47 protein-coding genes, 1 tRNA gene, 1 pseudogene and 2 riboswitches (1 of these 51 running past the window's edge) are annotated in these 57671 nt (G+C 48.0%); of the genes and pseudogenes, 25 read left to right on the forward strand and 24 right to left on the reverse strand.

The annotated features are described in order from the left end of the window. The 8 genes from AC14M5_RS13035 to AC14M5_RS13070 all read left to right on the forward strand — a co-directional run. Nucleotides 1–348 (forward strand): hypothetical protein (locus AC14M5_RS13035; RefSeq protein ID WP_484030107.1); only part of this gene is annotated, 348 nt, incomplete at its 5' end. Nucleotides 349–593: 245 nt separating this feature from the next. Beyond that, complete coding sequence (locus tag AC14M5_RS13040) at nucleotides 594–848, forward strand: AbrB/MazE/SpoVT family DNA-binding domain-containing protein (RefSeq protein ID WP_484030108.1); 255 nt, start codon at nucleotides 594–596, stop codon at nucleotides 846–848. Continuing rightward, a complete protein-coding gene (locus AC14M5_RS13045) occupies nucleotides 824–1276 on the forward strand; it encodes a type II toxin-antitoxin system VapC family toxin (RefSeq protein WP_484030109.1) in 453 nt (150 codons plus the stop codon). The genes AC14M5_RS13040 and AC14M5_RS13045 overlap by 25 nt, the downstream gene beginning before the upstream one ends. Nucleotides 1277–1347: 71 nt before the next feature. Next, complete coding sequence (locus AC14M5_RS13050) at nucleotides 1348–1722, forward strand: HEPN domain-containing protein (RefSeq protein WP_484030110.1); 375 nt, start codon at nucleotides 1348–1350, stop codon at nucleotides 1720–1722. A 7-nt stretch (nucleotides 1723–1729) separates the two neighbouring features. Continuing rightward, nucleotides 1730–1984, forward strand: coding sequence for a BrnA antitoxin family protein (locus AC14M5_RS13055; RefSeq protein WP_484030111.1), 255 nt, complete (start codon nucleotides 1730–1732; stop codon nucleotides 1982–1984). Between the two features lie 350 nt (nucleotides 1985–2334). After that, entirely contained in the window at nucleotides 2335–3609 is a 1275-nt protein-coding gene (locus AC14M5_RS13060) for a homoserine dehydrogenase (RefSeq protein ID WP_484030112.1), read from the forward strand. A gap of 31 nt (nucleotides 3610–3640) precedes the next feature. Beyond that, nucleotides 3641–4798: a glycosyltransferase gene (locus AC14M5_RS13065; RefSeq protein WP_484030113.1), complete on the forward strand. Its 1158-nt coding sequence runs from the start codon at nucleotides 3641–3643 to the stop codon at nucleotides 4796–4798. Nucleotide 4799: 1 nt separating this feature from the next. Continuing rightward, nucleotides 4800–5564 (forward strand): hypothetical protein, encoded by a 765-nt coding sequence (locus tag AC14M5_RS13070; RefSeq protein ID WP_484030114.1) that lies wholly within the window; start codon nucleotides 4800–4802, stop codon nucleotides 5562–5564. Between the two features lie 84 nt (nucleotides 5565–5648). Here the strand turns inward: AC14M5_RS13070 and AC14M5_RS13075 are convergent, their stop codons facing one another. After that, a complete protein-coding gene (locus tag AC14M5_RS13075; RefSeq protein ID WP_484030115.1) occupies nucleotides 5649–6071 on the reverse strand; it encodes a DUF3592 domain-containing protein in 423 nt (140 codons plus the stop codon). 389 nt (nucleotides 6072–6460) lie between these two features. Between AC14M5_RS13075 and AC14M5_RS13080 the strand changes: the two genes are divergently transcribed. Both AC14M5_RS13080 and AC14M5_RS13085 read left to right on the forward strand, forming a co-directional pair. Then, nucleotides 6461–9211 (forward strand): S8 family serine peptidase, encoded by a 2751-nt coding sequence (locus tag AC14M5_RS13080; protein WP_484030116.1) that lies wholly within the window; start codon nucleotides 6461–6463, stop codon nucleotides 9209–9211. Between the two features lie 189 nt (nucleotides 9212–9400). Beyond that, nucleotides 9401–10102 carry a carbonic anhydrase gene (locus tag AC14M5_RS13085; RefSeq protein WP_484030117.1) on the forward strand — a complete coding sequence of 234 codons (702 nt, stop codon included), beginning with the start codon at nucleotides 9401–9403 and terminating at the stop codon, nucleotides 10100–10102. Nucleotides 10103–10199: 97 nt separating this feature from the next. Here the strand turns inward: AC14M5_RS13085 and AC14M5_RS13090 are convergent, their stop codons facing one another. Together AC14M5_RS13090 and AC14M5_RS13095 are read right to left on the reverse strand one after the other, a co-directional pair. Next, nucleotides 10200–11606 carry an LVIVD repeat-containing protein gene (locus AC14M5_RS13090; RefSeq protein ID WP_484030118.1) on the reverse strand — a complete coding sequence of 469 codons (1407 nt, stop codon included), beginning with the start codon at nucleotides 11604–11606 and terminating at the stop codon, nucleotides 10200–10202. A gap of 267 nt (nucleotides 11607–11873) precedes the next feature. Then, nucleotides 11874–13565, reverse strand: coding sequence for a right-handed parallel beta-helix repeat-containing protein (locus AC14M5_RS13095; RefSeq protein ID WP_484030119.1), 1692 nt, complete (start codon nucleotides 13563–13565; stop codon nucleotides 11874–11876). Between the two features lie 61 nt (nucleotides 13566–13626). Continuing rightward, nucleotides 13627–13721, reverse strand: a riboswitch (cyclic di-GMP riboswitch). A 445-nt stretch (nucleotides 13722–14166) separates the two neighbouring features. Between AC14M5_RS13095 and AC14M5_RS13100 the strand changes: the two genes are divergently transcribed. The 3 genes from AC14M5_RS13100 (at nucleotide 14167) to AC14M5_RS13110 (ending at nucleotide 16280) form a co-directional block, all read left to right on the forward strand. Further along, on the forward strand, nucleotides 14167–14574 hold the full coding sequence (locus AC14M5_RS13100) for a hypothetical protein (RefSeq protein ID WP_484030120.1): 408 nt from the start codon (nucleotides 14167–14169) through the stop codon (nucleotides 14572–14574). 82 nt (nucleotides 14575–14656) lie between these two features. Then, complete coding sequence (locus AC14M5_RS13105) at nucleotides 14657–15412, forward strand: tryptophan-rich sensory protein (protein WP_484030121.1); 756 nt, start codon at nucleotides 14657–14659, stop codon at nucleotides 15410–15412. Nucleotides 15413–15467: 55 nt separating this feature from the next. Continuing rightward, nucleotides 15468–16280, forward strand: a complete 813-nt coding sequence (locus AC14M5_RS13110; RefSeq protein ID WP_484030122.1) for an exonuclease domain-containing protein — start codon at nucleotides 15468–15470, stop codon at nucleotides 16278–16280. A gap of 104 nt (nucleotides 16281–16384) precedes the next feature. Here AC14M5_RS13110 and AC14M5_RS13115 read toward each other — a convergent pair. The 4 genes and pseudogenes from AC14M5_RS13115 to glgP all read right to left on the reverse strand — a co-directional run. Continuing rightward, a pseudogene (locus tag AC14M5_RS13115) lies at nucleotides 16385–16942 on the reverse strand (DsbA family oxidoreductase); the annotation flags it as partial. A gap of 269 nt (nucleotides 16943–17211) precedes the next feature. Then, nucleotides 17212–18807 carry a DUF4153 domain-containing protein gene (locus tag AC14M5_RS13120; RefSeq protein WP_484030123.1) on the reverse strand — a complete coding sequence of 532 codons (1596 nt, stop codon included), beginning with the start codon at nucleotides 18805–18807 and terminating at the stop codon, nucleotides 17212–17214. A gap of 483 nt (nucleotides 18808–19290) precedes the next feature. Beyond that, entirely contained in the window at nucleotides 19291–19635 is a 345-nt protein-coding gene (locus AC14M5_RS13125; protein ID WP_484030124.1) for a rhodanese-like domain-containing protein, read from the reverse strand. Nucleotides 19636–19733: 98 nt separating this feature from the next. Next, nucleotides 19734–21866 (reverse strand): alpha-glucan family phosphorylase, encoded by a 2133-nt coding sequence (gene glgP / locus AC14M5_RS13130; protein ID WP_484030125.1) that lies wholly within the window; start codon nucleotides 21864–21866, stop codon nucleotides 19734–19736. A 170-nt stretch (nucleotides 21867–22036) separates the two neighbouring features. On the opposite strand from glgP, the gene AC14M5_RS13135 reads away from it, so the two are divergent. The 4 genes from AC14M5_RS13135 to AC14M5_RS13150 all read left to right on the forward strand — a co-directional run bounded on the left by AC14M5_RS13135 (nucleotide 22037) and on the right by AC14M5_RS13150 (nucleotide 25909). Continuing rightward, nucleotides 22037–22762, forward strand: coding sequence for a (Fe-S)-binding protein (locus tag AC14M5_RS13135; RefSeq protein ID WP_484030126.1), 726 nt, complete (start codon nucleotides 22037–22039; stop codon nucleotides 22760–22762). Nucleotides 22763–22778: 16 nt separating this feature from the next. Continuing rightward, complete coding sequence (locus AC14M5_RS13140; RefSeq protein WP_484030127.1) at nucleotides 22779–24851, forward strand: LUD domain-containing protein; 2073 nt, start codon at nucleotides 22779–22781, stop codon at nucleotides 24849–24851. 19 nt (nucleotides 24852–24870) lie between these two features. Beyond that, nucleotides 24871–24943 (forward strand) — tRNA-Glu (locus tag AC14M5_RS13145). A gap of 48 nt (nucleotides 24944–24991) precedes the next feature. Further along, nucleotides 24992–25909, forward strand: a complete 918-nt coding sequence (locus AC14M5_RS13150; protein WP_484030128.1) for a DMT family transporter — start codon at nucleotides 24992–24994, stop codon at nucleotides 25907–25909. On the opposite strand, the gene AC14M5_RS13155 is transcribed toward AC14M5_RS13150, so the two are convergent. The 10 genes from AC14M5_RS13155 to AC14M5_RS13200 form a co-directional block, all read right to left on the reverse strand. Continuing rightward, nucleotides 25899–26663, reverse strand: a complete 765-nt coding sequence (locus AC14M5_RS13155; protein ID WP_484030129.1) for a type III pantothenate kinase — start codon at nucleotides 26661–26663, stop codon at nucleotides 25899–25901. The genes AC14M5_RS13150 and AC14M5_RS13155 overlap by 11 nt on opposite strands. Nucleotides 26664–26692: 29 nt before the next feature. Continuing rightward, nucleotides 26693–28573 (reverse strand): hypothetical protein, encoded by a 1881-nt coding sequence (locus tag AC14M5_RS13160; protein ID WP_484030130.1) that lies wholly within the window; start codon nucleotides 28571–28573, stop codon nucleotides 26693–26695. A gap of 61 nt (nucleotides 28574–28634) precedes the next feature. Further along, nucleotides 28635–30482, reverse strand: a complete 1848-nt coding sequence (locus tag AC14M5_RS13165) for a bifunctional homocysteine S-methyltransferase/methylenetetrahydrofolate reductase (RefSeq protein WP_484030131.1) — start codon at nucleotides 30480–30482, stop codon at nucleotides 28635–28637. 10 nt (nucleotides 30483–30492) lie between these two features. Then, entirely contained in the window at nucleotides 30493–32280 is a 1788-nt protein-coding gene (locus AC14M5_RS13170; RefSeq protein WP_484030132.1) for a hypothetical protein, read from the reverse strand. A gap of 6 nt (nucleotides 32281–32286) precedes the next feature. After that, nucleotides 32287–33657: a glycosyltransferase family 87 protein gene (locus AC14M5_RS13175; protein ID WP_484030133.1), complete on the reverse strand. Its 1371-nt coding sequence runs from the start codon at nucleotides 33655–33657 to the stop codon at nucleotides 32287–32289. A gap of 122 nt (nucleotides 33658–33779) precedes the next feature. Beyond that, nucleotides 33780–37328 carry a methionine synthase gene (gene metH / locus AC14M5_RS13180; RefSeq protein WP_484030134.1) on the reverse strand — a complete coding sequence of 1183 codons (3549 nt, stop codon included), beginning with the start codon at nucleotides 37326–37328 and terminating at the stop codon, nucleotides 33780–33782. Nucleotides 37329–37376: 48 nt separating this feature from the next. Continuing rightward, on the reverse strand, nucleotides 37377–38018 hold the full coding sequence (locus AC14M5_RS13185; RefSeq protein WP_484030135.1) for a hypothetical protein: 642 nt from the start codon (nucleotides 38016–38018) through the stop codon (nucleotides 37377–37379). Between the two features lie 194 nt (nucleotides 38019–38212). Beyond that, the gene (locus AC14M5_RS13190) at nucleotides 38213–38653 is read right to left on the reverse strand and encodes a DUF5946 family protein (protein WP_484030136.1); all 441 of its coding nucleotides are present in this window, start codon (nucleotides 38651–38653) and stop codon (nucleotides 38213–38215) included. After that, entirely contained in the window at nucleotides 38632–39105 is a 474-nt protein-coding gene (locus AC14M5_RS13195; protein ID WP_484030137.1) for a DinB family protein, read from the reverse strand. Before AC14M5_RS13195 ends, AC14M5_RS13190 begins: the two co-directional genes overlap by 22 nt. A gap of 11 nt (nucleotides 39106–39116) precedes the next feature. Continuing rightward, a complete protein-coding gene (locus tag AC14M5_RS13200) occupies nucleotides 39117–39548 on the reverse strand; it encodes a nuclear transport factor 2 family protein (protein ID WP_484030138.1) in 432 nt (143 codons plus the stop codon). A gap of 62 nt (nucleotides 39549–39610) precedes the next feature. Next, nucleotides 39611–39713, reverse strand: a riboswitch (SAM riboswitch). 126 nt (nucleotides 39714–39839) lie between these two features. On the opposite strand from AC14M5_RS13200, the gene AC14M5_RS13205 reads away from it, so the two are divergent. From AC14M5_RS13205 to AC14M5_RS13225, 5 genes are all read left to right on the forward strand, one after another. Then, nucleotides 39840–40814 (forward strand): substrate-binding domain-containing protein, encoded by a 975-nt coding sequence (locus AC14M5_RS13205; RefSeq protein WP_484030139.1) that lies wholly within the window; start codon nucleotides 39840–39842, stop codon nucleotides 40812–40814. A 132-nt stretch (nucleotides 40815–40946) separates the two neighbouring features. Further along, nucleotides 40947–41879, forward strand: a complete 933-nt coding sequence (locus AC14M5_RS13210) for an ABC transporter substrate-binding protein (protein WP_484030140.1) — start codon at nucleotides 40947–40949, stop codon at nucleotides 41877–41879. Nucleotides 41880–41934: 55 nt separating this feature from the next. After that, nucleotides 41935–42768 (forward strand): ABC transporter substrate-binding protein, encoded by an 834-nt coding sequence (locus AC14M5_RS13215; RefSeq protein ID WP_484030141.1) that lies wholly within the window; start codon nucleotides 41935–41937, stop codon nucleotides 42766–42768. A gap of 3 nt (nucleotides 42769–42771) precedes the next feature. Beyond that, a complete protein-coding gene (locus AC14M5_RS13220) occupies nucleotides 42772–43425 on the forward strand; it encodes an ABC transporter permease (RefSeq protein WP_484030142.1) in 654 nt (217 codons plus the stop codon). Further along, complete coding sequence (locus AC14M5_RS13225; protein WP_484030143.1) at nucleotides 43422–44132, forward strand: ABC transporter ATP-binding protein; 711 nt, start codon at nucleotides 43422–43424, stop codon at nucleotides 44130–44132. The genes AC14M5_RS13220 and AC14M5_RS13225 overlap by 4 nt, the downstream gene beginning before the upstream one ends. On the opposite strand, the gene AC14M5_RS13230 is transcribed toward AC14M5_RS13225, so the two are convergent. From AC14M5_RS13230 to AC14M5_RS13240, 3 genes are read right to left on the reverse strand one after another with little or no spacing between them, the layout of a single operon-like run. Next, nucleotides 44129–45298 carry an MFS transporter gene (locus tag AC14M5_RS13230; RefSeq protein ID WP_484030144.1) on the reverse strand — a complete coding sequence of 390 codons (1170 nt, stop codon included), beginning with the start codon at nucleotides 45296–45298 and terminating at the stop codon, nucleotides 44129–44131. The two genes, AC14M5_RS13225 and AC14M5_RS13230, sit on opposite strands and share 4 nt — an antisense overlap. A 17-nt stretch (nucleotides 45299–45315) precedes the next feature. Beyond that, a complete protein-coding gene (locus AC14M5_RS13235) occupies nucleotides 45316–45768 on the reverse strand; it encodes an NUDIX hydrolase (RefSeq protein ID WP_484030145.1) in 453 nt (150 codons plus the stop codon). Next, nucleotides 45768–47033 carry an NAD(P)/FAD-dependent oxidoreductase gene (locus tag AC14M5_RS13240; RefSeq protein ID WP_484030146.1) on the reverse strand — a complete coding sequence of 422 codons (1266 nt, stop codon included), beginning with the start codon at nucleotides 47031–47033 and terminating at the stop codon, nucleotides 45768–45770. Before AC14M5_RS13240 ends, AC14M5_RS13235 begins: the two co-directional genes overlap by 1 nt. A 32-nt stretch (nucleotides 47034–47065) precedes the next feature. Between AC14M5_RS13240 and AC14M5_RS13245 the strand changes: the two genes are divergently transcribed. Both AC14M5_RS13245 and AC14M5_RS13250 read left to right on the forward strand, forming a co-directional pair. After that, nucleotides 47066–47524 carry a PIN domain-containing protein gene (locus AC14M5_RS13245; protein WP_484030147.1) on the forward strand — a complete coding sequence of 153 codons (459 nt, stop codon included), beginning with the start codon at nucleotides 47066–47068 and terminating at the stop codon, nucleotides 47522–47524. Next, nucleotides 47521–47730 (forward strand): hypothetical protein, encoded by a 210-nt coding sequence (locus AC14M5_RS13250; protein ID WP_484030148.1) that lies wholly within the window; start codon nucleotides 47521–47523, stop codon nucleotides 47728–47730. Before AC14M5_RS13245 ends, AC14M5_RS13250 begins: the two co-directional genes overlap by 4 nt. A 55-nt stretch (nucleotides 47731–47785) precedes the next feature. Here the strand turns inward: AC14M5_RS13250 and AC14M5_RS13255 are convergent, their stop codons facing one another. The 4 genes from AC14M5_RS13255 to AC14M5_RS13270 all read right to left on the reverse strand — a co-directional run bounded on the left by AC14M5_RS13255 (nucleotide 47786) and on the right by AC14M5_RS13270 (nucleotide 56166). After that, nucleotides 47786–48814: a proline racemase family protein gene (locus AC14M5_RS13255; RefSeq protein WP_484030149.1), complete on the reverse strand. Its 1029-nt coding sequence runs from the start codon at nucleotides 48812–48814 to the stop codon at nucleotides 47786–47788. Nucleotides 48815–48962: 148 nt separating this feature from the next. Continuing rightward, nucleotides 48963–49838 carry a 4-hydroxy-tetrahydrodipicolinate synthase gene (gene dapA, locus AC14M5_RS13260; protein WP_484030150.1) on the reverse strand — a complete coding sequence of 292 codons (876 nt, stop codon included), beginning with the start codon at nucleotides 49836–49838 and terminating at the stop codon, nucleotides 48963–48965. A gap of 75 nt (nucleotides 49839–49913) precedes the next feature. Continuing rightward, complete coding sequence (locus tag AC14M5_RS13265; RefSeq protein WP_484030151.1) at nucleotides 49914–53858, reverse strand: TIR domain-containing protein; 3945 nt, start codon at nucleotides 53856–53858, stop codon at nucleotides 49914–49916. 160 nt (nucleotides 53859–54018) lie between these two features. Then, nucleotides 54019–56166, reverse strand: coding sequence for a bi-domain-containing oxidoreductase (locus tag AC14M5_RS13270; protein ID WP_484030152.1), 2148 nt, complete (start codon nucleotides 56164–56166; stop codon nucleotides 54019–54021). 247 nt (nucleotides 56167–56413) lie between these two features. Between AC14M5_RS13270 and AC14M5_RS13275 the strand changes: the two genes are divergently transcribed. After that, nucleotides 56414–57671 carry the 5' portion of an aldehyde ferredoxin oxidoreductase family protein gene (locus AC14M5_RS13275; protein ID WP_484030153.1) on the forward strand. The gene runs 569 nt beyond the window's last position, so only the first 1258 of its 1827 coding nucleotides appear in the window; it begins with the start codon at nucleotides 56414–56416; its stop codon lies off the right edge, out of view.

Genomic DNA, 57671 nt, shown 5'->3' on the forward strand with positions numbered 1-57671 from the left:
CTGGGAAAGTATATATCCTTAAGCGATGAAGTAATAAGAATGTCAATGATTCATGATAGATTGTCTAAGGAACTTTTGCTTGAAAAGAATTATCTCCTCTGTAAGTTGAAGTCATTAGAGGAGCTTAAAACATTAGAGACGATTGGTAAGCAACAACCAAAAGACTTGGGTGGTTTTTGGGGCGAATTAGTAGATTACAGGTTAGATATTCTTAAAGAGCATATTTCTATTGCGTCTGGCTGGTTCGCGCAATACTTGGCATTGCGGAATATTGCCGTTACTTATATGCTTGCAGTGATAGCTGGAATTGCAGCAATTGTTGGTATTTTGCTGACTCTATTGAAGTAATTAGTATATGGCTAACGGAAAATGCCCTCTTCAAATGGAGATGGCATTTTGTTTCTGTGCAGGGCCCCTCCGCCCTCCCGTAAGAGCCTCGGGACGATGTATCGGGCGCCTCCCCCAAATCCGACAACGAAACACAGGCCATTTTAGAGAAAGTTTTTATTGTCGTATTTGGGGGAGGACGGGTGGGGGCTGGGTTGTGGTACAATGCTTAGCAAATTGGTAGTTTTGCCTAGCCAGGAGATTTTATGACTACAACCACTGTCAAAGTCAGTTCGAAGTATCAGATCGCAGTTCCGCAAATAGCACGCAAGAAATTGAATATCAAACAGGGAGATCGTCTGCTTGTGGATGTACAGGACGGTGTGATCGTTTTGATTCCACAACCCAAAAGATACACCGATTATTTGCAAGGTCTGCATGGTGAAATTTGGAAGGGTGTTGATATTCAAAAATATCTCAACGGGGAGCGTGATGCATGGACGAATTCAGCAAGCGATTAGCAAAAGCAAAAGTCATTGGGCTGGATACTCCCATCTTTATTTACTTTCTTGAGAACAACGAACGGTATGGTCCGCTTGCTCAGTTGACCATCAATGGCATTGAAAAGGGAAAATGGCAAGGAGTTACTTCCACGATCACTTTGATGGAAATCACTGTCCGCCCATGGCAGTTGGGGCGCGAGTCGGCGGCGCGAGAGTATGAAGCAATTCTGGTGCATTTCCCAAATTTGTCCGTTGTTGATGTTGATCGGAATGTTGCTCGTGCGGCGGCTCAGTTGCGCGCCAAATACAATGTCTCTCCGCCAGATGCGTTACAAGTCGCTGCAAGCCTTTCCTTTGGCGCAAAAGCATTTTTGACAAATGATAAGAGATTGTCCAGGTTGCAAGAGTTAATCGATGTCCTTGTGTTGGACGATTTTCTGGAGTGAGAATTAGGAACGAAAACTCCCGTATTCACGAGTCCGTTGCATTCAGATTGAAAAGAAGTTAAGATAACCATATGCGAAACCAAATTTCTGCCTGGATGAATAAAGCACGAGAAAGCCAAGATGCGTCCGATCTTTTGAAAGGCGGTCATTCCAGTATCGCCGCATCTCAGGCGTTCTATACAATGTTCTATATTGCCAAGGCTTTGCTGCTTTCGAAAGATTTGGATTTTTCGCGAGAGAATCGTGTCATTACGGCATTTGGAAAAGAAGTCAAGAAACTGGATATGTTAAGCAACGACTTCCATAAGAATTTAGTTGCCGCTCGCGCTATTCGAGATCGCAATGATTTTGAATTGGATTCCAATGTTGATGAACAAGATGCCCGTCAAATGATTAAACAATCACATGAATTTTACGAAGCCGCGCAAGCACATCTAATAAAATAAGATTACTTTGAAAAAAGAATATAACTTTAACAAAGGCAAACGCGGGGCGGTAGTCCCTACAGCGAAGGGAAAAACCCGCATCACGATCCGCATTGATGACGACATTCTGGAATGGTTCCGTGACCAGGTCGATGCGGAAGGTGGCGGCAGTTACCAGACATTAATCAATGATGCTTTGCGCGAGCATATTACCAGTCAACAAGAGCCGATTGAAGTAGTTCTTCGGCGGGTGGTTCGCGAAGAACTGTCAGCTGCAAAATAATCTTTGAAAAAAACTTCGAAATTACGTTTCGGAGTTTTTTTATTTTTTGAGGCAGGAAATATCATGCTGATAAACCGCCTGCGATGATAGGGTGACATCACTCTGATTGAGATAATTTCTGGCAGGCACCCTCCGTCCTTTGGACATCTCCCCTTATGTCAGCACCCTGTGGGCAAATCCGACAACGCAGGCCTACAATTTTCATAAAAAGTTTCAATGTCATATTTGGGGTTAGAGGGTGGGGACAAAAAGGTAAAATAAGAATATGAACCAAAAAGTTCTACATTCATAAAGATGCTCTCAACAACAAATAGCTTGCACAGTTTGATGGCATTCGGAGTTAAACCCACATGACTGATCTGCTTTCCCGATTACAAGCTTTACCAAAAAAAATCAGGGTTGGGGTGATTGGGGTGGGTAATATTGGCAGGGGAATTGTCTATCAGACCAGTATCACGCTGGGCATGGAATGTGTTGCGATTGCCGATATTCACCTTGAACGTGCGACTGCCTGGGCTAATCATCTGGGGCGTGAGTACGTGGTAGTGGAGAACCTGGCAGATATGCAGGCCGCGATCCAAAAAGGGGAACTGGCAGTATGCAGCGATGGCATCCTGGTAGCTCAATGTGAACTGATGGATGTGCTGGTGGATTCCACCAGCTCCATTGCTGGTGGGGTACAGTTTGCTCTGGCTGCCATTGCGCATCACAAGCACGTGGTGATGATGAATTCGGAGGCTGATCTGATCTTTGGCCCCTATCTGCTGGCACAAGCCCGGCGGGAAGGCGTTGTTTATACCAGCGCGGATGGCGACCAGCACACAGTTCTTAAACGCCTTATCAATGAAATTGAGCTTTGGGGTTTTCAAACAGTTTTAGCGGGAAATATGAAGGGCTATCTGGATCGTTACAGCAACCCAACCGCCATCGTTCCCGAAGCTGACAAACGCTCCCTGGATTATAAAATGTGTACCTCATACACCGACGGAACAAAGCTGTGCATTGAGATGGCATTAATAGCAAATTCCATCGGTGGGCGAACTGTGGTTCCCGGTATGCAGGGCCCGCGGGTCAGGGATATTTATAACGTATTTGAGTATTTTGACTTTCGCACCATGTGGGATGGGAAAACTCCGCTGGTAGATTATGTGCTGGGGGCATACCCACCGGGTGGTGTCTTTGTGATCGGGTTCAACGATCATCCACACCAGATGGAGACGATTCGTTCCTATCTCCCCGCTCGAATGGGACCGGGTCCCTTCTATATTTTTCATCGCCCATACCATCTCGGTCACATCGAGGTGATGGCCTGTATCGCAGAAGCCTTTCTGGATGGTTGGGCAGTTTTACAGCCGACTTATGGATTTATGACAAATGTATATGCCTACGCCAAAAAAGACCTGCATCAGGGGGATTCTTTGGATGGTGTGGGCGGATATACAACCTATGGATTGATCGAGAACTGCGCCGATAACCTGCTTCATTCCGGGCTGCCCATCTGCCTGGCTGAAGATGTGAGCTTGCGTATCGATATTCGGAAGGATGAAAAGATTTTTCTCGAAGATGTGGTTTATGAGCCTTCCGATCTCAGGTTTAAAACCTTCCAGTTGGCATCAAAACCTTGAACTGAGTAAGTACGAAGCTTTTGGATAAGGAATGGATAGCAGAGTGAGAAAAGTCTCCATTTATATGTCGTCTTATAATTATGCAAAATATTTACGTGAAGCCATTGATAGTGTCCTCGATCAATCCTTTTTGGATTACGAACTCTTTATTGAAGATGACGCGTCAACCGATGAATCCTGGTCGATCATCCAAAGTTATTCTGACCCGCACATAAGTTCTTTTAGAAATATTAAGAACCAAAACGATAAGGAGGGAATGAGAAAAGTAATCCTTGAGATGGCAACCGGAGAATATATAGCCATCCACCATTCCGACAATATCTGGGAACCCCAAAAACTGCAAAAACAGGTGGACTATTTAGATGCGCATCCTGATATTGGAGCGGTATTCACTCATGCGCAAATCATTGACGAAAATGGCGAAGCATTCAAGGACAAGTCGAATCTTTATTACAAAATATTCGATCAACCTAATCGGAACCGGCATGAATGGCTAAATTTCTTTTTTTATCATGGGAATGCGTTATGTCACCCCAGCATCCTGATCCGCAAAAGATGTTATGACGAGTGCGGCTTCTATCGGAAGGGACTTGCACAAATCCCCGATTTTGACATGTGGGTACGCTTATGCTTGAAATATGAGATTCATGTCATCCCTGAAAAGCTGGTCCGCTACCGGGTTCTATCCGATGAAAGCTACACGAGCGGCAATCGCCCAAAGGCACACATTCGGTGGCAATTTGAATATCTTCAAGTTTTGGATAACTACCTGAAGATACTCACCTATCAGGAATTGGTGAAGATATTTCCAACTGCCCAGAAATATTATCGTAAAGAAGGCTGTGATATTGGCTATGTCCTGGGAATGGTCGCACTTGAAGCTGAACATCACAAAGTTATTCATAATTTATTTGGTTTAAAACTATTATTCGACGCGATCAATGATCCCGATAGGGCGGGCAGGATAAATGATCTCTATAATTTCCGCCACAAAGATTTTATCGCGCTGACAGCTAATTATGATGTATTTTCAACAGAAATTACCAATAGTAGAAAATGGAAAATCGCTTTATTATTAGACCGTATTGGTGATGTAATTGCTCCACAAACAAGTCTTCGTTACCGGATGTTGAATAGTTTATATAAGCATATTGTTTTTCTAATTAAGATGATGCGACCAGGTAGATAACATGAAACTTCTTCGCGGCGTAACGTTAATCGGTGGTTTGGTCCTTCTGCTCTTTGCATTCGGGTTCATCTTTCGGCTGCCCTTTGCCACTGCCATCTGGCCCTGGGAAGATGGACGCTACTCCTACATATTCGTCGGCTCTATCCTCACCGCCATCAGCGCCGCCGCACTCTGGGTCGGCTGGACGGGGGAACTGGGCGCACTGCCCGCAGGTTCGCTCAACGTTTTCGTCATTGCGCTCACCACTTCCGTTTACTTTTTCCAACTTGCATCAAAGGGACGCGCGGGTATGACTCTCTTTGGTGTATTCGCTGCTCTCACAGCCATCACCAGTCTCACCGCATTTTTTGGGAGTTTGAGAATCCCGCTCAAAGAGACACGTTCCATACCCAGGCCTGTCAAAGTCTCTTTTGGGATATTCATCGCTTCTCTCCTCCTTTCGGGCGGGGCGCTGATCCTACAAGCTCCAATCTTCCCCTGGGCCCTGAACCCCGATACATCCGTCGTCTTTGGCTGTATCTTCCTCGGCGACGCCTTCTACTTCCTCTACGGCATGTTCCGACCCAACTGGCATAATGCCCTCGGTCAACTACTCAGTTTCCTCGCCTACGACCTTGTGCTCATTATCCCTTTTATGAGTTTGCTTAACACCGTGGAACCTGATCGTTTCATCAATCTTATCGTCTACACAGCAGTACTCATCTACAGCAGCGGGCTGGCAGTGTACTACCTGTTCATCAATCCGCAAACGCGCTTTGGTAGTTGAGGTAGGGGAAAATCATCTTCTTCTTTACACCGCAATGGTGACGGACACGAGCCCAGGCAAGTAAATACGCTCTCGTTGTCAGGGCTAGAAAGATGAAAAGCCAGTTACATAAACAGCAAGGAAAGCAACTGCCAGACAGCAGGCGATGAGTCCCATGCCGCCCAGGATGAGCGGAGTAAGCCAGAGACTCATCGCAGAATCAACTTCGGCCTTTTGTGGGTCTGCGGGGTCATATCTCACATTGACCACATCCCCAACTTTGTCACTTGCAGGGTTCGACCCAAACTCGGAGGTAAACCTGAACGTTTCCCCGGATGGAATTGTAAATTCAACCACCGGGCATAAAATGTAGCCGCGTCGGCTGGGTATTTGAGCCAACTCCACTACGGTGCCAGTCGTCGGAATCCGACTCTCCATTTTGCGCTGCTGGCTGAAATAAGCCCAACCTGCGCCACCAAGTAATGCAAATGCTGAAATACCAAAACACAAAACCATAAGCACAAACATATTGACCTCCAATCCAAAAGGTAGAACACATCCCTTTCTATAATGATGCGAAACCAGATTATAAGATGAAGTCCATTTTAATTGCGGGCGTGAACGATATACTTGACCCAACCGGCAATAGTAATCTATAAGGCGGAACGAATTAGGCCATAAAAACCATTGACATAACTAAAGAAAAGAATAAAATTCATCAAATTTCCTGATCCCACAAACTTTAACAATTTTACAAAGTATCGCATAATTTACTAAACTAGGGTTGTGATATTTACTCACAATTTCCACCAAAAAGTTTACTTATTTATGAGACAAGCGATATGATAACCCTGTGCTCAACGTTGACCGGTGTAGGTCAGCGTTTTCAAATATCACCACTTAGAGGAGAGGTGCGTATGAATAAAGCAAGCAGGTATTTTGTTTCCGCCATTGTCATCCTGATCCTGTTATCAGGCTTATTGGCTATGGCACCGGCGCAGGGTCAATTTGCTGCGGCCAGTCAGAAATATTTTGTTGTTCAGTTTGCAGGGCCCATTCAAGAGGCCTGGAAGGATCAGGTCACTGCGGAGGGCGCGGAGGTTCTGGATTACATGCCAGACTTCGCGTTCAAAGTCCGCATGAATCCTTCCATTGCCAATCGTGTTGGGCAAATGAGTTTCGTCAGCGGGGTTACTCCCTTCCAGTCGGAATTCAAGTTCGGCACTGATTTGAAGCGGGATAGTGAAACGAATGTTTATCTCATCCGCATCGAAAGAGGGTCAGATTTCGGCCTTGTTCGTTCACTCGTCGCGCGGACCGGGGCAGAAATCCTCAGCTTCGACGGAGACTTGATGGTGGTAGCAGCAAGCGGCGCGTTGGTTGATGCGCTCGCTGATGTCGACGACGTTGCCTCCATCAACAACTACTATCTCAATGAACTGCACAGCACATCGAATCTCCCTGCGCTTAACGATGCAGGCGGCGGCATCATCGGTGCGGGTGTCGCAAATTCGCGCGGCTATGATGGCTCCAGTCAGATCACAGCCGTTTCGGATACTGGCATCGGTGGCGGCACGACTACAACCGCACATGCAGATATTCCATCCGGCCGCGTTGTTGCCATTTTCAACTGGCCCGGTGCCGCAGGCGGATGTTTCCAAACTGTAACCAATGACGGCTCCATTGACGTGGATTCTGGTCATGGCACTCACACAGCCAGCTCCATCTTGAGCGCTGGTGAGCCAGGCGGTCAGGGCCGTGGCATCGCCCCTGCCGCAAGTTTGGTCTTCCAGTCCACGGAAAACTGGGCAACTGTTACGAACTTTTGTCAGTTGTTTGGCGGCTATCCACCAAATGGCTATTTCCTCACAGGCTTACCCGCTGATTTGAAGACCATGTATCAGCAGGCATATGATGCCGGCGCGAGAATCCACTCCAACTCCTGGGGTGCTGCCGTCGCTGGTGATTACACGGTTGATAGCGTCAACACAGACTCATTCGTGTGGACCAACCGCGACATGGTCATTACCTTCTCCGCAGGCAACGAAGGCACCGATGCGAACGGGGATGGCGTAGTTGATAATGATTCGACTGGCGCGCCTGGCACATCGAAGAACGTCATTACCGTGGGCGCAAGTGAGAACGTGCGTCCTGATAACTGGCCTTGCGATACAAGCCTTACTTATACATCTCATGATGCGTATCAAACTGGCCAGACCTGCAATAGCATGGGCGGCAATCAGGCCAATTACCTGGGCACTTGGGGACAGCGCTATCCCGCTGACTTCCCTGCCAGCCCTCTCACCAATGATGTGACCGCAGGCAACACTCAGCAAATGGCTTCATGGTCCAGCCGTGGCCCAACAGATGACAACCGTATGAAGCCCGATGTTGTGGCTCCCGGCACATGGATTTTGTCCGGGTACTCCAGCCTTTATCAAGAAGGCTATGGCGATCCTGTGAATCCACAGAATGGTGTCTATCAATGGGATGGATGGGGCACACCATTCAACGGCGAATATAAGTACATGGGCGGCACATCTATGTCTAACCCGCTCGCGGCTGGTGGTGCAACGGTTATAAAGGATTACTACAACAAAGCCTATAGCCTCAACGCCAGCGCAGCCCTGGTGAAAGCCACCATGATCAACTCCGCGGTGGATCTGCTGGATGAGAACAACGATGGCGTAAACGATAACGACTTCCCCATTCCGAACAGTCATGAAGGCTGGGGCCTGGTCAATCTCGATGGCGCCACCGATGGAACCATTCAATACGTGGATGAAGGCACTGGTCTCGCCACCGGCGGCTCCCAAGCCTTTAACGTGACCTCAACCGGCGGTCCGCTTAAAGTGACAGTGGTTTGGTCAGACTACCCGTCAACTGATACTGCTTCGATCAACCTGGTCAATGACCTTGACCTCACCGTCACTGGTGGAAGCAACACCTACCGCGGCAACGTTTTCTCCGGCGGTTGGAGCACAACCGGTGGTTCCGCAGACCGCCGCAACAATGTTGAGAATGTGTATGTTCAAGCCCCTGCCGGCACCTACACTGTCACTGTCAGCGGATTCAACGTTCCGAATGGTCCGCAGAAGTTTGCCTTGGTAGTGGATGGCGGCACGATTAATGTAGCGCCTCCGCCTACCAGCACCGGGTTCCTATCACCCACCGCTCAGGCCGCTGTCACATCCAGCGCCGGCGACAACAATGGTTATGAATCCAACCCAGCCAACGCCTTTGCCAATGACGCATCCCTGGCAGTTGACCTGAACAGCGGTTCGAACAAAAACACATCCTGCACGAACACCGGCAAGGATAAGCACCTGTTCTATGACTATGGCTTCAATATTCCTTCGGGAACTGTGCAAGGCATCGAAGTACGCCTTGATGCACGTGCAGACTCCGCCAGCGGCGCGCCCAAGATATGCATTCAAATTTCCTGGAACGGCGGCACATCCTGGACCGCGGCTAAGAACACCTCAACCCTCTCCACCACAGAAGCCACCTACATTCTGGGTGGGGCTGCGGATATTTGGGGACACACCTGGTCGCTAGGCGAATTTTCCAATACCAACTTCCGCATACGAGTAATCGATGTTGCAAGTAACAACTCACGCGATTTCTATCTCGACTACATCGCAGTGAACGTCACCTATCAGCCATAAGTATTGAAGCTGGTAAATTTCAAGAAAAGATGGGCGCCATTCGGTGCCCATCTTTTTAATTTCCACCGTTGTTATTTTATATTGGTTAGGCTTTCGATTCGCAGGCTTGAGTCGGCTGTTGCACCTATTCCAGAATAACAGTAATATACAGGTGCTGTTGTAACAACCCAACTTTATAGGAGAGTTCCCATGACCAAGCTTTATAAGTTATCACGCCGTGATTTTCTAAAGGTATCGAGTCTCGCCGCTGTAGGAATGACATTGGCCGCTTGTGCCCCAGCACAGACGAGCGTCGAAGCGCCAGTCACTAATGCGGATGAAGCCCTGCAAAGATTGCTCGAGGGGAATCAGCGATATGCTGATAACAAGTCCATAGATTTAAACGAATCGCAAAGCCGACGTGTTGAAGTGTCCAATGGGCAGAGTCCGTTTGCCATGATCTTCAGTTGCGTCGATTCACGCGTCCCACCTGAACTGGTATTTGATCGGGGACTAGGTGATCTATTCGTCATCCGCACTGCTGGCCACGTTCTTGATAATGCTGTGCTTGGCAGCCTGGAGTATGGAATAGCCGAGTTAAAAATTCCGCTCCTGATGGTGCTGGGACACGAAAAATGCGGCGCGGTCAAAGCCACGGTGGAAGCCGTGGAAAATAATGCTACTGCCGAAGCAGATATCAATTGGCTGGTGAATGGGATTCGTCCTGCCGTGGAAGCGGCTAAAGATCAGCCTGGCGATTTGCTCGACAATGCCGTGAAAGTCAATGTCTCACTAACTGTTCAACATCTGAAAGAATCGCCCATCCTCTCGGAAGCGCTTGAAAAAGGAGAACTTAAAATCGTGGGAGCGCGTTACGATTTAGATACAGGCATCGTGGAGGTCGTCGAGTAGCGCGCGAAGAATTAATTGCAGAAAATAGCTATTGATAAAACTCCGAAGTCGTGACTTCGGAGTTTCTGTTTGCCTTGCTAAAAAATTTATGTTTGTACTATTGATCCATGCGGCGCAAGATCCACAGACCCGAGTTCATATCGCTGGCATAAATGAGGCCTGTCGCTTCATCGTAAGCCACGCCCCAGACCTGCGGCGCATTAGATAACACACCACGCTGTGATGGTTTCACCGGGTTGTTGGCCGAGGGCGGAACAAAGTAAGCCACCTCTACAATCGCGCTTGGGTTGCTTGCATCCACCACCCGAATCCCATCCGTATACCAAGCCATATAGATATCAGTACCAACCACCAGCGCGTTATGAAGCGAATAATCGCCTGCGGCCTGGGTATTCGTCCCAATCGAGTTCGGCGTTCGATACTCTCCGATCTGTACAGGTGCCGCGAGGTTGGAATAATCATAGACGCGCAGATAACCCTGTCCCTTTTCAATACCTGGGCCCGATGCCTTGCAGAAATCTTCGTCCGCGCTGAACAATAGTTGGCGGACATCATCATATGAAGCAGAGTGCGCATCGCCATCCGCATTCGCTGGATACACAGTTCGGCCTTTGAAAACGGGCTGGGCTGGATTCGTCAAATCCAGAGCGATGAAGCCGCTGTCCCAATAGGATACGAAGACGAGCTTGCCATCATCAGATGGCTCCGCCCCATGCCCATAATTGGGATCGGCATCACATCCCTGCCCCGCGTAGAACGGGCCGCCAATCTCCTGAATTCCCCAGTCTGATGTCTGCACCGGATTGGCAGGATCAGTGATGTCAATCAAACGGAAATCGCCATCGCCATTCCGGTCACGGTAGCCGCTGGGAGTACTTGCATCGGGGTAACGGCTTGTCGGCACAGTTGCATAAGCGAAGGTGTGGCGCAAGTCTGTACGATGTTGGATCTCGAACTCGTGAACGCCGCGCGTGCAGCAACCCGTGTTGAGATAACCGATCTGGATTGGCGCCGCAGGATTGGTAACATCCCAAAGCATCAAACCGCGATCTGCGTTTGTGTCATAGCGAGAGTCACCGCAGTATTGGATTCCGCCAACGGCGATGTCATGCCCTTTCGAGCGCCCATACTGAGCAGTGTATACGACTACGTCTTCAATGGAAGTATTAGGTGGATTCTGGAGCCGCCCCACCACCTGCGGATTTGCCGGGTTGCGGGCATCCACGATGACAACGCTTGTACTCGAACCCTGTGGACAGAAGCGATCTTTCGACCCTGAGGCCCAGTCGCCAAATCCCCATTGGCCAACGTAAGCATAGCCTTTGTGCACCCAAACATCGGCATTGAAGCCTCGCCCACCGAGATCATTGTGGCCAACGACCACCATGTTGAAGGCCTGCCCGACATTGGAGCCGCCACTATCTGCCCGTACTGCCCCTGAAGACAACAGGATGACCACAGCGATTACGCTCAACAACAATCGAATGTTATGTATACGGTTCATCACGTTTCCTTTCATACCGATAAAAATTGGAGATTCAAAACCCAAGTTGTCCTGATTATTATCATTATAGGGATTTCATAGCAAGATTCAATACCTTTTGCAGAAATTTAGTTTGATCGGAGATGCCCAAAGAGGAAGCTGTATTGCATTGATGAAGCACAAAAATCTGAATTTTTATCAGCTCAATTATGTTTAAAAACAAACTCACCCGCGAAAGATTAATTTCGGGGTGAGTCATGGACTACATTGGTGTTACAGCACAAGCTTTTAACGAATGATTACTGCGTCAATCGATCCGTTGGTGCCACCGGATGTGTTTGAAGTGACGAAAACCAGTTTAAGTGTATGGCTGCCTAGTGTTAGCTGACCAGGATAATCCCACCGCATCTGGAAGGTGGACGAAGAGGCCTTCTGGTCAATCGTTCCGACCAGCACATCGTCTACATAAACATCCATTTTCCTAAAGGCGGTACCGCCCTTATAGATTACGCTGAAAGATTGTCCGGTAAAGGCAAAAGTTGCATAGGCACCGTTCTGCGATGTTTGCTTAAAGGAGCGGTTATAAGCCTGCCTCTTGCTCACATTGTCCCAACCAGCGGAGTAGAGAAAGCCGCCATCCATGTCGTCATAGGTGGTTTCCAAGGCTGAAGGGTTGGTCGCAATCATCGTTGCTGTTGGCGGCACCAAGGTCGGCGCAACGGTAGGTGACGATGGTATGGGCGATGCGGTTGGGGTGGTTGTTGGCAATATGACCGACTGGGTGGGTGTGGGTGATGCTGGGACAGGAGTTGCAGTATTAATGGCCACAGCGGTTGAGGTTGGTGTAAAGCTTGGGACCAGGATTGTACTGGTGGGCGCCGGCATGCTCGTTGACGTAGGCGCGACACTGCCAATTGTGTTCCCAACCAGCGTAACGCCTGCAGGTTCGTAAACATAGATCGAGTTGAATATCGTATTGTACGAAACCAATACGTTCTGATTTGGTGTGGTTTGCAGGGAAATGGATCGTATCTGTCCGCTTGGCACGTTATTATTGGTGATGGTTACATTCGTCAGGGTGCCACCCGTATTGCTTGCATAAGCGGAAACTCCGGACCGGCATTCAATGATCGTATTACCCGATATTAGAATATCATGCAATTGAGCTCCCCAGCCTGTATAGAGCTCTTCACCCAATGCTATTCCATGGGCCCTTTTTCCGTCACGCAGATGCGTGCCCGTACAGTAGGACAGGTTGTTCTGCACATTTACGAACGGGGAGTTGTCAACGTAAATATTAACCCCGAAATTATCGTAAACCGTATTGTTTTCCACCTGGGCAACCACCCCGCGTGTGACAGCTATTCCTTCTCCACAATTGTCATAAACCGTGTTGTTTCGAATGGTTGTGTTTTCTCCTCCGGCCTTGACCTTGAGCGCGCTTCCCCACGTAGTCGATAGGCCGCATGTCCCCACCCCATTTTTAGTGACATTATCATGCACGAGGTTGTTTTCAACAATCACGTACTTGCCCGTAACGAGGATTCCGAAGTCAGTGGCTCCAATGGCTTCAAATCCCGAAACATTAATATAGCTGCCGCTCACCACGATTCCATTTGCCTTCACACCCTGCATATTCAGGATGGCTCCATTCCCAATAACGGTAATGGGCGAAGTTGCAGTACCTGAAGTTGAAAGGGTCAATGTTTCGCCATAGATCCCAGGCATTACCTGCAATGTATCGCCAGCGGCCAGGACTGAAACGGCTTTTGCAAACGTCTTGAAGGGCGAGGTAGCTGACCCTGAATTCGTATCACTGCCGCTGGTACTAACGTAATAAATATTGGAACTCAACATTCCGCTTTGAGATCCCGATATCCTAGCACTAGGTAAGTCTGAAGCCAGCGCATTGTAATAGCCCCCTAGCGCAAGGGTCAGTGCTACCATCAAACTCATTAATCGATATGCCTTCTTTTTCACTTATTTCTCCTTACAAAAAATAAAACTGCCTGGCGCATACCAGGCAATTTTCCCGGAATACGTCGGTAGCCTGGCAATCATCGTAGCGGACGAACCACTACCTTTAGACCCGTGGCTTTGCGTCCCCGGCTTTCGCCGGGTTTGCTTTTTTCGAACATATTGATTGAATTTTTTCACAACAGCGAAGTTCTATATTGCGTCGCCAAGATTATCATGACCCCTCTGGAATAGACTTATTATGAGTTAAGAATCCCTAAACATTTTTGGAAACATTACATATAAGTAATAAATCATCTCAAATTTATTACTATTTACATTAATACAACCGGGATTGCGGAGCATATTTTCTTGGTCTTTGCATTTGTGCAAATTCCTTATTACTTCTTATTACCCACATATCTCTTAGAATCTATTAATAAGTAACTCATCAAAGATAATTCAATGCAATTGCTGGACGATGACCGCGAACGTTAAAGGCCCAGCATTTGTGAGTAGTGAACAATTCGCATACTATAAACAGGATCAAGTTGCAATTCAGATCTGAAATAAGTATACTTAAATTGGGCCGAGGATGCCCGTTGAAACAAGATTTGGAGGTTTCATGGAAAAGAAAATCGGCTTGTGGATTGACCACAAAAAAGCAGTGATCGTGAAAATTGAAGGAAAGAAAGAAGAGGTGCTGCAGATCGAATCGAAGGTGGAAAAACGTGTGCGCGCCAAGGGCAGAGGAGTGCGTGGGAGGGCGGCCCACACCGCGCTGTTTGTTGCAGAAGAACCCCAGAACGACAGGCGCTATCAGGAACATCTCAACAAGTATTATGAACAAGTCATTTCGGCGATCGGAGAGGCAGATTCGCTGCTGGTGATCGGCGCTGGAGAAGCAAAGCATGAATTTGAAAAAAGGCTTGCACACAATGGCAATCACGTTAAGGAAGTCCATGTCGAAACCGCAGACAAGATGACCGAGCGCCAGATAGCGGCAAAAGTACGAAAGTATTTTGAAAAGTAAAACTACAATTGATGGCATTTGATAGTAAGAAGTCATATGATGAACCTGTCGCTGTGATACACATTTCAAATTGGAGGACATCATGTCAAAAGACTCAGTACGTCAACTTGCCAACACGCTTTCAGTGGTGCTGGCGCTCGCAGTTAACATCTTGGCCAGCACCCTGCCGCTTAACGGGCAAAACACAGGCGAGATCTCAGATCGCTTTCAGGTTTACTTCGTTCCTGCGGGGTATGTCTTTGCCATCTGGGGCATCATCTACATTGGCTGGATCGCATTCACGGTCTATCAATACCAGACCGCACAAAAGGAAAGTCCGCGCTTACGCAAACTTGGCTACACCTTTGCATTAAGCGGCATCTTCAACGCCGCCTGGTTGTTCTGCTGGCATTACAATTTGTTTGGCTTGAGCGTACTGGTCATGTTGGCCTTGCTCATCCTGCTAATCATCAGCTACCTCAACTTGAATGTTGGTCGCACACCTGTTAGCAATGCTGAAAAATGGAGCGTGGATATTCCCTTCAGCATCTATCTTGGCTGGATCAGCGTTGCTACCATAGCCAACGTCACAGATTATCTTTACCTCATCAATTGGAATGGCTTCGGCATTGCGCCGCAGGTCTGGGCAGTCATCATGCTGGTTGTCGCCAGCATTCTCGCCCTTGCCATGACGATCACCCGCCGCGACTCAGGTTATGCGTTCGTGCTGGTTTGGTCATTCATCGGCATCGCCATTAAACAAGCAGCCACGCCCCTGGTCGCAAACAGCGCCTGGGTTGCCGCTCTCTTTGTGCTCGCGTTGGCAATTTATAGCATCGTCCAACGCAGGCGCGCATAATTTGCATTGCCTCAAAAATACGGTAAGATTGGCGCACTCAAAAGGTGCGCCAATTATGTTTAACATCGCAAATGCCCGCTTCGCTTTTCTGGATGTCGAGACCACCGGCCTTTCTCCGTGGTTTGGAGATCGGATTTGCCAAATAGCCATTGTCCTGACGGAAGGCAAACGCATCAAATCGACCCTTGACCTGCTCATCAACCCCGAGCGGACTCTTTCGCCCGCGGCTATTCACGTGAATGGCTTGGACGAATCCAAATTATCCGTTGCGCCGCGATTTGCAGAGGTAATCGACCAGATAGATACTGCGCTCAAAGATGCGGTAGTGGTCTGTCATAATGCTAAATTTGATATCCAATTCCTCGATAATGAATACCGCAAGTTAGGCCGCACTGTCGAAATCCCTAATTTGATAGATACGCTTTTATTGGCACGCGAGTTCTACGAATTGCCATCCTACAGCCTACATCATCTAGCTGATGATTTCCACGTCTCAGCTAATGTTCAAGGTTCTCGTGCCCTCGCAGATGCGATCACTGCAAAAAATCTCTTCTTCGCCATGATGGACTCGCTCAAATCCATGAACAAACCCTTGGATGATTTTATCGGCATCTACAACTCCCCCGCCTGGCCTGAAGAAGGTGTGTACCTGCCCACTGAACTCAGCGAAGCCATCAACAGCGGCAAGCGTTTGTTTATCAAATATATGGATAAAGACGGTGAGACATCCGAACGCTGGATCACTCCCAAGGATGTGATCGGTTTATCCGATTACATCTACCTGCAAGCCTATTGCCACACCCGCGAAGCTGAACGCACTTTTAGACTTGATCGTATTATTGATGTGGCAGTGGAAGTAGAAAAATAATTAACTATTAAAGACTCAGCCACGGATTTCACTGATTTACACGGATTCTAAAATCCGCGCTAATTCGTGAAATCCGTGGCTTATTTTTGTAATACATTGGCAAACTATGAACTTGTTTTCATGATCTGCGCCAGCGCATTCTTGAAAGCCTCGTAAGGCTGTGCACCGACTATTGCATAACGGTCATTGATCACATAGGTCGGCACACCTGTCACGCCGATCTGCTGTGCCCAGCGGACTTGCTCCACAACCTGGGCAGTGTACTTCCCACCCTCCACAACAGACTGCATATCATCTGCATCCAAGTCTACTTCCTCGGCGGCGGAACGGAGCACATCCCATTTGCTTACATCCGACCCCTCGCCATAGACTTTGCGAAAGATCACGTGATGGAATTCATTGGCTTTATCGTGCTCGCGGGCATATTCAGTAGCTTCATGCGCAAGGCGCGTGTTGTAGATTCGCTTGGTAGAGTTGAACTCCATCCCATACATACTCGCCATGCTGCGTAATCGTTCTTCCGAACCATTGGCACGCGCACGCAGAATGTAATCGGACAATTCCATGCCTTCGGGCGGAGTATCGGGGCGCAAATAATACGGACGCCATTCCACATCCACTTTGTATTCATCTTTCAGTAGGTCGACCACACCCTGGCCGACATAGCACCATGGTCAGATGTAATCAGAGAAAATGGTCAGTTTGAAATCCATTGACAGTCCTTGTTTGTTGAGATGATGGATAGACTGTCAATGGTGGGTGGTTCTTACTCTGATTATGTCATTGCGAGGAGCGCTCTTGCCCTTTGCGATACCATCCCGAATGTTCTTATCGGGACGAAGCAATCTCTACAGCGTTGACGGAGATTGCTTACCCATTCGGGTACGATGTCGGGCAGACGATCACTGCCCTCGCAATGACATGGGCCCGTCTAATCATAATAATTTCGCCAGCAGGAAAATTCTTCGCCAGCAGGAGTAGTGACGATCATGGGCCAGTCGGTATCTGTGATCTTATACTTATCAATTTCCTTGCTGACGGAGGCAAGAGCCTGATCCGCATTGAAACGGGAGAAGTGGAAGGATTGCCAGGTGAATTCACGATCATCCCGCTTGCGCTCGTAGCGGATACATGCCAGGGATGCGCCTATTTTCTCTCGGACGGCATCAGGCAGGGACGGCGTCCGCAGCGCTTTAACCAGTGTAGGAACGGTGTCGTCGGAGAGGTCAATGAAGTATTGGGCATCCAATTCCACGCTGTCATCCGTCAGGCCGTTGATTTCACGCTGGATGTTCTGGTTCACGATGAAAGTATCCACATTCAAGATCGGGAGAGAAATTGCAAACCCAAATGAGGCAATAAGCATCGCAAACGCGAACATCCTTTCTTTGCGAAGGATCTCCAACACGATGGTCGCGATAAGGAGCAGGCCGATCCAGAACAGGAAGACATGTGTGTATGTGCGAAGACGCGAGAAACCATACACCGCTTCATACAGACCGAGGCGCTGGTACGCCGAAACTAGCATGACCAACAGAAGGGCAACGAGGGCAACCCCCAGCCCCGAATAGATCTTTCTCTGCGATTCAGTTTCGCGTTTTGTGATCGCGCTCAGCGTCAGCAGCATCATCAAAGCAAAGAACGCCACCGTGATCAGTTCGCCGAATCCACGGCGCGCGTATTCGGAATAGGTATAACCTTCCACGTTGATGTTGGTGTGGCCACCAAAAAAATATTGGAATTGGATCACTACAAACATGGCGAAGAGAGCTACTACACTCCCCAACACGATCGAGGATTCGACAAAACCGAGAAATGGCGGAATAATGGGTTTCCCCTCGCCAACCAGTTTTTCATCCTTTGATTCGGATGAAGCATGTAGAACGACCCCCGCCAAGGCATAACCGATGACAAGGATATAGATCAGGCGGAAAATAAATTCGGGGAGATCTTCCAGTTTGAACAGTTCCATGAAATCGTCAAGCCGCTGGCCAAAGACGACATCTGCCGAGGAAAGCAGGGCGGCAAAGATCGCAACTACTGGCAGAGCAATGATGATGCCACGTAAAATGGGCCAGAGATTATATTTTGGAGGCTGCGTCCCTGCTTCGGCCTGGGCCTTGCGAACATCCATCGTAAATGAGATCGGACGTCCGATCATGCTTCCGATCAGAGCAACGGCTTTCGCAAAGTAGTCTGTGAGGGTATATTGAACCCAGCGCCCGCCAAGGTAAGTAACCGCCAGGATGGTCATCGTCAGCAAGGTAAAGGTGTAGGCCAGGAAGGTCGTCATCGGCTCGGCGCGGATAAATGTGACAGCAGCGAAAAAGCCAAATAGCGGGAGCAGGCCCAGGCTGGCGCGATTCGGGCGAAGCCCATCACTAAATAACAGATAGAAGGCCGCGACCAGGCAGGCCATCGAAAAAATTGCAAAGTTAATACCTGGGGCATTCTTCCAAAAAAGGAAATCGAAGAACCAGCCAAGAGCGAACACGATGATCCATAATTTGTTGGGGTTTGTTTTCATATGCTTCTCCTGATCGAATTTTCGGAAGGATAGCCCTGCAAGCCTTGCGGAGACTCTCAAAAGGTATCACAAATTTTCAAGTTGGAAATTACAATTTTTATGGTCAAGCTACCTTCCGTGGCAGTGCAAGAGGCGACCAAAAGCCACCAGAATTTTTCGAGGCGAAGATTACAAATCTGTGAGAACCCAAATTGGCCTATTGACATCCAATTTATTTTGTGACATACTTTCGTCATCGTTCGGGGGCAAACAAATTAAACCGCCATCCTATAGAAAGGAGGAGGTGATGTCTCTCATGGATAGTAGCATTAAACCCAGCGCTGTGGCATCCCTCCTCAATTAAGAAGGAAGCCACAGCGCCCCACGAATGCCACCTGAAAGGGTGGCATTCTGGTTTAAAGGCATCCGTAGATTGTATAGATTTAGCAGATTTCCCAAAAATAATCTGTGCAATCTACCAAATCTGTGGATGTTGTTTAAGACTTAATAAAATCCAACAGAAGAATCCACCTTGCGTGCAAATTCGTCAATTCCCCCGCGCACATTGAAGGTATTTTTGAATCCCTGCTGCGCCAGCCACATGGTCACTTGCATACTTCTGTTACCATGATGACATAGCACGTAGACGGGGACTTCCTGCTTTTGCGCGGATTCAGACAAGGCAGCGATCCCCTCCTGTGCCAAGCGGCTCATGGGCGTGACCTGAAGCCTGCTGTCTGTTACTTTGGCCCGCTCCAACTCTGGGAGTTCGCGCACATCCAGCAAAATGAATTTTTCTTCTGATTTGAGTTTTTCACCGAGTTCGGTGACTGTGATTTCAGGAACCATGATGCCTCTTTATCTTCGCGTATGCTGATAAGCAGACGATAGACCATGGACCACTGACGATGAATTATGGTCCGCGATCAATCGTCCATGGTCTCTGTTTATCTTTTCACCGCGGGCGCGTAGAACTTATCTACATATTCCTTTACCATGCGGCGGGTGGAGAATTGCGGAATGACCGTCTTCATGGTGTCTTTCATACGGGCAATCCACTCGTGAGAAAGTTCCTTCGCATCACGACCATAATACATGGGGATGATCTCATGTTCAAGAGTGTGATACATATTCTCAGCGTCGGCTGCATCCTGGACTTCATTTGATTCGTATTCCTTGTCTTCACCAATCGACCAGCCGTTGTGACCATTATAGGCTTCGCGCCACCAACCGTCCAACACGGAGAAATTGAGCACACCGTTGATGGCGGCTTTCATGCCCGATGTGCCGCTGGCTTCCAATGGACGACGCGGAGTATTCATCCACACATCCACACCTTGCACGAGATAACGAGCTAGATTCATATCGTAGTCCTCGAGGAAGGCGAGGCGTCCGCCCGTCTCGGCCTTCTTGACGGTGCGATAGACCTTTTGGATCAACTGCTTGCCAGGCTCATCGGCGGGATGCGCCTTGCCTGCAAAGATGATCTGCACGGGCATGTTCGGGCGATTAATAATTTCAAGCAGGCGGTCAATATCCGAAAGGATCAGGTTGGCGCGTTTGTATGTGGCGAAACGGCGCGCAAAGCCAATGGTCAACGCGTAGGGATTGATCAATACACCAGATGAAACCACCTGCACGGGATGAAATCCGCCATATGCCCACCGATCACGCACGCGTTCGCGCATGTAGAAAGTAAGTTTCCGTTTGAGATGCAATCGTACGCCCCACAACTCAGGGTCGGGGATAGAGTTTATCTTTTCCATCAACGTGTGGTCGTCAAGGTTGTCGTACCAATCTTTGCCGAGGTATTTTTCGAGCAAAATGTTCAAACGGCGCGCCATCCAATTCGCAGTGTGGACTCCGTTGGTGACGTGGTCAATTGGAACATCCTTCACATTACGATCTTCCCAGAGGAATTTCCACATATCACGTGAGACTTCGCCATGCAATTCTGAAACACCATTGCTGCCCCCAGATAATTTCAACGCGAGAATCGGCATGGAATAGGTCTCCCCGTGGGGCTGATGATGCAGCGCAACATTCATGAATTCTTCACGGGTCAGGCCAAGCTCGGGCCAATAGTTGGCGAGATATTTATCCATCAGCCAGAGCGGGAATTCGTCGTTGCCCGCAGGGACGGGGGTATGCGTGGTGAAGACATTTTGTCCAAGCGTCTTTTTGGCAGCATCTGCAAAGGTGAGGCCCTTTGCCACCAGTTCACGCGCCCGCTCCAAGGTCAGGAATGAAGCGTGGCCTTCGTTCATGTGCCAGACATCTGGCGAATATCCCAAAGCACGCAGCATCCGCACGCCACCGATGCCAAGCAAAACTTCCTGCATGATGCGGCGGTCGAGGTCAGACCAATATAAGCGTGCAGTTAGCACACGATCATAATCACTGTTGCCTTCGACGTTTGAATCAAGCAAATAAAGCGGAATGCACCCCACTCGAGTCTCCCATACCTGTACAGTGATATTGCGATCTGGGAATTTAATTTCAATGGTGACGGGTTTATTATTTTTGGTAACAAGTGCAACGGGCAGATGTTCAAAGGTCAATGGATTATTGAGCGCTTCCTGCCAGCCATCTTCACTGATGCGTTGAGAGAAATATCCCTGCGCATACATGAAGCCGACAGCGATGAGTGGCAAGCCGAGGTCGGATGATTCTTTAAGATGATCACCTGATAGCACACCGAGCCCGCCTGAATAGATTGGAAGTGTTTCATGCAAACCGAATTCCATTGAAAAATATGCAATCGGATTTTTCAATTCGGGATGCGCCTTTTGAGTCCATGATTTCTTTTTGAAGTAGACATCAAATTTTTCAAAGAGTGAATCATAGAGTATGAGATAATCATTATCCTTCGCAGCCTGGTCCAACCGTGCACGCTCGATTTCTTTCAAGAGACGGATCGGGTTATGCCCAAGTCGTTCCCACAAGTCATAATCGAGGCGGCCAAAGAGACGAACGGCCTCAGGCTGCCATGTCCACCACAAGTTTGTGGCAAGTTCACCAAGGCGTGCAATGCGCTTGGGAAGATCAAATTTTTGAGAGGGGGATGATAAGAATTCCATAGCCGCGAATGATACCGTAAAAAAGACATTTCTGTATTTTTAGGCAAAGAAATTTGTCTAACGATTAAACAAAGTATGAATGATCAATATCGGAAATAATCCGCAGATCGCACAGATTGAAGAAAAAATCTGCACAATCTGCGGATGCAGTTTGGGATTAAAATGGATTAATGCCCAACATTCAACTCTTCATCACCTGCCTGACCGATTCATTCTTCCCGCAAACTGGTGAGGCCGTCATAGACATTCTCCACCGCCTCGGCATTGACGTGGATTTTCCCCGTAACCAAACCTGCTGTGGACAACCGCAATTTAACGCAGGACTCCGCAAAGATGCACGCGCTATTGCGGAGCATACGATCAAAGTTTTCGAGAACACTAAAGGCGATATCGTCACACCCTCTGGTTCATGCGCTCATCATTTCAGACATAATTATTTGGAATTATTCGAAGGTGATCCTATTTGGTATCCGCGCGCCAAGGCATTATCAGAACGAGTTTATGAATTCACCGAATATCTTGTGGACAAACTCTACATCACCGACCTCGGTGCAGAATGGGACGGCCCGCTCACCTACCATCCATCCTGCCACACTCTGCGCGGTATCCACGTGGATAAACAACCGCGTGCGTTACTGGCAAATGTTCAAGGTGCGACCCTGGTGGAATTACCCAATGCCGAAGAATGCTGCGGTTTTGGCGGCGTGATGTCTGTGGAGTACCCCGAATTATCCGCGGAGTGGTTGAAGCGGAAAATCTCCAATCTCGAATCAACCAATTCTCCAACTCTGGTCGTCACTGACGCAGGCTGTCTCATGCACATTGCGGGTGGATTGAATCGGCAGAAGAAAAGTCAGCGTGTAGTGCATATCGCGGAAATATTAAACCAGAGATAAACAGAGATAAACAAAGATGAGTCTGAATTCATTCCGCAAAAGAATCCGCGAATCAATTAATAACGAAACTCTTCAGATCGCATTAGACAACAATACCGAGCGCCGCTTGAAAGGACGCGCCGCGGCATTTGAGTCCATTCCCGATTGGCGAGAGAGACGCCGGCGTGCGCACGCAGTCCGCGCGGATGTAATTGATCATCTTGATGAATATCTCGCGCAGTTCATCGCGAAGAATGAAGAGAACGGGGTCATTGTCCACCGTGCAAAGGATGCGGCGGAGGCGATTCAAGTTGTTTTGAGCATTGCAAAGAATGCACCGCAGAGTCGCCGAGTGCGCAGAGAAGACCAAAAAGAAATCCCTGTTCACAGCGTGCCCTATGGGTATCTCCGTTCATCTGTGGTGAATTCTGTTCTAATCGCCAAATCCAAAAGCATGGTCTCCGAAGAGATCGAATTAAATCACGCCCTCGAAAAAGAAGGCATCCAGGTCATCGAAACCGATCTCGGTGAGTATATCGTTCAGCTTCGCCATGAAAGACCCAGTCACATCATCACACCTGCGGCGCATCTACGCAAGGAACAGGTGGCGCAGCTCTTTCATGAAAAACTTGGCATTCCATATACCGAAGACATTCCCACGCTGACGGCCACAGCGCGAAAAGTTTTGCGCGAGATTTTTCTCACCGCCGACATTGGTTTCAGTGGAGTTAATTTTGGGGTCGTTGAAACTGGCTCGGTTTGCATCATCACCAACGAAGGCAATGGACGGATGGTCACGACCATTCCGCCAGTGCACATTGCATTGATGGGCATGGAACGCCTCGTCCCAAACCTGAATGATCTTTCGCTTCTGCTTTCCCTGCTCCCGCGTTCCGCAACGGGACAAAAATTGACGGTCTATACTCAACTGCTTCAAAAGCCACTGCCCAATCAAACGCGTCATCTGATCATCCTTGATAACGGACGAAGCCGATTAAGAAATTCCCCGCTGAAAGAATCTTTATATTGCATTCGCTGCGGCGCCTGCCTCAATGCCTGCCCTGTCTTTCGCGAACTGAGCGGTCACGCCTACATCGGCAAAGACAAGTCCATTGCTCCATACCCTGGCCCGATCGGCTCCATTGTCTCGCCTGGCTTGCTCGGCGAAAATTTTGTTCACCTTGCGCAGGCTTCGTCACTGTGTGGCGCGTGCAAGGATGCCTGTCCCGTGGATATTGACCTGCCAAAGATATTGACTCGTGTGCGGGCTGGGCAAAGCCCGACGATGGACAATAGACCACAGACCGCAGGCGCAGGATTATCTCCATTCACAAAATTTGGCCTACAACTATACACTCGCCTCGCGACTCACCCGAAGTTGTATGCGGCCTCTCAAAAATTCGCTGCGTTTGGAAGTTTTCTTTTCTCCCCTCGCTCCCAGTGGATGCGTCTGCCCGCGTTCACAGGTTGGGGTTATAGCAAAGACTTACCGAGGTTTGCGGTGAAGACATTTCGGGATCGGATTCTGGAGTCCGACAGCTTGCTGTCGGGTGTGCAGACTGAAAATAAAAAACAAGAAAAGATGACTGTTAAAAACATGCAGGAGCAAGCTCCTGCACTCCAGAATAAAACCGAACAATTCACCAATGAACTCAGCGCACTTGGCGGCCATATCTATCGAACTCAAAATCCCACGCAATCAATTATCGAATTTCTGCTAGCGTGGAACATTCAAAAGATTCATCTCGAGCCAAACACTTTGGATGAAACTCTCTTAGTGGAAATTGGCATAGATTTCACTCACGAGCCTGACCCTGAAATTCTCGTCGGGGTGACGAAGGCCATTTGTGGACTGGCAGATACCGGGTCCGTGCTGGAAGCGGATGGGGCGTTACATGCGTCACTGTTGCCTGAAATCCACATTGCAGTGTTGAAGTCAAAAGACATTCTTCCGTCGTTATCTGATGCAATGGATTTTGTTAAAGATAAAAAATCCGCAGTCTTTATCACTGGCCCATCGCGCACAGCAGATATCGAAATGACCCTAACCATTGGCGTGCATGGCCCGAAGGAAATTCATGTGTTCGTTGACGATTCAATATCACGATGATACAATCTCGCCCGCTATTGCCCCCATCGTCTAGTGGCCCAGGACGAAGCCCTCTCAAGGCTTAAACCGGGATTCGAATTCCCGTGGGGGCACATCCCTTGACCCCGCAAACGCGGGGTTTTTTCTTTGGAAAGGAATCCATGACCCATACATCAAAATCTCGCGGCTATCTCATTGCCCTCACAGCCACCATCCTCTGGTCATCCACCGGCATCATCATCAGTTACCTGAACAAAACCTATGCCCTGCCATCATTTGTGTTGGCATTCTGGCGCGACCTGTTTGTTTCATTTGGCATGGTCGTGGGACTTTTGCTATTCAACCGTCCGCGCTTTCGGCTTGACCGAAAACGCTGGGGCTTTATGATCGTTTATGGATTCGTGTTGGCGGTCTTCAACTCGATGTGGACTTTTTCGGTTCAATACAACGGGGCGGCTGTTGCAACCGTAATGGCATTTTCCTCACCTGCAATGACGGCCATCTTAAGCAAGATCGTCTTCAAAGAAAAGTTCAGCAACATAAAAGTCATATCGATTTTGCTCAGCCTAGCTGGAATCATTTTCGTCTCTGGCGCATATAATCCCTCTGCATGGAATCTCAACCCATTGGGAATCATCTTTGGGTTGCTGACGGGTTTGCTGTTCGCCATTTACAACCTGCAAGGGAAACACGCATCGGATACACATGTCGATTCGTGGACAGCACTGCTCTACAGCTTTGCATGTGCAACCGTGTTTCTATTATTCTTCAACATAGGCAATGATCTGTTCATCACAGGCAAACCCGTATTCACAGATATGCTCTGGCTCGGAGATTCAGTTGTAGGATGGGGAATACTTTTCTTTCTTGGTGTTGCGCCAACCCTCGGCGGCTTCGGTCTTTACACCTTGAGCATCCGCTATCTTTCCCCCACCACTGCAAATTTGATCGCCACTCTTGAACCCGCCTTCACCGCGATCTGGGCCTATTTCTTATTAAGCGAAATCCTCACTGGCCCGCAACTCTTTGGAAGTCTGTTGGTGCTGATCGGCGTGGTCTTATTGAGGTTTACTGATTAAGTTCCCATATCATCCGTAACCCATCCAGGGTTAGCCAGGGAGCAATCACGTCAATCACCTTCGTCTCTTTGGCGACGACTTCAGCCAGTCCGCCCGTTGCGATGACTTTCATATCGCTTCCCAATTCGGACCTGAATCTTGCCACCATCCCCTCGACCATGCTGACATACCCAAACAGCAGCCCCGATTGCATCGCATGGATCGTATTACGTCCAATAACAGAGGGAGGTACCTGCAGATCGATGCGTGGAAGTTTCGCCGCACGCGTGAACAGAGCCTCTGCAGCCAGGTTGATGCCTGCTGTAATTGCGCCGCCAAGATATTCGCCATCTTTCGTGATCGCGTTGAAAGTTGTCGCTGTACCAAAATCCACCACGCAGGCAGGGCCGCCATATAATTTCATCACCGCAACCGCATCGCAGACACGGTCAGCGCCCACTGCTCGCGGGTCCTCATAGCGGATCTTTATCCCCGTTTTGATACCTGTATCTACAACCAGTGGCTCTTGTTTGAGATATTCGCGGCAGGCTTGGATCACACGTCCCGTCAATGGCGGCACAACAGATGCAAGCGAAATGCCCGTTATGTCTTTCAGAGTCTTCCCTGCATTTTGCAAGAGGCCTAAAAACTGCAAGCCGTATTCATCAGGCATACGGTTGTGGTCAGTAGCCAAACGCCAATGCGCGCCAAGTTTATCGCCTTCGTAAAGGCCAAGGGTTAAGTTGGTGTTGCCAATGTCAATGGTGAGGAGCATGGCTTTATTTTACCCCTTTCGATTATTTTCTACGGTGCTGCCGCATAAAATGGAGCCAACCCATGCAAGACGGTAATGATGAACCAGAAATTATTGACCATTAATGTCAACACGACAATAGTCAGAATGATTTCAAACCACTGTCTATCTATAAATTCAGATAAAGCGAGTGCAATGAAAAAGACCAGGGCATAGATCCAATATGGCGTGTAGAGGAAAAGTTCCGTGCCGTAGAACATGTGCATGAGAAAGTTGAAGGCTAGTGTGCCAAGCAGACCCAACATAAGCGGCATGTGTTTGGATGAGCGGATATTTTTTACGAAGACGATGAACGAGCCCGCCAGCAGGATCAGCCATAATGCGAGGGGAATATTGCCAAGCCCTTTATACGAAGCAAGGTGGTGCTCGCGGACATCGAAGGTCTTCAGGTCAATGGTTGGAAATGGGGGTTTATTCGAAACCGCTTCAATGGGACTTGGCCCCACTGTGCCGTACAAAAACATGGTGCGGCTGACAACTTGGAATTTTTCAATGAAATTCGCTGCAGGAACCTCTTGCGTTGTTTTTACAAAATTGAATTCAAAGGCCAGGTCAGCAGGCACGAAGAAGAATGTCTGTGAATTTGGATAAATGGCGCTCGTAATAGTGGTCAACACAACACCCAATGCAAATACAAGCGCTGTGTATTGAATCAAACGGCGGATACCGAATTTGTTGAAGAAGAGGCCGATCACACCTTGTGCAATGTTGGTGATGGTAATACCAAAAAGAAGCAAACCCGCAGGCGCGAGAACGAAAAAACGTCTTTCATTGGCTTGAATTAGCAAAAAGAAAAAGATGAGCGCAGCAGCACCGAAAACATAATTTTCGGTGAGCGAGCCAAAGAGCAAGTGCGTGGCCGTAGAACCCAGCAGGATGGCGAAAATGAATGCATAGGTCTTTGACTCGGTAGCACGTTTGACAAAGAGCCATGTCATGAATACGCAGAGTCCACTAATCGCAGCAGAGATCAGCATGCCAGCGAGGGCCCAATGCTCGCCCATGAAGCCCGCCGCAAGGCGAATCAACGGGCGCAAGATGATCAGGGTCAACGGGTGCACGGAGCGATTGACTACGTCTCCCTCGGGGCTGGCAAGGATGGTCATCCAAGGGCCAGCGTCTGATTCAAAGAGCACGCTGTTGATGCTTAACGCGGGATGATTCAGTGCCCGTGCAATGATGAGGTTGATTAGAAAGAACATTCCGCCTGCGTACAATCCAGGCAGGTTATTCTGGAGTCCAGCAGCTTGCTGCTGAACTGTGGAACAGCTTGCTGTTCCACTCCAGAGATTTAAAACATATAGACCCAACACCCCCGCCGCCAGAGCAGTGATGACGAATAAGGCCATCCATTTCTGCGGAACGATGATGTATTCCCAAACAAACATGGACGGAAATTGCAGGCTGGCATAAATGATTGCGGACAAAAGCAATGGCAAGGCGAGAGCAAGAATGACATTTAGTGGCTTGCTTAGGTATCCGTCATGGAATGAGCTTGCTGCTCGGCGGACAAGATAATATCCAACCACACTGCCAAGGGCGACGAAAACGACAGTGAACAAGACCATGCCAAACGGAGTGCGAAGCACTTCGCTCAAGAATCCAACTGCGCTATAAGTTAGGTTCAAACTCAACAAGAAGCCAGCAAGATAATGTGGGATGGAATAACGCGCCCGCATGGTGGCTGCCCATTGCAAGATGGCAGGGAATGTTTCAAATAGGAGAATGCCGATGGCCAGAGCAGGCACAACGGTCAGAAAGAGGCGGTCTATCGGTGATGAATAATCAGCGAAGTTGAAAAACGTCACAGCCAGAAAATAGCTGACGATGAATCCGATCAACAGACTGATGATGGCGCGTAGGGGTTTCATTGGATGTCTATGTCGGGCAGCACCCACAGGGTAAGTAAGCTGCCCGACTCCAGAGTAAGAATTATTCTTTAACCGCCATGATAATTTCAGAGATCATATCGTAGCGGTGGAATTGCGGCATGATGTAAATGCCGCTGGCCCAGCCTTTGATGCCCTCGATCAACTCCACAGCGAGTTCGATACCGATCTTCGAGCCGCGCTCCGCATCGCCAGCGGACTCGATTCGCTTGCGCGCTTCTTCGGGAATGAAAATGCCAGGTACTTCGTTGTGAAGGAAGGTTGCGTGCTTTGCGCTGACCAACGGCAGAATACCCGCGAGGATAGGCTTGTCTAATTTGCCATGCTTGGCTTCATAAGCTTCAATCAACTTGGAACCATCATCGGCGCGATAGATGGGTTGGGTGAGGAAGAAATCTGTGCCCGCTTTAATTTTGCGATGCATATTTTTCACTTCCGCATCCATATCCTGCGGACAAAGGTTCAAGGCCGCGCCAACGAAAAAGTTTGTAGGCTGACCAATGCTCGTGCCCGAATGATCCACACCCATGTTGAAACCCTGCTTGATAAGTTTAATGAGGCCCGATGGGACGAGGTCATAGTTATCCGTGGCTTCAGGATAATCGCCAATGGAAGTAGGATCGCCCATTACAACAAAAACATTTCGCAAACCAATGGCGTGCGCGGCAAGCAAGTCACCTTGCACACGCAGGAGGTTTCGCCCGCGGGTGGGGAAATGCAATGTAGTTTCCACGCCGATCTTGCGCTGCACCACATCACACACTGCCCAGGCAGACATTCTCATGCGCGCCATCGGGCTGTCTGCCACGTTGATGACATCTGCTCCAGAATCATATAGCAAGGATGCACCCGCAAGAAGCTTATGTGTTGAAAGCCCGCGCGGTGGGTCCATTTCTACAGAAATGGAAAATTTTCCATTGGCAAGTTTTTGAGCAAACTGCGTGGGTTGTTCGGCTGGCTCGGCGGAATCTTCATCTGTCGGAAGTAATATCACATCGACATTTGAATCAACCCGCGCAGATTCCAATGCCTTCTTCATGGATGCAATATGTTGAGGCGTAGTGCCGCAGCAGCCACCCACGATATTTGCGCCCGCTTCACGGAACGAAAGCGCATAATCGCCGAAGTACTCGGCATCCGCGGGATACATGATTCGTCCACCAACTTGTTCGGGCCAGCCTGCATTTGGCTTCACCCAAAATTTGCCGTTGGGCACAGCCTGACGCATCTGTTTTAAGATGCGCAATAATTGTGATGGGCCGCCAGAACAATTGACGCCGATCACATCCGCACCTGCCTTTGCGATTCTGTGCGCGACTTTGGCAGGGCCATCGCCAAGCAGAGTTCGGTCATCGCGAGTGAAGGTCACCGAAGCGACGACAGGCAATGAGCAGGTCTCCTTCGCGGCTTTGATTGCTTCTTGAATTTCATATACATCACTCATGGTTTCAATCACAATCAAATCTACGCCAGCTTCAGCCAACGCGCGGATCTGCTCCGCAAACGCTTCACGCGCCTCCTCCAGCTTGACTCTGCCATACGGAGCGATCCTCACCCCCAGCGGACCGACATCTCCCGCGATCAACACATCCTTGTACGAGGCCGCCACCACACGCTTTGCAAGCTCCACGCCTGCGCGATTGATCGCAGCCACATCCTCTTCCAGGCCATGCTTGCTTAATTTATATCGGTTCGCGCTGAATGTGTTGGTGATGATCAACTCTGCGCCTGCTTCGATATATTCACGATGAATCTCAGCCACAGCAACGGGGTTGGTCAGGTTTAGCTCATCAAAGCATTTGTCAAAGCCAATGCCGCGCGCGTGGAGCATGGTTCCCATTGCACCGTCGGCTAGTAAAGTTTTTTCGGAAATTGTTTCAATAAGGTTCATATTATCTCTTTCAAGGTTTTTTTATCACGGCCAGCAATGCATCACCGCGCATAATCTTGTAAACGATCTCCGCTTCGGGATAGGAGGTCTTATCAAAATCATAACGTGTTGTTACAACTACATAATCGTAAGTATCCTGGCCCTCGTCCCTGCTCCATGAGTACACCAACAAATCTTCCCTTGCGAAAATCGAGTAGACGTTGCCAGGCCCATCCACCCAAACGGTTGCATCGGCTGGTGCAACCTTGTTGACATACTCCGCAGCCTCGCGATAGGATGTCAACCAGTAATCGGTTTCAAACCGTCCCTGCACATTGCCAACACCGCCTACAAAGCTGTTGTAATAAATATATTCATAAGGATGAAGCGAGAGGATACCGAGAATCCCAGGGAGGAGGCAGATCGAAATCAACGCGAGCTGCCATTTTACATTCCTTATCTTTTCGAACGCAGCCCCAGCCATTAGAAATACGGGCGGTAATACAAACAAGACCTGCCTGAAATTATCATACAAAACAACATGCAAAATAATAAACAGAATTGTTGGAACGAGAAACCACAGGATGGATAACACAAGAAGTTCGCGCTTCTTTTCCGCGCCGAAAATTGACAGCCCCCATCCGGCCAATGCCAACACCCAGACTGGCTCGGTCAACTGAATGGCAAACAGGGTGGGGATGTATGAAGAAGGTATATCTTTTGCAAGATATTTTTCACCGTTGAACAGCACCTCTCCAAACCAAGGATAGGAGGACATTTCCATCAAGCTGTCTGCGAATCGCAGGGCGGGGTTCATCCACAGGTAGGGCCAGGTAAGGTAAACGGCGATCATGGCGATCACGGCGTACATGCCAAGTGCGGGAAGTGCCTGTCTGCCAACGATCTGCAGGGCATAATAGATCACGATCAAGCCAATGAAGGGGCCCAGGATGCGAGTGGAGGTTGTGAATCCCAGCAGGATGGCTGGCAAAAGCACCGCGAGGAGAAGCTTCAATAAAGCGGGCTGAAAGCGATACCAGATAAAAAGAAGCAGAGCAGTGGAAAGCCGAAAGTAAACAGCGCGTGCTCGCAAAAACAGCAGGAAATATCGCTGGATGTAAGTTTCAGCGGAAACGCTATGGAGTTTGGAGGCTATCAGTGTGATGATATTGGTAGTACCAACTTGTGCTGAATATACAAGGCCGGAAATATAGCCGTGAATCACCTCAGTGAAGATAAACAACGAGAAAACAGAGGCAAGCCAGAGCGCGGTCAGAAGCGTCAGCCTCCGTTTGGAGGAGGGTTCCAAAAGATCAAGTGAAATCCCTTGAATTGAGTCGATCATTTTGAATCCCAACGCCAGACTGATGGTAAAGAGGGCAAGGAATGGCGTATCTTTTGGGTTAATAAATGTATGCCCCCAAATGAGAGGTTGGGTCACAAGCAGGAGAGTCGCTCCCATAGCAGGGATTTGAGTCAACCAACGCCGCGCAATAGAATAAAATGCGACCATGCCTGCAAAGAAAGTGAGGAAATAGATCAGGTGTCGAAGATCGGGAAGAAGAAAAGGAAGAAAGGTAGCTAAGAATCGCGAGCCAAGCGCAACAGCCATCACATAAAAGGGCCCGTAGTATCCCAAGTCTTGAGGCGTGACATCCACGATCCCCTGCTGGGGCCAAGTCGTATACGCGGCGAGGGATCGATCGGCATATTTTTGGAGCGAGCGATCGTCCCAACTCTCGCCAAATTGATCGAAAGTCAACAGACCTGCAAACAGGATAACTGCAAATAGAATAATAGCGGGAAGATTCTTCTTCATGGAAGATCACCCATTTAGTTTATCCAGCCATTGACTTGCAGTTGAGAAGGGTTGTGAAGGTGTTTTGCTTTTCGATGTTTGCCACATCAAGCCTAACATGATTATCGGCGCAATAAGGCGACCATAGGACCAGGGGAAGAAATCAAACGAAGGAAGGATAAATTCGAGAGCATAGGCGAAGCAAAACCACACCCACAGGTTTGGAGTGTCGATACGCTTTAACATCAATAAAAATGATAACGTGACAAACAGGCCGTGATGATCCCAAACAATGGGCGATGCTAAAGTCATGATAATGAAAAGCGGCGGGAGAGCATTCAGCATTTTGTTTCCGTCATTTGCGAACGACTGCCCGCGGATGTTTTTTATCATCACGGCGATTGTCGCAATTAAAAGTGCTGCTTTGGCAATATAGATCATTATGCGCGTCCACAAAGTATTAATGCCGAAGAATGGATTGAGGAAGCGCAGGAATGAATCAAAGGATGTGTCGTGGAAATTCGTGTCGGGGATTTGAGTCAGAATGCTAATGTTGTTCAGATAATCATAATAAGGCGAGACTCCGTTAATTGCAACGGGGATTGCTACGATCACAAGAAAGCTGATGAAAAACCAAATCAGCCAGCGCCAGTTGAACTCAAGCAGAAAAGCTAACACAAGCACTGCGGGGGATGTCTTTAGATGAACAGCGAGGGCCAAGGTCAACGCAGAGAGGAATGTGTTTTTAGGATATGTAAGAATACTAAGGAAGATCAAGTCCATCACCAGCAGGTTGACCTGCACGAAGCCCAAGGTTCGCAGCAGAGGTGTGTTAACAAGAAGGAATAGGGCTGTGACAGCAACCGTGAGACGATTTGAAAAACCATATCTTTCGAGAACACGGACAAGTAGAATGTAAAATGCGCCAAGAGCAAGCATGTTGACTGTCCACAAAATGAGGAGGACTCCCTGGTCACCAAGTGGGACGATGAATTGCAAAATGCTTGCCCAAAGCGGCAAATATAAATAGGTATCGGGCAGTGTTTGGTTATTCAGTAAAGCAGTCGCCGCCTCGATATAATAGGCATAATCTCCATAGCGGAATCTTTCGCGCAGGATATTGAGATAAACGAACATTACAAGAAAAAAACCTGCAACAGTGAAAACATTCCCAGTATTTATTTTTTCATTGGCAAGCATGTATAGCAACACACCCAGAAATAGCCAGGTCAAGGCTGTTGCTGACATGGTTACCACGAGATTAGATAATGGCCATTGCTGTATGAAGAGGTTGAGACCTTCGCTGTCGTTACGAAGATATATGGCAATAAGGCTGGCAATGACCAACAAGGTGATTCCAATCCATGATTTGAATGCGGTTTGCAGGGAATGTTTCATTGATATGATCCAGATGGAGTTATCGGCGATAAGTTTATCATGGGGGAATGTGCATAAGTAGATAAGTAAACAGGTATACAAGGCACGTTTATCCGTGTTTACTTGTATACCTGTCTACTTTCTTATTTCATTAGCTGTTCAACGCGACTCTCACCCACCGAATAGTACTTCGCCTGTGCATGATGGACAATGATCGCGGCGGTAGATTGTTCGGGGATGAGTTGACCCGAGGTGGAAAGACTCATGCCGAGTTCAGATTCGACAGCGGGTAATAACTGGAAAACCTTGAAATGATCCTCCAATTCTGGGATGGCGGGATAGCCCCATGAGTAGCGCTTGCCTTGATTTTCAGCGAGACCTAATTCACGGCGGATATGTTCGTGCAGATAATTGGCCGTCGCTTCCGCCGTCTGGACTGCGAGGCCGTGGACAAAGTAGGCGTCAGTGTAGTTATGGGCAGCTTGCAACTTGTCAAATTTTTCGGTGGCATCGAGGCCAACGGTGACAACTTGAAGCGCAACCACATCCATCTCACCAGACTCGACGGTGGCATAGTAATCCGAAAGTGCAAGATGGTCATCGTGAGGCTGACGCGGGAAATCGAAGCGTGTCAGTTCCTTCTTACCTTCTGCATCTTCGTAAACAATTAAAGTATCACCATCGGCCTGGCATGCAAAGTAGCCATAAACAGCTTGAGGTTTCAGCCAATGGTCTTTGAGCGCGTCCTTGGTCATCTTTGCCAGGCGGGCATCGAAATCTTTCTTCATCTTGTCCCATTCGGCGCCGTGCGTGTTTTTCGCGCCCCAGGAGAGGCGATACAGCTCATTGATATTCAGGTGCTTGAGCACCATTTCGAGCGGCATATCTTTTACAACTCTTTGACCAAGCTTGGCTGGCAGGGCGATCGGCGCCGGGACAATGGTCGAGCGTGTGCCTTCGGTCTTGCGATACTCAGGTACCTGGGAGGCACGCCCCATTTCCATGTCTGCGTCTTTGCGGAGCTGTTCGAGCATGGCAGGCTTGCGATCGGGATCGATCAAAGCATCCATCGTGTCGAGGCCTTCGAAGGCATCCTTGCAATAGAAGACACCAGGTTCGTAGGCGTTGCCGTCTTCCGCGAAAAGGATGCGGCGGCCAAAACGGCGGTTGATGGCCGCGCCACCGATCAGGATCGGCACTTTATGTCCGCGGCGGTGCATTTCGTTGACGATCAGCGGCATTTGCTTGGAGGTGGATACCAGCAAGGCAGACAAGCCGATTGCGGTCGCATTCGCCTCTACAGCTTTGGTGATGATCGTCTCAGCCGGGACCTGCTTGCCGAGGTCGATCACGGTGTACCCGTTGTTGGCGAGAATGGTCTTTACCAGATTCTTGCCAATATCATGCACATCGCCATAAACCGTGGCAATCACGACTGTGCCTTTAGTGACGCCTTCCACCTTTTCGAGATAATTCTCAAGATGCGAGACGGTCTTCTTCATCGTTTCAGCGGATTGCAGCACGAAGGGCAGGATCAATTCACCCGCCCCGAATTTGTCACCCACCTCTTTCATGGCGGGCAGCAACACATTATTTAATGTGTAAACTGCGATTTCATGTTTCGTGGGTGCGGGGCTTACACCTGCCCCATTATCGGGCAGTTTTTCATCCCAGATATATCCGCGATTGACAATGGTATCGATATCCGCTTCGACACCTTCCTTGTGGCGGTGAAGAATGCACCAGTGTAATTTTTGTTCAGGCGTCATGCCTTCCATGGGGTCGGCAACGGAAGATTCGGTTGAAACCGTGACATTCTCAAAATGCTCAATGAAGCGCTGCAGAGCGTCTTCGCGACGGTTGAAGATCAGGTCTTCGCACAGTTCACGTTCCTCGGCATCGATTTCAGCGTACGGCTGGACGTGCGCCGCGTTGACGATGGCCATATCCAAGCCAGCCTCCACGCAGTAATAAAGCATGACGGAATTCAACGGCGGACGTGCCTGAGGCGCAAGACCAAAGGACAGGTTACTCACGCCCAGCGAAGTCATCACGCCAGGCAAATTCTGTTTGATTAGGCGAATACCTTCGATGGTCTCTTTGGCAGAGTCAACGAATTCGGCGTCGCCAGTGGCAAGTGTGAAGGTCAGATCGTCAAAGACCAAATCTTCGGGTTTGAGTCCGTGGTCGTTGACGGCAATATCGTAAATGCGTTTTGCCACTTCGTATTTGCTTTGGGCGGTCTTTGCCATGCCGTTCTCATCAATGGTGAGACAGATCACAGCGGCGTTGTATTTTTTGGCGAGACCAAAGATCTTATCGGCTTTGGCGCGGCCAGATTCGAGATGGGTAGAGTTGATGAGACAACGCCCGGGCGCGGTCTGCAATGCGATCTCCAACACATCGGGTTCTGTAGAGTCAATGACCAGAGGTACGTCCACGCCCATCTGCAATTTCTTGATGACTTTGCGCATCTGTTCGCCTTCATCGGCGCGTTCGGTGACTGCCACGGAAATATCCAGCGCGTGTGCGCCACCCGCAACCTGGTCACGTGCGATCTGCAAAATGCCATCGTAGTCTTCTTCGAGCAGGAGTCGTTTGAACTTGCGTGAGCCCTGCGCGTTGCAGCGCTCGCCAAGCAAGGTCGGGGGCGGCTCCTGTCGCATGGCAATGGCTGACATGGCAGAGGCAAGTTGAGGCGTGGAATGAAGCGGTCGCTTGGGATGTGGATGCGCATCCAGTTTTTGGATCAGCAACTTAAGATGTTCAGGCGTCGTGCCGCAGCATCCGCCCACCACCGAAATATTATGTTTGGTCACGAATTCATATAAGTCTTTCGCGAACGGTTCAGGCTCAAGCGGATAGACAGCCTGTCCATCGACATTGAGCGGAAGCCCCGCATTCGGAATGCACGAAACGGGCAGCGTGGAATTTTCGCCGAGGAAGCGGATGGGCTCGCGCATATGTTCGGGGCCCGTGGAACAATTGAGGCCGATGACATCGATGCCCATCCCTTCAAGGATCGCAAGCGAGGCGTTGATATCGGTGCCGAGCAACATACGGCCTGTCGTATCAAGCGTGACCTGAGCCTGGATCGGCAAATATTGCCCGGTCTCCTCGAAGGCCTTGTGAATGCCCGTGATGGCGGCTTTGACTTCGAGAATGTCCTGCGAGGTTTCGATCAGCAACACATCCACGCCGCCTTGAATTAATCCAACGGCCTGCTCGCGGAAGGTATCGATCAACTCATCGTATTTGACATTCGAAAGTTCGGGATCATTCGTGGAGGGAAGTTTGCCTGAAGGTCCGATGGAGCCAGCGACGAAACGCGGCTGTCCATTTTTTGCGGCGTATTCATCCGCCAGTTTGCGCGCGAGTTTGGCCGCAGCCATGTTGATCTCAATGATGCGATCCTGCAATTTATATTCCGCCATCGTCAAACGATTCGAGCGGAAGGTGTCCGTTTCGAGCACATCCACGCCAACTTCGAGGAAGGAGCGATGGACTTTCTCCACGGCTTCGGGGTACGAGATGACGAGGTAATCGTTACATCCGTTATATTGTTCGCCGCCGAAATGTTCGGCGGTCAGGTTCTGCAATTGCAGGCTGGTTCCCATGGCGCCATCGAAGACGAGCACTTTCTTTTCGAGGGCGTCGAGGTAACGGCGGTTGGTGTATTTGCGAATTGTCATTAAGTTCTCCTAAATTTGTCTATCTTTGATCGAAAATTCCTTAAGTTATTAAAAGCAGAATTTACTTGTCCAAGTAGGGGCTTCGTCATTAATGCATTTCCAACGATTACCCCACCATCTAATTTTCCAAATGCCATTCTCACGAACAAAATCGAAACGATTCTCGTAATGGGCAGTGCCTTGTGAATGATTAATCATAACTATGGCAATGTTTCGATTTGTAGCAGATGGCACCAAGTCGTTTTTGTTTAAGATTAAGTTTTGATCGTTTTCTGCCACAAGAATTATCTGATTCGGAATGAATATTTCTAAATATACATTATTTGTTGCTATTCTTAGGGCAATCTCTATGGGACTTTTAGTCCAATCTTCTCCAGATTGGATTGCATGCTGGTATATTTTGCAAAACCCAACCCACGTATCCAAGTAATCTGCGAATCTGTATTGGTCACGATTGGTAATTTGAGGAATTTCAGATAAAAACCAATTTTCAGCAATTATCTCGATATCTGTTGTCGGTATTTGCGGCAAAGAAAAACAAGGTAACGGTGTTGCATCAACTGTTGGAATTACGGGTGTGGGGTTTTGAGAATCAACAACGGTTGATTGTTCACAGCCGGAAGAAAAGGCTATGAAAATTAGCAACAGAAATCTGAGAATGTTTTTTGTTGTGAAGGTAGTATTCATCATTGTTATTCCAAAGTTCAGACTTCCAATCCTTACACATCTTGCTGTGCAGGGATTCGGTGCGGGTTATGTCCGCACGGGGATTAATCCCCGTGCTATTCGTACGAAGCCGACTCAAGTCGGCTAGTCCGCTTGAGCGGACTTTGTAGGTATAGCATGGACGTTTACGTCCGTGCGGGTCAAGGGCGTCGGGAATATCATATCGCAATCGACTCACTCTCATTCAACACGGCCCTCGCCCACGCATTCACATCTGCACAATAAACTTCCACATTCTCCGCGCGGACATCCAGAATCGTCTTCATCCACGAAGTTTTGTTGATGACGGGCAGGCCATCTCTTGATCTGATTTTGAATGTGCGCTTGCCGCTGTCTACCAGGTCTTTGTTTTGCCTGCGGATAAAGGCGGGCGGTTTATTTTCCATGAGGAACTCTCTCAACAACTCTCGCTCGTGCAGCCAGCCTTCACGGGTCAACTTGCTGGAGTGCTGGAGCATGTATGCGGACACGGTCAAGTGGTGGACGGCTCCGTAGCTTGAGTCTGTGAATTCGAGAACGAGAAACTCATCAAAGCGCGTTTGACATAAATTCTCAGGCGCGCCGCATTCGGGACAATTCACTTTTTGTTCCACAGCCACATAATAAAATCCTGGTCGAAGGTTGGTGCGCCGAGCTCTGTGAGTTTTTGCAGCACAGTCGAGCGATGGTCCGTGCCATGGTTGACCAGATGTAGAAGCACGGCCCAACTGGGATGAGTAAACTCGGGCGGTTTTTGATTCAATTCTTCCGCTGTCACTGCGTTGATGTAATTGGAAAAATCCTTTGCCACTTCCTCGAACAACTTGCGTGCGGCAACGCGTGTCGGATAATCTTCAAATTTCAGATGTCCGACATCGGGTCCGTTTTTCAAACCCGAAAGCCAGCGGCGGTCTGTGCTGGCAAGGTGCACCATCAAGTTGCGGATGGAACCGCGCGAGTAGGCATCGTCGGCGAGGAATTGTTCTTCGCTGAGCTGATCGATGGAATCCCAAACGCGGCGGGTCAGGTCAAGATGGTATTCAATAAAGGTTCTGATCAGTTCAAGTTCCATGGCAAACTCCTTTATTTCGCGCCTTTATGAACGGAAGCACTGCCTTCGTTCCATAGAATCTTTTGCGTGATGCCGCTGATCTTCCAATCTCCTCTTTGTTTGACTAATTGGAAATTATAGACGCAGTGTGAAGTGAATTCCTCCGCCTCTGTTTTGCGCCAGACGATCATCGAAGCGCGGCAGGTGGCAGTGCTTGAATCTGGAAAATCGATTTCATAATTGCTAACCAAATGGTGCAATTTCAAATGATCCAATGCTTCACGGCGTGACTTTACATAATCAACTGCAGAAACGCTCTCGGGCGGAGTGCCGCGCAGGTCGGAGTAATCCGTGTGAAGCGTTTCGGTGAAGCAACCTTGAAGCCCATCCCAATCCTTCATGTCAAAGCTGTTCGCAAAACGAGCGATCAACTCCTGAATGAATATTCTATTATCAACTGACATGGCTCTCCTCTGTATAAAAAAACGCCTCTCAAAACGAGAGGCGACGTGAAGATACACATCATCTCTCATCTATCAATTGAATAAAATTCAATTGCCGAAATTGGCACCGCTTGAACGGTTGCCGAGGTTTCAAAGGGTCGGTCCCTCCGCCTCTCTGGATGAGTACAGCAGAACTTCAATTGTTCACGTTTTATAACATGAGCAGCGGAGCATGTCAAATAAAAATTGCGCTTGACTGGACAAAGTTTTGGGTTTAGACTTGCGATTAAGTTTTTCCTTATTGGAACGCGTATGAAAACCATCCAACCCATTCAATCCTTTGACAAAATCAAACTGTTGGCAGACTCCCGCCGCATGGATATTCTGCGCCTGCTAATGGCCTCCCCCGCCACACTCACGCATCTCGCGCGGACCTTGAAGCAGTCACCCGCGTGGGTGCGTCATCACATCCTTGCGCTTGAATCTGCCGCGCTGATCGAAGTCAGCGAAATCCGCAGAACGGGCAAGGTGACAGAAAAATACTATCGCGCCAAAGCAGATGCGCTGCTCTTGCAGGAAATCGTTCTGCCAAAAAGCAAAAAACCATCCGTCATTTTTTCGGGCAGTCACGATCTGGCTCTTGAAGGCATTGCAGAGCATCTTGCGAAGCATGTCACATTATTAAGCCTGCCCGTCGGCTCGCTGGATGGGCTTGTCAATTTGCGCCAGGGACTTTGCCAAATTTCTGGTTCGCATCTATTGGATGAAAACGGTGAGTACAACACTCCTTTTGTAAAACATCTGTTCCCAGATCGAAATGTGGAAATCATTACGCTGGCCCACCGCACACAAGGCCTAATGCTTTCGGCGGGCAACTCTAAAGGAATTAAGAAAGTTGCCGATCTCGCGCGTTCAAATATCCGTTTCGTAAATCGCAATGCAGGCTCAGGCACACGTCTATGGCTGGATGCAGAATTACGCAACCAAAGAATCCCAGCTGAAAAGATCAACGGATATGAAAAAGTCGTGAATACCCACAGTGAGGCCGCCTCCTTGATAGAAACAGGCAAAGCAGATGTCTCCCTCGGCCTGCAAGCCGCTGCATATCAACATGGGCTTGATTTCATTCCGCTTTTTGAAGAACGCTACGATCTCGTCCTGCCGCGTGAACAGCAGGCGCAGTTAAACCCATTGCTCGAATACATCCAAACCTCGGATTTTCGCAATGCGCTCAATGCATTAACAGGTTACAGCACTGATCACAGTGGAGAGCAGATCACTTTATAACTAGTGTCGCATTTTTTATTTTCATTATTCAATTAAGGAATTACTTATTGGAGAATCAATCACAAAAGACAGGTAACAAATTCAACTTTGCAAGGCGTTGAATATCAAAAATCTCACATCAAGGATCATAGTATGAAACACATATCACGCAATATTCTTTTCTCGCTTCTGCTCGTCCTCTCAATTGTATTGGCAGCCTGTGGAGCTGCTCCAACACCTGTTGCAACTCAAGCACCTGTCACGGAAGCGCCTATTATCGAAACCCCCACTGAAGCACCAGCAGCCGCTCCTGCGAACCCAAATATCATTCTCGCCACTACAACCTCCACACAGGACTCGGGTTTGCTCGACGTGTTGATTCCGCTCTTCGAAGCAGAATCAGGCTACACGGTCCAGACGGTGGCGGTTGGTTCAGGTGAAGCGATGAAGATGGGTGAAGAAGGCAATGCGGATGTATTGCTCGTCCATGCGCCTTCATCCGAAGTCACATTCATGGAAGCAGGCAATGGCACAGACCGTTTCCTCGTCATGCATAATGATTTTATTATTGTCGGGCCAGCCTCTGACCCCGCAGGCATCAAAGGAGGGATATCCGCGAGCGAAGCTTTCAAAGCCATCTTCAATGAAGGCGCACAGTTCGTCACACGCGGCGATGACTCTGGCACGCATAAAAAAGAATTGGCATTATGGAAATCTGCCGAGCTTGATCCTGCTGGCCAAGCCTGGTACATCGAAACAGGTCAGGGTATGGGCGCTTCGATGATCATGGCATCCGAAAAAGGCGCATACATTCTGACTGACCGCGCCACGTATCTCGCCAACAAAGATAATTATCAACTTGAAATTTTGGTCGAAAGCGATAATAGTTTATTGAATGTCTATCACGTCATCACGGTTAGCGCAGAGAAATGGCCTGCCGTTAATTATGAAGGTGCGCTTGCCTTCGCAAACTTTATGATCAATTCCGCCACCCAAGAGATCATCGGTCAATTTGGAGTGGAAAAATTCGGTCAGCCACTCTTCTACCCTGATGCAGATAAAACAGATGCAGACTTAGGCTTATAATTCAACCCGATAAAAGGGGCGGCTAAGATAGTCGCTCCTTTTATATCGGAGTTGAATGAAAAAAATATTTTTTATTGTTTTACTGTTGCTAACATCTTGCACCACGTCTGACCCTTCCAAAAGTATTCTGCTTGTTTCAACAACCTCCACGCAAGATTCAGGCTTGCTGGATGTGCTTCTGCCCGCGTTCACCAAGCAAACGGGATTTCAAGTCAACCTGATTGCAACAGGTTCAGGGCAAGCCTTGAAGATCGCGCAGGAAGGCAATGCGGATGTCATCCTTTTACATTCGCCCTCCGCAGAAAAAGATTTTATGGAAAATGAATTCGGCATCGATCGCCGCCTCGTGATGCACAACAACTTTGTGATCGTCGGCCCTGACTCGGACCCCGCCTCGCTTCGCTCCCAGCCGACAGTTGTTGACTCTTTCAAGGCGATCTTTTCCTCCGCTGCAACTTTCGTCTCACGCGCCGATGAATCAGGCACACATGTAAAGGAACTGGCAATCTGGAACAGCGTAGGCCTCGATCCAACAGGGCAGCCTTGGTATCTTGAAACAGGCCAGGGACAGGGAGCCACGCTCAACATCGCATCTGAAAAACAAGGCTATGCCATTACAGACCGCGGTACCTTCATCGCTTATAAATCGAATTTGGATCTGGTCATTCTTTTTGAAAACGATCCTGTGCTTTTGAATGTATATCACGTCATTACTGTGAATCCAGAAAAGTGGCCCCAAGTAAATCTTCAAGGCGCAGCAGCTTTTGCAGATTTCATCACCTCGCCGCAAGGCCAAGACATCATCCGCGAGTTTGGTGTACAGGAATACGGCCAGCCTTTGTTCTTCGCTGATGCAGATAAAACCGACTCGGATTTGGAATTGCCATAGACTATGTTATCTGACCCTGAAATTTGGAACGTCACCACCCTCTCTTTACAAGTCTCCGCGATTGCAACCGTCATTAGTTTGCTAATCGGCCTGCCGTTTGGCACCTGGCTCGCGCTTGGTAATTTTCGCGGACGTTCATTTATCCTAAGCATTATCAACACAGGCATGGCATTGCCGCCTGTGGTAGTTGGCTTGGTGGTCGCGATCACGTTATGGCGCAGCGGTCCGCTGGGCAGTTTGAAATTGATCTACACTCCCTGGGCTATCATCATCGCACAGACTATCATCGCCGCACCCGTTGTGACAGGTCTCACCGCCGCCGCATTGGAATCATTGGACTCGAGGCTGCAACAACAACTTTTAGGACTCGGCGCCTCACGCCTACAGATGATCTGGTACCTGTGGCGAGAGGCTCGGTTGCCACTTTTAGCAGCTCTCATGGCTGGCTTCGGTTCAGTGATCTCAGAAGTGGGCGCGTCCATGATGGTGGGTGGAAACATCCGCGGTCAGACTCGCGTGCTGACGACTGCCATCGTCCTTGAAACCTCAAAAGGTGAGTTTGACAACGCACTCGCGCTTTCGGCTTTATTGCTGATCATTACCTACCTCATCAACCTCGCATTGACCTCCATTCAACAAAGGGGAGCCAGAAAATGATCTCCATAAAGAATCTGCTCATTCAGCGTAATGGACAGGATGCATTAAGAATCGCATCGCTTGAAATCAAAACAGGGGAGACTCTGGCTGTGGTTGGGCCGAATGGTGCAGGGAAGAGTACATTGCTACTTGCGTTGGCACATTTGATTAAACCTGTGCGCGGCGAGATCATGTTCCACGGTAAACTCCTCAAAGAGTGGGATGATATTGAATATAGAAGAAAGATCGCATTTGTCTTTCAAGACCCGCTGCTGATGGACATGTCTATTCGGGATAATATCGCGCTGGGTTTGAAATTCCGCAAGGCAGATAAAGATGAGGTCGAGTCGCAGGTCAATAGGTGGGCAAAGGCTATGGGCGTGGATCACCTGCTCGGACGGCGGGCAGGTCAACTTTCAGGCGGCGAGGCGCAAAGAGTCAGCTTGGCACGGGCATTTGTCCTCGATCCCGAATTATTGTTGATGGATGAACCTTTTTCGGCTGTCGACCCCCCAACCCGCACACAGTTATTGAAAGATCTGTCAAAACTTTTATCGCACGATCATCGCACAACGATCTTCGTGACACATAACTTAAAAGAAGCCGCGCAAATGGGTGACCGTGTGGCAGTTATGATCGGCGGTGAATTGAAGCAGGTGGGTACGCCAAAAAATATCAAGGCGAAGCCAGCCGATAAAAGCGTGAAGGATTTTTTGAAAGAGTTTTAGTTGTGCGCATGGCGCAGCGATGAATAGGCAACGCTCAAAGCGAAAATAGACAGCAGACTCCCCAGCCAATACGGCGCGGAGAAAGCGATGACTTCAAACGAAATGCCCGCAAGAGTAGGGCCGAAAATATTGGTGAGGCTGAGCAAGGTTTGAGTGCCGCCCATCAAACGGCCTTGCTCGGTCTCAGAGACACGCAATGAGACCAGAGCAGTTAACGATGGGATGCTTGTGCCTGTGCCAAGCGCAACAATAGTAACGGCGGGATATAACATCCAAGGCTCACGCGCAAGTGCCATGCCTGCCAAACCAATTGCCATTAAGGTGAGGCCAAACATGGTGAGACGTTTTTCGCCAAAGCGCGGCTGGAGTTTGCCGAATAAGAATCCTTGAATGAATACAGCACAGATGCCGACATAAAGATAAAAGTAACTGTTCTGTGTCGGCGTCCATTGAAAGCGATGATTGGAATACAGTGGGAAATTGGATTGCAATCCCGCGAAAGCCAGGTTGAGTAAAAACATGGCGGCTAAAAATTTTTGAATATTGACCTGTTTCAAAAGAGTAGCAAATTGCTTTCCCCAATTGAAAATTTGCGAAGCCGATTTGATCTCCCGTTTTTCAAGCGGAAGCGATTCGGGTAATACAAAATAACCGAAGATAATGTTGCTCAATGCAATTGTAGAAGCTGTGAAGGCAGGGACATATAAACCATATCTGCTTAATAATCCGCCCAGAGCAGGCCCTGCCATTAATCCCAACCCAAATGCAGCGCCGACCATGCCCATTCCACGCGCACGATTCTCGGAGGTGGTTACATCCGCAATATAGGCATAAGCAGTAGTGAGATTCGCACCTGTTAATCCGTCAACGAACACGGCGAGGAAAATGAGGGGAAGAGAATTCGCCAGCCCAAGCATGAGATACCCCAACGATGTGCCGAACAGACAGATCAACAAAACAGGTCGCCGCCCATATCGGTCAGAGAGTGCACCGAGAACAGGCCCTGCGAACAATTGCATGGACGCGTACAATGAACTCAGTGCACCCGCTATCGCCGCGCCGCCATCCTGTGCTTGCACATAAAATGGCAGCAATGGCAGCATGATGCCATAGCCGAGCAAATCCACGAAGATGGTGATGAAGATAAAAACGAGGGAGGAGTTCAAAGGAATTGAATCTGGTTCTAAAGTGAATCTATGAGTTTATATTTCTCGATCACAGGTAGGATTGGTGGACTGATATCTTCGGGAATTTCGGAAACAGGAAACCATTTCCATTCGGTATGTTCATGGTTGATGGTTATCTCACTGCGCCAATCGCGAGATAGATAAACGATAGTCACATTATAAACTTCATCGCCGTTTGGATACTTGTAATATAGTTCCTGGCCTGAAAAAACACCAAAGAGAGCCATGTCACGTATTTCCAGGCCAGTCTCTTCGAGTGTTTCGCGCTTTGCCGCATCTTCTACCACTTCACCCGGTTCAATCGCTCCACCAGGCAGGCCCCAGCAACCGCTATCCGAACGCTTCATCAAAAGCAAACGGTTTTGCTTATCGACAACAAGGATTGCTGCACCAACCATCAAAATGGGGCGATGTCCGATGAATTCACGAAGTTGAAGGATGTAATCCATTAAAACCTCTCCAACCGCATCGGACTTAAACTGAAAGCTGGTTGCTGTCCATTGACCAGTTGTGCCACAACCTGACCTGTCCCTGGCCCAAGAGACAATCCTAACATCGCATGACCTGTGGCGAGAATCAAATTGCTATGCCTGGGTGATTTTCCAATAATCGGCACTCCATCAGGCGTGGTGGGACGAAGTCCCGCCCAAGTTTCCTTGACATTCAGTTTTTCATCGAGGCGCAAATATTCACGTGCGGAGTTCTCAATGCGTTGTATCCAAACAGGACTTGGCTCCATACTGTAATTGCCTACTTCGAGGCGGCCTGTAAAACGTAAGACATCTCCCATCGGGGAGACTGCGATTCTTCTCTCACCAAGAATCAGCGCATGGCTCGGCATCGTCTTCGTTGCAGACATGGTCATGCTGTATCCGCGTGCAGGCTGGATGGGAATATTCAATTTCAAATCGCGCGCTACGGATGGAGTCAACGCACCCGCGGCGAGGATGACTTGCTCCGCTTCAAAATCGCCTGCATTCGTTCTAATTCTAGTTATCTTTCTATTTGCGGATTCAAATCCTGTGACAGTTGTGTTTTCGAAAAACTCTGCACCCATCGCGCGGACTCGATCACTTAGCAATTTGAGAAACACTGCGGGGTTGAGATGCGCATCCCCTGTAAAATGCACACCGCCGATGACATCATCCAATGCAGCAGGTTCAACCTCATGCACTTTGAATTTGTCGTACATGCGGACGGGGATTCCATGTTTTTGCATGAACTCGCCTTCGTGCTGTCCATCGTGAAAGGCTTTCTCAGTTTTGTATAAAAAGAGCAAGCCTTTTTCCTGATAAGAACAATCGAATTTCTCTTCAGCAATCAACTGTGCGAAATTCCTTGCGCTCAATTGCCCAAGGTCATTCAAAGGTTTGATGCTTCGTTTGACGTTGGCTTCACTACAAGCGAGCACAAATTTCAACAACCACGAAATGTAATTCGGGCTGAGGCTGACCTTCATGCCAAAGGGACTGTGCGCAGGATCAAGCATCCACTTGAGGGCGGAGGTCACCACCCCCGGCGCAGCTAGTGGAATGATATGACTCGGCACAATATGCCCCGCGTTGCCAGAGCCACTTCCCCTACCGATCTCTTTAGCATCAACAATAGTAACTTTTCTTCCAGATTTCAAAAGATAGTAAGCGCAGCTTAAGCCAACGGGGCCGCCGCCGATGATGAGGATGTCGTGCTTAAGCATGTCTGTGTTTGTTGTCATTGATTGCATCCCTTATTTCAGGTTATTGAATCATGCTATACTTAAATCAGATGAAAGTTTACCTTGATATTTGCGCTATTCAACGTCCACTTGATACTGCCAATCAAGTTCGCATCGTTCTTGAGGCAGAAGCGGTTTTAGGATTGGTTGCTCTGTGTGATGCTGGTCAATTTGATTTGGTTTCGTCTGAAGCCTTGATCTATGAAACCAGACAGAACCCTTTGCCAGCGCGTCGGGAACATGCAATGGCAATTTTAGCAAAAGCGAAAAACGTGATAAGCATGGATCAAGAGGTAAAAGAACGAGCCGCGCACTTCTCAAATCAAGGTGTAAAGCCTCTTGACGCCTTGCACTTGGCTTTAGCCGAAGCAAGTCAGGCAGACTACTTTTGCACATGTGACGACCAATTGCTTAGAAAGGCAAAAGGTTTTCAGGAATTGAAAGTGCAAGTTGTCTCACCTGTATCGTTGCTTCAGGAGATAGAAAAATGATTACAGACACTAGACCTTTGGCAGAAATAAATGTAGAAGCAATTCACCTGCTCTATCGCGAGTTGGGTGTGATTAACGCTGTCCGTTTCCTCAAACAGTTTACCGTGGGTTTTGGAGATTACACTAAGGAACGCGATTTATTATTTGAAAACAAGACCCTTGATGATATTGCCAAAGAAATTGAGCAACAGCGAAAGTCCAAGTAACCACAAATTTTAATCTACTTAAGTCGACGGTCACCTTGAAGGTGACCGTCGACTTTTATATTCCCTTTCCAAACGGATCACGTTCATCCACCAGAATCACACCCTCTGCCATCACCCATGCTTCGCCTGTGATGGTTGGGATGATCTCCTCTCCATCCAACTGCACACTGCCTTCAAAGATACTGCCGACGACGCTTTGCTGTTTCCAGGTTTGTCCCACTTTCAATTTTCCATCTGCATATAAACAGGCGAGTTTCGCGCTGGTGCCTGTTCCACAAGGTGAACGGTCATAGGCTTTGCCTGGGCAGAGGACAAAATTTTTGCTGTCCGCTTCGGAGGTGGATGCGAATAACTCGACGTGGTCGATTTCCGCCTTGTTCGCGCCTGTGATTCCGTTCGTGGTTAATTGCTCACGGACGCTCCATGAAAACTCAGTCAGAGCTTCGAGGTTGCGCATGTCCACGTCCATGCCATGGTCGTGGCACAGGAAAAACCAATTGCCGCCCCAAGCCACATCGCCGTGAATTGTTTTGTCATCGACTGTGACAGGGACATGAGTCAGATGGCGATATGCAGGGATATTTTTGACGGATACTTTATTGGGATACATGTCGTTGCGAGGGCGTTCTTTGCCCGAAGCAATCTCCTGCTCAACGAGGGGATTGCTTCGTCGCTCACTGTCGTTCGCTCCTCGCAATGACGAGGGCGAGGGGTGCAGGGTCGCTTCGACCACTCCAACCGGAGTCTCCACTCGAATAATGCCAGGCTGAATTTTTCCCAGATAGGCCAGGGATGCAATGAGGCCGATGGTGCCATGTCCACACATGCCGAGGTAGCCGACGTTGTTGAAGTAGATGACTCCGAACTGACAGGTCGGGTCTGCAGGTTCGACGAGCAGTGCGCCCACGAGCACGTCCGAGCCGCGGGGTTCGTTGAGGACGGTGGTGCGGAAGTCGTCGTGGTCTTTTTTCAGCTTGGATAATTTGTCAGCAACGGAACCCGTTCCGAGGTCGAAGGGAGGCGTTTCGATGAGGCGGGTGGGTTCGCCGCCGGTGTGGGAGTCGAGGAAGGGGATGCGTTTCATTTTATTATTTTCCAAATCGGTGGTTGAGTAGTCCCGCATGTTTTTCGTGGGACGTATCGAAACCACCAGTAAATGGGATGCTTTCTGTTAACTGGTGGTTTCGATACGCCACTCGCTATCGCTCGTGGCTACTCAACCACCGGGGGTATTATGCAACGGCGGCTTTGAAGATGCGTTCAAATTCAACGCGGTCTTCAGCGGACAGTGGCAGCAACGGCATGCGCGGGTTTCCAACGGGGATGCCCAGCAATTCACATCCCACTTTGACCTTCTGGGTGTAACCGCCGCTTTCCATGTTGCGGAGCAGGGGCATGAGTACCTCCATGTGTTTGCGGGCGGTGACGAAGTCATTGTTGAGCGCGGCTTCGAGCACGTTGTGATGCTGGATGGGCGCACAGGACGCGGCGCCGCCGATCCACGCGGTGGTTCCCCAGAGGAAATAATCGAGAGCTTGATCGTCAGAGCCGCAGATCATTTGAAAGCGGTTGCCATAACGCAGGCGCATTTCGTAGACGCGGGACATGTCACCGCTGGCCTCTTTGATACCGATGATGTGATCGTATTTGGTGAGACCGTCCATCACTTCGTAGCTGACTTCTGTGCCCGCGCGCCAGGGGAAGTTGTAGAGCACGATGGGAATTTTGACGGCTTTGGCGACGGCTTCGTAATGTGCGAGCAGTTCGCGCTGGTTGGGACGCGAATACGGCGGGACGGCGACCATGAGCGCGTCGTAGCCCATGCCCTCGGCGATCTGCGAGTAGCGGATGACGTCACGCGTGGCACCAGAGTTGGTGCCTGCAATGAGCGTCACCCGCCCGTTGACTTTCTCTTTGGTGAATTTGAAAACGTCCAGCCGTTCGGCTTCGGTGAAGGCGTAGACTTCGCCCGTGGTGCCGCCAGGGACGAGTCCCACGATCTTGTTGGCGATCAGGTATTCGATCAGTTGTTCGAGGACAGGGTAGTTGATGCTTTCATCCGCGTTGAAGGGAGTGACGATGGGGGCATAGATTCCTTTGAGTTGCATGAGGGCTCCGAATAGAAAAGTAGGTTAACAATACAAAATTCACTTGATTCTTGTTTATATGAATGATTCTGCTTTTTATATGTATTCATCGACAAACTTTAAGAGATCAATAATCTTCCAATACTTCGCTTTATCTTCAAGTCTGCAATGGCTATGTGGCATTTTAACTTCAAGTGCATTGGAACAAGTTTCCAATAAGATTTGACCTATTTCTTTCTTGTTTTTGTCAGTTGGGAAAGAATTTAAAATCTCTACAATAATTTTCTTCAGTATATCTAAACTAACTGCATCCTTCCCGATTGTATTCAGCAAAAATATCCCTACAACCCTAATTGCATCATCAAATGAAACACCATAATCTTCTGAAAGCAAGAAAGGTAGATTTAGTCTTCTTATATTTTCAGGATTATTTCTACCGTCACTAAAAACGGCTTTTTCTATATCACTGGAAAACACATGTAAAAACCTAAGCCTATAAGAAGATAAGTAACCAAAATAATCTAAGTACTCATCAAAGGTGATATATCCTTTTTCATGCAATATGCTTATTAAAGCCCATGACGAAAAATATTCAGGTGCTTTTTTCTTTGTTTCGAGTTCATTTAATTCCAAATAAAGGTGATCTTCTGTTAAGATAGAAATGCCTTCTTTTTGCGCTAATATGCAGGCATCGCTTAACTCATCAGGAACTCTTATTTCAGAAAAACAATCTACTTTATTTGCCAAAGAAATTAAGCCTATATTATCAGAAGTCGCCTCAAGCAACTTAATACTCTCGACGAAGTTAGTTTGAAGCAGATCCCTTTTATCCTGTTCTAAGATTGATAAGGTTATCTTTCCACCAGCATAGCCCATTGTATAGCCTGTTTGTCCTGGTATATACTTAAATCGACCAGCAATTTCAACTAATAAATTTATTACAGATTGCGGGACTTTCAAATTCGGCAGGTATTTGTATATTTTTTTAAGCAAGCCTGTTTCCGATAAGAAAAGAGCTGATGTGCCGTCTATATAGAATTCAAGATTATGCTCAACAATCCTGTTTACTACCCTCTTTTGCAGTTCAAGCTCTTTAATAATCCCCTTGCTGAAGTGGACAAACCCTTTATTCTCACTTTGGATACGTCCAATAGCATTAACTAAACTACCCTCACTAACTGCTAACATAGCCAATGGATAATTACTTTTACAATACAGGTCAAAGAAAGCGCCTGTCTTCGCATCAGATTCTTCAAAAAAGTCTTTTATATTATTTAAATCAATAACACCATCCTTTTGCGGCATCTCTATCATAACCACGCCTTCAAGGTCTCCATCTTTAGCAAGGTTTTGAAAGCGCTGCACAGATTGCCACAGCACATATTTCTCAAAATTATAAATAAGTTCCACCTCACCCCTGTAAACCTCTACGCCTTTTTGATTCTTAAAAGCAACCTCATCTCCAACTTTCTTGCCGAAAATCTCAAGGTACTTAGTGTTCGCCTTAGAAATTAAAAAGGCATCTAATTCAAATTCTCCGCCAACAAAATACCATTGGTCTTTGTTACTCAACTTAACAAACATATTTTCCTCAACCAAATCTAAAGACTCTGTGTTCAATCTTTCAATCCGGTTGCCAATTTTCACGAAAATAAAATATAGCTTCGCATACTCTTGTGAAGAGAGTAAACCTCTTAACTTGATCCCATCTATAACAGACTTTAGAGCACTTTCTGCATCATCAAGCCCTAAAAAAACTTCTGCCTCAAGCCCAGCTTTAAATTCAAAAGATGGGTTCCTCAATTGATACCAATCAATAATTGACCTAGCTTTTACAAAAGCCTCACGATCAATTTTGCCCCTTTCAACACAAGCATAAATCGTATTTGAAAGCAGAACGTCTTGTCTTCTTGGGTTATAAAAATTATCAGAAATATCTTCCTGAAGGAGCTGCTCGCCTATATCAATAGCATTAGAAATTTTTTTGGAATTTATGTAAGCGTTAAATAATTGAGACTTCAAATTAAATAAGGACCTCTTATCTCCTTCTTTTTCTAAAAGCTTTTTTAAAATTAAGATTTCGAAATCCCAAGCCTCTTTCTGCTGAGCAATTTGCAATATTGGAATGCATTCAAAATAATCTAGATTTGACAAGTCTAGTTGCTTTAAAATTTGAAATGCTTCATCAAAATCCTTCTCGTCAAAATTTAGTAATAACTCCAACTTATCTTTTTGAACATTTTTGTCATCTGGTAATTTTTCTATTATCTTTCTTCTCAGTGCTAACGAGTTTTTCAGGAGATTCGCTAAAGCTATTGAAAACGGAATATTGTCCTCCAAAAAAGATAACACCTGATCATGATTTCCGCTCTCAAGGTCATGTATTAAGCTAACATATTTCTGATTGTTTATTTCTTCAAAAAATTTTACGCCCTTGTTATACAAGGCGTCACGCAAGAGAAATTGACAAATTAGTACTTCCGAAAGATCATCTGAAATCTTCTTTTTTGAGACCTTTAGATATTCTAGCAATTGATCTAATTCGCTATTTGGCAACGATACAAGTTTGAATACCCCAACAATAATATTCTCAATTCGTCTATCAAAATAACAGGCAACCGCAAAGCGAAAAGTATCTTTCAACACATCTTCAAGTTCTCGAACATTTTCCTGCACAAGAAGTGCATTAATCCTTTTTGTATTTATATATAATTTATTCCGCGCACCTATATCCCCATATACAGCAAACTTATTTATAACCTTTTCAATTTTATCTAATAAAACCCGAGATAATTGCAATCTCTGCGCATCATCTTGACTTATAAGCATCCGCCTTTCGATAAGGTGCATTTCATCAAGATAACCGCTAAATCTATCGGGGTTTAAGTGAATGGATTTTGCTATAAAACTATCTGCATTTGTTTGATCGCCAGAGTTTTCAAGAAGCAAACTGTACAAACGATAGAAGTTTGCCTTTATTTTGGGATTATCTGGAAATGTTTTCTCATCAATAGATTTAATACCAATCTTTTCCCCAAGGTGTTGCATTCTGAGAGTTTTCTGTAATTTTAACAACCAGAAATCGTCGTTAAGCGCTTCGGCTTGCTCAAGGAATCTACTATTCCCAGCCAAATCATTTTCGCTTAAACAAATTTCTGCTAAATGGAGAAGAGGACGAGAATCTTGAGGATATCTTTTTGCAATATTCTCGAACTTCTCTCTAGCTTCATCAACTTTCTCAATCTTCAAAATGCATCTACATTCCAAGATTTCATGTTCGATAGATAGGTTTTCATCCCTTAATGCCAAGATTATATCTTTGACATTTTCTAATGATTTTTGTGCAAAAAATATATTTTCTCTATCAATTTCAGTCTTTACAGCCTCTAAATATATGTAGGCATTCGAGATAGATTGGCGGTAATCTGTAAGACCACTTCCATCCTTCGAAATGATGTTCGTATTACCATCACCAATATTTACAAGCGAATCGATGACATTCCCATTAATAATAACCTGAACACTATTTGTCTCTTCTTTCTTTTCTGAAGGTTTATCATCTGAAGATAATGCCTGAGCACTCACATTTTGGACATCTACAATTATTCCCAGTGATTCAACACATTTCTTTAAACTAACTAATAGACGTTGAAACGCTCTATCACTTTGTTCCTCAAAATAATCCGCATAATGCCATCGTGATAAACGTTTGGGAGGTTTACATTCTTCCAAACGGACAGGGATAATGAACAATGTTTCTTCAGGTTTGTAATCAGCGTAATCCAAGGCAATGCGGATTTCGCGTTGAACGTACCCCTCTTTAGTAATAGAGTTGTTGGAGAGAAAAACAATGATCACATCAGTTGCTTCGATAGCTTTTTCAATCTCCAAATTCCAATCTTGCCCTGGATAAAGATCTTCTTCGTCCAGCCAAGGTTGAATCCACGGCTCGGCGCGCAGTTTTTGATACAACTCGCGCACGGCGGGTTTGTCATTGCTTGAGTGGCAGAGGAAGACGCGGAGAGGGCGGTTGGTGGTCATGAGTTTCCCCGTTATTATATGGTATGGTTCGTTGGTCGAGTAGGGCGAGCGATCTTTTCGCCCATACCGAGACCAACAAATTGGTGAAGAGTTTTTCATTTATTGGTGATCTCGATATGCCTCGCGAAAACCAGCGGTGCTACTCGACCACCAGAGGAAACTATTTTATTTCAACCGTGCTTTTACTCCGAATCGACTCTACTGCCGCAAACGTGGACCTGGTGACACCGATGAGTTGCTCATACGGAATCGGCGCTTCGCCCCCGCTCTTAATGGCTCCTGCAAAAGCAGCCATTTCTGCATTCCAGCCTTTATCTTGCGCCATGCTTCGCACTTTCTTCGTTCCATCTCTCACAGTAGTTAACGAAACATAATCATCCAAAACCGCAACCATGCCTTCGCAGAAGACCTCGAGCCGCTCCTTGGGCATGGATTTGTCGCCGTTGGCGAGATAGTCCACTACGCCAATCGATCCATCGGGGAAGGTGAAGGTTATCGAGACGTTGTCCTCGTGATATTTACCTTTGTCTGGCAAGGCATGCGCGCTCACGCTGACGGGCACTGCGCCAACAAGGAAGGTGATCAGGTCGATGAAGTGGCAGGCTTCACCGATGATGCGTCCGCCGCCGAGGTTTTCATACTGAATCCAATGGTTTAGTGCAATATAACCAGCGTTGATCCTGTAATGGGCATGCAGCGGTTCGTTACGATTAATGAGTAACGAGCGAAGAGACTGGGCCAGGGGGGAGAATCTGCGGTTAAAGCCCACGGTCAAGAGCGATTGGTTGTTAGCGTGTAACTGTTTGGTGATGGCCGCAAGCTGAGCGCGATTGATTGCCAACGGTTTCTCAACGAAGACATGTTTTCCAGCCTTCAATGCTTTGACAACCAGTTCAGCATGTGTATCGTGTCTTGTCAGAATCGCAACGGCATTGACCTTTGGATCGTTGATGATCTCATCCTCGGAGGAGGTGGCGTATTGGAAGCCGAATTTCTTTCCTGAATGCTGCGCGTGCAATCCACCCGGCGAAGCGATACCAATCAGCTGAAATTCTTTGTTGCTTTTAATGGTGGGCAGGATGGTGGAATTGGCAAACAAGCCCGCGCCAAGAACGCCAAGCGTTATAACGTTTGAACGCTTAAACGTTTGAACGTCAAACCTGACAACTTTCGAACTTTCCAACTTTTCAACATGCGGGTACGTCAACAGTACACCCAGGAACGGCTCTTTCTTCTTCCCGGTGATGACTTCGTAGGCCTGCACTCCATCTTCAATTGGGAAACGATGACTGATGAGACTTTCGACCTTCAACTTTCGACTTGACAATAATTCAACAACAGCTTGGAAATTTCTTCCTTCTGTCCATCTTATATATCCAATTGGATAATCAACTCCATTTTCTTCGTAATTCGAGTCGTAGCGTCCCGGTCCATAGGAGCGGGAGTTGATAAAGGATATTTCTTTTTCGTAGTAAATTTTTCTTGGGATGTTGAGACCAATTGCGCCAGTTGCTACTACTTTGGCACGCTCACGAGCAATGATGCCTGCGAGCTCAACAGGGTCATTGGAGGGAGTGTCCGCACAGATGATGACGCTGTCGAAGCCGCGGTTGGCGGTGAAGGCTTGAGCGGCAGATTCGGCCTGGGGTCTGGTAACAGCTTGAATGTTAAGAGAATAAGCGAGTTTGACACGCTTGGGGTCAATGTCAATGCCAAGGACGTTGCATCCCGCCGCAGATGCCAGTTGAATCGTCAATAATCCCAAAAGACCCAGGCCAATAACAGCAACGTTTTCGCCAAGCTGAGGTTCGGCCAAACGGAAGCCGTGCATGGCAATCGCACCGAGGGTGGTAAAGGCGGCGGATTCAAAATCCACATTTTGGGGGAGCGGAGTTAAAAGATTGCGAGGCACAACATTGTATTCAGCGTGCGTGGCATAACCGCCGCCCGCGCAGGCCACCCGCTGACCAACTTTGAAGCCTTGCATATTTTTTCCAAGCGCAACAATGGTTCCAGCGGATGAATAGCCAAGCGCCATCGGTTGATCGAGGCGATTGAAAACGGCCTGCACGGTTGGCATCACGCCTTCGCGTTTGGCTTTGTCCAATGTTTGTTTTACAAGGTCAGGGCGGGAGCGCGCCTTGCCGAGATAACTTTTCTCGGCGAATTCAACCACCATGCGTTCGGTGCCAGCAGAGACAAGCGATGCGGCAACTTTGACGAGCGCCATACCTTCACGCGGGGTAGGCACGGGAATATCTTCGACAATGGTTTTTCCGTTTTTTATGTTTTGGAGGAGTTGTTTCATTTTAGCTGAATAGTTTCGCAGAGTATTTGAGTGGATTTGTGGGTTGCAGGAAAGTATAACGTATATTGTTGACACACTTCGTATGATTAAAGATTACAAAGAGTATGACATATATCACATTTTCGGTTAAGGAAAAACTTAATTATTGACTATAGATTTTTCGGATGTTATTCTAAAATTAATAAAAACAGCGATTAATAAAAACAGCCCATGCTGTTTATTTTTGTTTTCAAAAAGGAGATTCACCATGGAACTTGGCGGTTATGCAAATCGGATTGGGTGGGTTGACCTCAGCGCTGGCAAAGTGGAATTCAAGCCTGTGCCTGAAGATGATGCCCGAAAATATATTGGAGGGCGCGGCTTGGGCGTGAAGTTCGTTTACGACAATGACCCAAAGGTAGATGCGCTCTCCCCAGATAATATTTTATGCTTCATGAACGGGCCTCTCACTGGCTCGGAAGCAAACATGAGCGGACGTATGGCAATTGTGACGAAATCGCCTCTCACTGGAACGGTAACTGATTCTCACCATGGGGGCTGGTCTGCCGCCCGATTACGCTGGGCTGGCTTCGATGGCCTGGTATTCAAAGGGAAATCCGCAAAACCCGTTTATGCCTATGTTCATAATGATAAGGTTGAGTTATTGGATGCTTCAGAAGTTTGGGGAAAAGGCGTTCACGATACCATTAAACATTTCAAGGAAAAATACGGCGAAAAGGATTTAACCGTCATTGCCATTGGGCCTGCAGGCGAGAACCTTGTGAAGTTCGCAAGCTGGATCAACGAAAATGATCGCGCCTCTGGACGCGGTGGTACAGGCTGTGTGGGCGGCTCAAAGAATCTCAAAGCTGTTGTTATCAAAGCCGAGAAGAAGATCGTTAAAGCCGCAAACCGCGACAAGTGGAAAGAGGCTCATAAAAAAGCACTGGCTGAAATCATGGATGAGCGCGTGGTCACCTCCCCTCGCAAAGGCGGACTCTCCGTCTACGGCACAAACGTCTTGATGAACATGACCAACGTCATCGGCGGTTTGCCAGCCAAGAATAGCCAATTCACGGCGTATGAACATGCTGAAAAGATCAGCGGCGAATTCGTCAACGATAATGTCCTCGTGTCCAACCCAACTTGTCACGCCTGCCCTGTGGCCTGCAAGAAGGAAGTTGAAGTCAAAGACGGCCCGTACGCTGGCCTGCGCATGGAATCAGTGGAGTATGAACCCGCCTGGTCAACTGGTGCGAACTGCGGAAACAGTGATATCCGCGTCGTTGCTAAGATGATCGATAGCTGTAACGACTTCGGCATGGACGCCATTGAAATCGGTCACCCGATCTCTATTTACATGGAAGCCTCCGAAAAAGGTTACACCAACGGCGATGGCAAACTCAATTGGGGCGACGGTGCAAAAATGGTTGAACTCGCAGGCAAGATCGCCAGGCGTGAGGGCATCGGCGATGTGATGGCCAACGGCGCGAATGCAACTGCCGCCTACTTTGGTCACCCCGAAC

This window comes from Candidatus Villigracilis sp., assembly GCF_057083605.1.

Excerpts from the sequence above, each read along its gene's own strand:
- AC14M5_RS13125 (WP_484030124.1), bottom strand. The coding sequence starts at position 19,635 with ATGGTTCCTGAAATCACAGTCACCGAACTCGGTGAAAAACTCAAATCA.
- AC14M5_RS13250 (WP_484030148.1), top strand. The coding sequence starts at position 47,521 with ATGATTACAGACACTAGACCTTTGGCAGAAATAAATGTAGAAGCAATT.
- AC14M5_RS13050 (WP_484030110.1), top strand. The coding sequence starts at position 1,348 with ATGCGAAACCAAATTTCTGCCTGGATGAATAAAGCACGAGAAAGCCAA.
- AC14M5_RS13155 (WP_484030129.1), bottom strand. The coding sequence starts at position 26,663 with ATGCTCCTCACCATTGACATTGGCAACACCAACTTAACCCTTGGCCTT.
- AC14M5_RS13105 (WP_484030121.1), top strand. The coding sequence starts at position 14,657 with ATGTCAAAAGACTCAGTACGTCAACTTGCCAACACGCTTTCAGTGGTG.
- AC14M5_RS13225 (WP_484030143.1), top strand. The coding sequence starts at position 43,422 with ATGATCTCCATAAAGAATCTGCTCATTCAGCGTAATGGACAGGATGCA.
- AC14M5_RS13100 (WP_484030120.1), top strand. The coding sequence starts at position 14,167 with ATGGAAAAGAAAATCGGCTTGTGGATTGACCACAAAAAAGCAGTGATC.
- AC14M5_RS13255 (WP_484030149.1), bottom strand. The coding sequence starts at position 48,814 with ATGAAACGCATCCCCTTCCTCGACTCCCACACCGGCGGCGAACCCACC.
- AC14M5_RS13150 (WP_484030128.1), top strand. The coding sequence starts at position 24,992 with ATGACCCATACATCAAAATCTCGCGGCTATCTCATTGCCCTCACAGCC.
- AC14M5_RS13070 (WP_484030114.1), top strand. The coding sequence starts at position 4,800 with ATGAAACTTCTTCGCGGCGTAACGTTAATCGGTGGTTTGGTCCTTCTG.
- metH (WP_484030134.1), bottom strand. The coding sequence starts at position 37,328 with ATGACAATTCGCAAATACACCAACCGCCGTTACCTCGACGCCCTCGAA.
- AC14M5_RS13175 (WP_484030133.1), bottom strand. The coding sequence starts at position 33,657 with ATGAAACATTCCCTGCAAACCGCATTCAAATCATGGATTGGAATCACC.
- AC14M5_RS13215 (WP_484030141.1), top strand. The coding sequence starts at position 41,935 with ATGAAAAAAATATTTTTTATTGTTTTACTGTTGCTAACATCTTGCACC.
- AC14M5_RS13165 (WP_484030131.1), bottom strand. The coding sequence starts at position 30,482 with ATGAACCTTATTGAAACAATTTCCGAAAAAACTTTACTAGCCGACGGT.
- AC14M5_RS13075 (WP_484030115.1), bottom strand. The coding sequence starts at position 6,071 with ATGTTTGTGCTTATGGTTTTGTGTTTTGGTATTTCAGCATTTGCATTA.
- AC14M5_RS13085 (WP_484030117.1), top strand. The coding sequence starts at position 9,401 with ATGACCAAGCTTTATAAGTTATCACGCCGTGATTTTCTAAAGGTATCG.
- AC14M5_RS13265 (WP_484030151.1), bottom strand. The coding sequence starts at position 53,858 with ATGACCACCAACCGCCCTCTCCGCGTCTTCCTCTGCCACTCAAGCAAT.
- AC14M5_RS13205 (WP_484030139.1), top strand. The coding sequence starts at position 39,840 with ATGAAAACCATCCAACCCATTCAATCCTTTGACAAAATCAAACTGTTG.
- AC14M5_RS13220 (WP_484030142.1), top strand. The coding sequence starts at position 42,772 with ATGTTATCTGACCCTGAAATTTGGAACGTCACCACCCTCTCTTTACAA.
- AC14M5_RS13110 (WP_484030122.1), top strand. The coding sequence starts at position 15,468 with ATGTTTAACATCGCAAATGCCCGCTTCGCTTTTCTGGATGTCGAGACC.
- AC14M5_RS13060 (WP_484030112.1), top strand. The coding sequence starts at position 2,335 with ATGACTGATCTGCTTTCCCGATTACAAGCTTTACCAAAAAAAATCAGG.
- AC14M5_RS13140 (WP_484030127.1), top strand. The coding sequence starts at position 22,779 with ATGAGTCTGAATTCATTCCGCAAAAGAATCCGCGAATCAATTAATAAC.
- AC14M5_RS13080 (WP_484030116.1), top strand. The coding sequence starts at position 6,461 with ATGAATAAAGCAAGCAGGTATTTTGTTTCCGCCATTGTCATCCTGATC.
- AC14M5_RS13065 (WP_484030113.1), top strand. The coding sequence starts at position 3,641 with ATGGATAGCAGAGTGAGAAAAGTCTCCATTTATATGTCGTCTTATAAT.
- AC14M5_RS13235 (WP_484030145.1), bottom strand. The coding sequence starts at position 45,768 with ATGGATTACATCCTTCAACTTCGTGAATTCATCGGACATCGCCCCATT.
- AC14M5_RS13245 (WP_484030147.1), top strand. The coding sequence starts at position 47,066 with ATGCTATACTTAAATCAGATGAAAGTTTACCTTGATATTTGCGCTATT.
- AC14M5_RS13120 (WP_484030123.1), bottom strand. The coding sequence starts at position 18,807 with ATGAAAACAAACCCCAACAAATTATGGATCATCGTGTTCGCTCTTGGC.
- AC14M5_RS13040 (WP_484030108.1), top strand. The coding sequence starts at position 594 with ATGACTACAACCACTGTCAAAGTCAGTTCGAAGTATCAGATCGCAGTT.
- AC14M5_RS13135 (WP_484030126.1), top strand. The coding sequence starts at position 22,037 with ATGCCCAACATTCAACTCTTCATCACCTGCCTGACCGATTCATTCTTC.
- glgP (WP_484030125.1), bottom strand. The coding sequence starts at position 21,866 with ATGGAATTCTTATCATCCCCCTCTCAAAAATTTGATCTTCCCAAGCGC.
- AC14M5_RS13170 (WP_484030132.1), bottom strand. The coding sequence starts at position 32,280 with ATGAAGAAGAATCTTCCCGCTATTATTCTATTTGCAGTTATCCTGTTT.
- AC14M5_RS13210 (WP_484030140.1), top strand. The coding sequence starts at position 40,947 with ATGAAACACATATCACGCAATATTCTTTTCTCGCTTCTGCTCGTCCTC.
- AC14M5_RS13160 (WP_484030130.1), bottom strand. The coding sequence starts at position 28,573 with ATGAAACCCCTACGCGCCATCATCAGTCTGTTGATCGGATTCATCGTC.
- AC14M5_RS13185 (WP_484030135.1), bottom strand. The coding sequence starts at position 38,018 with ATGATGAATACTACCTTCACAACAAAAAACATTCTCAGATTTCTGTTG.
- AC14M5_RS13200 (WP_484030138.1), bottom strand. The coding sequence starts at position 39,548 with ATGTCAGTTGATAATAGAATATTCATTCAGGAGTTGATCGCTCGTTTT.
- AC14M5_RS13045 (WP_484030109.1), top strand. The coding sequence starts at position 824 with ATGGACGAATTCAGCAAGCGATTAGCAAAAGCAAAAGTCATTGGGCTG.
- AC14M5_RS13270 (WP_484030152.1), bottom strand. The coding sequence starts at position 56,166 with ATGAAACAACTCCTCCAAAACATAAAAAACGGAAAAACCATTGTCGAA.
- AC14M5_RS13240 (WP_484030146.1), bottom strand. The coding sequence starts at position 47,033 with ATGACAACAAACACAGACATGCTTAAGCACGACATCCTCATCATCGGC.
- AC14M5_RS13195 (WP_484030137.1), bottom strand. The coding sequence starts at position 39,105 with ATGGAACTTGAACTGATCAGAACCTTTATTGAATACCATCTTGACCTG.
- dapA (WP_484030150.1), bottom strand. The coding sequence starts at position 49,838 with ATGCAACTCAAAGGAATCTATGCCCCCATCGTCACTCCCTTCAACGCG.
- AC14M5_RS13090 (WP_484030118.1), bottom strand. The coding sequence starts at position 11,606 with ATGAACCGTATACATAACATTCGATTGTTGTTGAGCGTAATCGCTGTG.